The sequence below is a fragment of the Brevundimonas sp. BR2-1 genome (genome assembly GCF_037626195.1).
Classification (GTDB): Bacteria; Pseudomonadota; Alphaproteobacteria; order Caulobacterales; family Caulobacteraceae; genus Brevundimonas.
In genome coordinates this window covers 830740-884314 of the sequence record NZ_JARKMV010000001.1, presented here as the reverse complement: position 1 = coordinate 884314, position 53575 = coordinate 830740, and the positions used below count along the sequence as shown (strand labels likewise).

General features: G+C 68.3%; 60 protein-coding genes (2 of these 60 running past the window's edge). 29 read left to right on the top strand and 31 right to left on the bottom strand.

Annotated elements, in window-relative coordinates:
* The 5 genes from BrevBR_RS04510 to BrevBR_RS04490 all read right to left on the bottom strand — a co-directional run.
* Positions 1-76: the beginning of a hypothetical protein gene (locus BrevBR_RS04510; RefSeq protein ID WP_340000075.1), read on the bottom strand. 140 nt of this gene lie to the left of the window's left edge; only the first 76 of its 216 coding nucleotides appear in the window; it begins with the start codon at positions 74-76; its stop codon lies off the left edge, out of view.
* Between the two features lie 89 nt (positions 77-165).
* Positions 166-831: a glutathione S-transferase family protein gene (locus tag BrevBR_RS04505; RefSeq protein ID WP_340000074.1), complete on the bottom strand. Its 666-nt coding sequence runs from the start codon at positions 829-831 to the stop codon at positions 166-168.
* Between the two features lie 61 nt (positions 832-892).
* Positions 893-1096 (bottom strand): cysteine protease, encoded by a 204-nt coding sequence (locus BrevBR_RS04500; RefSeq protein ID WP_332641034.1) that lies wholly within the window; start codon positions 1094-1096, stop codon positions 893-895.
* Positions 1097-1153: 57 nt separating this feature from the next.
* Positions 1154-2473, bottom strand: a complete 1320-nt coding sequence (locus BrevBR_RS04495) for an amidohydrolase (RefSeq protein ID WP_340000073.1) — start codon at positions 2471-2473, stop codon at positions 1154-1156.
* A 69-nt stretch (positions 2474-2542) separates the two neighbouring features.
* Positions 2543-4390, bottom strand: a complete 1848-nt coding sequence (locus BrevBR_RS04490; RefSeq protein ID WP_340000072.1) for a family 43 glycosylhydrolase — start codon at positions 4388-4390, stop codon at positions 2543-2545.
* 65 nt (positions 4391-4455) lie between these two features.
* Here BrevBR_RS04490 and selD point away from each other — a divergent pair, with 65 nt between their 5' ends.
* Together selD and mnmH are read left to right on the top strand one after the other, a co-directional pair.
* A complete protein-coding gene (gene selD / locus BrevBR_RS04485; protein ID WP_340000071.1) occupies positions 4456-5502 on the top strand; it encodes a selenide, water dikinase SelD in 1047 nt (348 codons plus the stop codon).
* On the top strand, positions 5499-6554 hold the full coding sequence (gene mnmH / locus BrevBR_RS04480) for a tRNA 2-selenouridine(34) synthase MnmH (RefSeq protein ID WP_340000070.1): 1056 nt from the start codon (positions 5499-5501) through the stop codon (positions 6552-6554). The genes selD and mnmH overlap by 4 nt, the downstream gene beginning before the upstream one ends.
* On the opposite strand, the gene BrevBR_RS04475 is transcribed toward mnmH, so the two are convergent.
* Positions 6541-7071, bottom strand: coding sequence for a hypothetical protein (locus BrevBR_RS04475; protein ID WP_340000069.1), 531 nt, complete (start codon positions 7069-7071; stop codon positions 6541-6543). The genes mnmH and BrevBR_RS04475 overlap by 14 nt on opposite strands.
* A 125-nt stretch (positions 7072-7196) precedes the next feature.
* Here BrevBR_RS04475 and BrevBR_RS04470 point away from each other — a divergent pair, with 125 nt between their 5' ends.
* Positions 7197-8492, top strand: a complete 1296-nt coding sequence (locus BrevBR_RS04470) for a dicarboxylate/amino acid:cation symporter (RefSeq protein WP_332641041.1) — start codon at positions 7197-7199, stop codon at positions 8490-8492.
* 4 nt (positions 8493-8496) lie between these two features.
* On the opposite strand, the gene BrevBR_RS04465 is transcribed toward BrevBR_RS04470, so the two are convergent.
* The 6 genes from BrevBR_RS04465 to BrevBR_RS04440 all read right to left on the bottom strand — a co-directional run bounded on the left by BrevBR_RS04465 (position 8497) and on the right by BrevBR_RS04440 (position 17909).
* Complete coding sequence (locus BrevBR_RS04465; RefSeq protein WP_332641042.1) at positions 8497-8901, bottom strand: hypothetical protein; 405 nt, start codon at positions 8899-8901, stop codon at positions 8497-8499.
* A gap of 218 nt (positions 8902-9119) precedes the next feature.
* The gene (locus BrevBR_RS04460) at positions 9120-9560 is read right to left on the bottom strand and encodes a GIY-YIG nuclease family protein (RefSeq protein WP_332641043.1); all 441 of its coding nucleotides are present in this window, start codon (positions 9558-9560) and stop codon (positions 9120-9122) included.
* Between the two features lie 284 nt (positions 9561-9844).
* The gene (gene carB / locus BrevBR_RS04455; RefSeq protein WP_340000068.1) at positions 9845-13150 is read right to left on the bottom strand and encodes a carbamoyl-phosphate synthase large subunit; all 3306 of its coding nucleotides are present in this window, start codon (positions 13148-13150) and stop codon (positions 9845-9847) included.
* A gap of 12 nt (positions 13151-13162) precedes the next feature.
* Positions 13163-13477 (bottom strand): hypothetical protein, encoded by a 315-nt coding sequence (locus tag BrevBR_RS04450; protein ID WP_332641045.1) that lies wholly within the window; start codon positions 13475-13477, stop codon positions 13163-13165.
* A gap of 186 nt (positions 13478-13663) precedes the next feature.
* The gene (locus tag BrevBR_RS04445; protein WP_340000067.1) at positions 13664-17002 is read right to left on the bottom strand and encodes a TonB-dependent receptor domain-containing protein; all 3339 of its coding nucleotides are present in this window, start codon (positions 17000-17002) and stop codon (positions 13664-13666) included.
* Positions 17003-17213: 211 nt separating this feature from the next.
* Positions 17214-17909 carry an HAD family hydrolase gene (locus BrevBR_RS04440; protein WP_340000066.1) on the bottom strand — a complete coding sequence of 232 codons (696 nt, stop codon included), beginning with the start codon at positions 17907-17909 and terminating at the stop codon, positions 17214-17216.
* 163 nt (positions 17910-18072) lie between these two features.
* Here BrevBR_RS04440 and BrevBR_RS04435 point away from each other — a divergent pair, with 163 nt between their 5' ends.
* The 4 genes from BrevBR_RS04435 (at position 18073) to carA (ending at position 22452) form a co-directional block, all read left to right on the top strand.
* Positions 18073-18882, top strand: coding sequence for a hypothetical protein (locus tag BrevBR_RS04435; protein ID WP_340000065.1), 810 nt, complete (start codon positions 18073-18075; stop codon positions 18880-18882).
* A 43-nt stretch (positions 18883-18925) separates the two neighbouring features.
* Positions 18926-19924, top strand: a complete 999-nt coding sequence (locus BrevBR_RS04430; protein ID WP_332641051.1) for an aromatic ring-hydroxylating oxygenase subunit alpha — start codon at positions 18926-18928, stop codon at positions 19922-19924.
* On the top strand, positions 19921-21231 hold the full coding sequence (locus tag BrevBR_RS04425) for an amino acid permease (RefSeq protein WP_340000064.1): 1311 nt from the start codon (positions 19921-19923) through the stop codon (positions 21229-21231). Before BrevBR_RS04430 ends, BrevBR_RS04425 begins: the two co-directional genes overlap by 4 nt.
* A 63-nt stretch (positions 21232-21294) precedes the next feature.
* Positions 21295-22452 carry a glutamine-hydrolyzing carbamoyl-phosphate synthase small subunit gene (carA, locus tag BrevBR_RS04420; protein WP_340000063.1) on the top strand — a complete coding sequence of 386 codons (1158 nt, stop codon included), beginning with the start codon at positions 21295-21297 and terminating at the stop codon, positions 22450-22452.
* Here the strand turns inward: carA and BrevBR_RS04415 are convergent.
* The gene (locus tag BrevBR_RS04415) at positions 22449-22715 is read right to left on the bottom strand and encodes a hypothetical protein (protein WP_340000062.1); all 267 of its coding nucleotides are present in this window, start codon (positions 22713-22715) and stop codon (positions 22449-22451) included. The genes carA and BrevBR_RS04415 overlap by 4 nt on opposite strands.
* A 226-nt stretch (positions 22716-22941) precedes the next feature.
* Between BrevBR_RS04415 and dnaG the strand changes: the two genes are divergently transcribed.
* The 3 genes from dnaG (at position 22942) to BrevBR_RS04400 (ending at position 27661) form a co-directional block, all read left to right on the top strand.
* Complete coding sequence (gene dnaG, locus BrevBR_RS04410) at positions 22942-24807, top strand: DNA primase (protein ID WP_340000061.1); 1866 nt, start codon at positions 22942-22944, stop codon at positions 24805-24807.
* A 69-nt stretch (positions 24808-24876) separates the two neighbouring features.
* The gene (gene rpoD, locus BrevBR_RS04405; RefSeq protein WP_332641057.1) at positions 24877-26832 is read left to right on the top strand and encodes an RNA polymerase sigma factor RpoD; all 1956 of its coding nucleotides are present in this window, start codon (positions 24877-24879) and stop codon (positions 26830-26832) included.
* A 97-nt stretch (positions 26833-26929) separates the two neighbouring features.
* Complete coding sequence (locus BrevBR_RS04400) at positions 26930-27661, top strand: extensin-like domain-containing protein (protein ID WP_340000060.1); 732 nt, start codon at positions 26930-26932, stop codon at positions 27659-27661.
* Between the two features lie 21 nt (positions 27662-27682).
* On the opposite strand, the gene BrevBR_RS04395 is transcribed toward BrevBR_RS04400, so the two are convergent.
* A complete protein-coding gene (locus BrevBR_RS04395; RefSeq protein ID WP_340000059.1) occupies positions 27683-28543 on the bottom strand; it encodes a glycoside hydrolase family 16 protein in 861 nt (286 codons plus the stop codon).
* A 156-nt stretch (positions 28544-28699) separates the two neighbouring features.
* Between BrevBR_RS04395 and BrevBR_RS04390 the strand changes: the two genes are divergently transcribed.
* The gene (locus tag BrevBR_RS04390; protein WP_340000058.1) at positions 28700-29230 is read left to right on the top strand and encodes a hypothetical protein; all 531 of its coding nucleotides are present in this window, start codon (positions 28700-28702) and stop codon (positions 29228-29230) included.
* Here BrevBR_RS04390 and BrevBR_RS04385 read toward each other — a convergent pair whose 3' ends face one another.
* The gene (locus BrevBR_RS04385; RefSeq protein ID WP_340000057.1) at positions 29231-29440 is read right to left on the bottom strand and encodes a flagellar hook protein FlgE; all 210 of its coding nucleotides are present in this window, start codon (positions 29438-29440) and stop codon (positions 29231-29233) included.
* Between the two features lie 115 nt (positions 29441-29555).
* On the opposite strand from BrevBR_RS04385, the gene BrevBR_RS04380 reads away from it, so the two are divergent.
* Complete coding sequence (locus tag BrevBR_RS04380; RefSeq protein WP_332641062.1) at positions 29556-29876, top strand: Mpo1-like protein; 321 nt, start codon at positions 29556-29558, stop codon at positions 29874-29876.
* Here the strand turns inward: BrevBR_RS04380 and BrevBR_RS04375 are convergent.
* Together BrevBR_RS04375 and BrevBR_RS04370 are read right to left on the bottom strand one after the other, a co-directional pair.
* Positions 29873-30565 carry a hypothetical protein gene (locus BrevBR_RS04375; protein WP_332641063.1) on the bottom strand — a complete coding sequence of 231 codons (693 nt, stop codon included), beginning with the start codon at positions 30563-30565 and terminating at the stop codon, positions 29873-29875. The two genes, BrevBR_RS04380 and BrevBR_RS04375, sit on opposite strands and share 4 nt — an antisense overlap.
* Before the next feature lie 90 nt (positions 30566-30655).
* On the bottom strand, positions 30656-31261 hold the full coding sequence (locus BrevBR_RS04370; RefSeq protein ID WP_332641064.1) for a 3D domain-containing protein: 606 nt from the start codon (positions 31259-31261) through the stop codon (positions 30656-30658).
* Positions 31262-31480: 219 nt separating this feature from the next.
* Here BrevBR_RS04370 and BrevBR_RS04365 point away from each other — a divergent pair, with 219 nt between their 5' ends.
* Genes BrevBR_RS04365 through BrevBR_RS04345 form a run of 5 tightly spaced genes read left to right on the top strand, consistent with a single transcriptional unit; the run spans position 31481 to position 36069 of the window.
* Positions 31481-32065: a glutathione S-transferase family protein gene (locus BrevBR_RS04365; protein WP_340000056.1), complete on the top strand. Its 585-nt coding sequence runs from the start codon at positions 31481-31483 to the stop codon at positions 32063-32065.
* 27 nt (positions 32066-32092) lie between these two features.
* Positions 32093-32767 carry a nitroreductase family protein gene (locus BrevBR_RS04360; protein WP_340000055.1) on the top strand — a complete coding sequence of 225 codons (675 nt, stop codon included), beginning with the start codon at positions 32093-32095 and terminating at the stop codon, positions 32765-32767.
* 32 nt (positions 32768-32799) lie between these two features.
* The gene (locus BrevBR_RS04355; protein ID WP_340000054.1) at positions 32800-33831 is read left to right on the top strand and encodes a S1/P1 Nuclease; all 1032 of its coding nucleotides are present in this window, start codon (positions 32800-32802) and stop codon (positions 33829-33831) included.
* A complete protein-coding gene (locus BrevBR_RS04350; protein ID WP_340000053.1) occupies positions 33832-35283 on the top strand; it encodes a sulfotransferase family protein in 1452 nt (483 codons plus the stop codon).
* Between the two features lie 9 nt (positions 35284-35292).
* Positions 35293-36069 (top strand): RNA methyltransferase, encoded by a 777-nt coding sequence (locus BrevBR_RS04345; RefSeq protein WP_332641069.1) that lies wholly within the window; start codon positions 35293-35295, stop codon positions 36067-36069.
* Here the strand turns inward: BrevBR_RS04345 and cobB are convergent.
* Both cobB and BrevBR_RS04335 read right to left on the bottom strand, forming a co-directional pair.
* Positions 36066-36785, bottom strand: coding sequence for a Sir2 family NAD+-dependent deacetylase (cobB, locus tag BrevBR_RS04340; protein ID WP_340000052.1), 720 nt, complete (start codon positions 36783-36785; stop codon positions 36066-36068). The genes BrevBR_RS04345 and cobB overlap by 4 nt on opposite strands.
* Positions 36786-37271, bottom strand: a complete 486-nt coding sequence (locus tag BrevBR_RS04335; RefSeq protein WP_340000051.1) for a GNAT family N-acetyltransferase — start codon at positions 37269-37271, stop codon at positions 36786-36788.
* Positions 37272-37370: 99 nt separating this feature from the next.
* Here BrevBR_RS04335 and BrevBR_RS04330 point away from each other — a divergent pair, with 99 nt between their 5' ends.
* The 6 genes from BrevBR_RS04330 to BrevBR_RS04305 all read left to right on the top strand — a co-directional run bounded on the left by BrevBR_RS04330 (position 37371) and on the right by BrevBR_RS04305 (position 41374).
* The gene (locus tag BrevBR_RS04330) at positions 37371-38477 is read left to right on the top strand and encodes an S-(hydroxymethyl)glutathione dehydrogenase/class III alcohol dehydrogenase (protein ID WP_340000050.1); all 1107 of its coding nucleotides are present in this window, start codon (positions 37371-37373) and stop codon (positions 38475-38477) included.
* 9 nt (positions 38478-38486) lie between these two features.
* Complete coding sequence (locus BrevBR_RS04325) at positions 38487-38837, top strand: VOC family protein (protein WP_340000049.1); 351 nt, start codon at positions 38487-38489, stop codon at positions 38835-38837.
* Positions 38838-38904: 67 nt separating this feature from the next.
* Positions 38905-39288, top strand: coding sequence for a VOC family protein (locus BrevBR_RS04320; RefSeq protein WP_340000048.1), 384 nt, complete (start codon positions 38905-38907; stop codon positions 39286-39288).
* A gap of 32 nt (positions 39289-39320) precedes the next feature.
* Positions 39321-40154, top strand: coding sequence for an S-formylglutathione hydrolase (fghA, locus tag BrevBR_RS04315; protein ID WP_340000047.1), 834 nt, complete (start codon positions 39321-39323; stop codon positions 40152-40154).
* A gap of 28 nt (positions 40155-40182) precedes the next feature.
* The gene (locus tag BrevBR_RS04310) at positions 40183-41121 is read left to right on the top strand and encodes a DUF4350 domain-containing protein (protein ID WP_340000046.1); all 939 of its coding nucleotides are present in this window, start codon (positions 40183-40185) and stop codon (positions 41119-41121) included.
* Between the two features lie 19 nt (positions 41122-41140).
* Positions 41141-41374 carry a hypothetical protein gene (locus BrevBR_RS04305; protein WP_340000045.1) on the top strand — a complete coding sequence of 78 codons (234 nt, stop codon included), beginning with the start codon at positions 41141-41143 and terminating at the stop codon, positions 41372-41374.
* A 4-nt stretch (positions 41375-41378) separates the two neighbouring features.
* Here BrevBR_RS04305 and BrevBR_RS04300 read toward each other — a convergent pair whose 3' ends face one another.
* Complete coding sequence (locus BrevBR_RS04300) at positions 41379-41723, bottom strand: hypothetical protein (RefSeq protein WP_340000044.1); 345 nt, start codon at positions 41721-41723, stop codon at positions 41379-41381.
* 156 nt (positions 41724-41879) lie between these two features.
* Here BrevBR_RS04300 and BrevBR_RS04295 point away from each other — a divergent pair, with 156 nt between their 5' ends.
* From BrevBR_RS04295 to BrevBR_RS04275, 5 genes are all read left to right on the top strand, one after another.
* Positions 41880-42491: a superoxide dismutase gene (locus BrevBR_RS04295; protein WP_332641079.1), complete on the top strand. Its 612-nt coding sequence runs from the start codon at positions 41880-41882 to the stop codon at positions 42489-42491.
* Between the two features lie 88 nt (positions 42492-42579).
* On the top strand, positions 42580-43506 hold the full coding sequence (locus BrevBR_RS04290) for an MBL fold metallo-hydrolase (RefSeq protein ID WP_340000043.1): 927 nt from the start codon (positions 42580-42582) through the stop codon (positions 43504-43506).
* Positions 43507-43527: 21 nt separating this feature from the next.
* A complete protein-coding gene (locus BrevBR_RS04285; protein WP_340000042.1) occupies positions 43528-44658 on the top strand; it encodes a M23 family metallopeptidase in 1131 nt (376 codons plus the stop codon).
* A 141-nt stretch (positions 44659-44799) separates the two neighbouring features.
* A complete protein-coding gene (gene rpsD / locus BrevBR_RS04280) occupies positions 44800-45417 on the top strand; it encodes a 30S ribosomal protein S4 (protein WP_332641082.1) in 618 nt (205 codons plus the stop codon).
* A gap of 131 nt (positions 45418-45548) precedes the next feature.
* The gene (locus BrevBR_RS04275) at positions 45549-45938 is read left to right on the top strand and encodes a hypothetical protein (RefSeq protein ID WP_332641083.1); all 390 of its coding nucleotides are present in this window, start codon (positions 45549-45551) and stop codon (positions 45936-45938) included.
* On the opposite strand, the gene BrevBR_RS04270 is transcribed toward BrevBR_RS04275, so the two are convergent.
* The 8 genes from BrevBR_RS04270 to map form a co-directional block, all read right to left on the bottom strand.
* On the bottom strand, positions 45935-46363 hold the full coding sequence (locus tag BrevBR_RS04270; protein WP_340000041.1) for an acyl-CoA thioesterase: 429 nt from the start codon (positions 46361-46363) through the stop codon (positions 45935-45937). The genes BrevBR_RS04275 and BrevBR_RS04270 overlap by 4 nt on opposite strands.
* Complete coding sequence (gene grxD / locus BrevBR_RS04265; protein WP_332641085.1) at positions 46363-46737, bottom strand: Grx4 family monothiol glutaredoxin; 375 nt, start codon at positions 46735-46737, stop codon at positions 46363-46365. The genes BrevBR_RS04270 and grxD overlap by 1 nt, the downstream gene beginning before the upstream one ends.
* A gap of 70 nt (positions 46738-46807) precedes the next feature.
* Positions 46808-47731 (bottom strand): aldo/keto reductase, encoded by a 924-nt coding sequence (locus tag BrevBR_RS04260; protein ID WP_340000040.1) that lies wholly within the window; start codon positions 47729-47731, stop codon positions 46808-46810.
* A 4-nt stretch (positions 47732-47735) separates the two neighbouring features.
* Positions 47736-47975 carry a BolA family transcriptional regulator gene (locus BrevBR_RS04255; RefSeq protein WP_340000039.1) on the bottom strand — a complete coding sequence of 80 codons (240 nt, stop codon included), beginning with the start codon at positions 47973-47975 and terminating at the stop codon, positions 47736-47738.
* Positions 47976-48032: 57 nt separating this feature from the next.
* Entirely contained in the window at positions 48033-48548 is a 516-nt protein-coding gene (locus tag BrevBR_RS04250; RefSeq protein ID WP_340000038.1) for a GNAT family N-acetyltransferase, read from the bottom strand.
* Positions 48545-49537, bottom strand: a complete 993-nt coding sequence (locus BrevBR_RS04245) for a N(4)-(beta-N-acetylglucosaminyl)-L-asparaginase (protein WP_340000037.1) — start codon at positions 49535-49537, stop codon at positions 48545-48547. The genes BrevBR_RS04250 and BrevBR_RS04245 overlap by 4 nt, the downstream gene beginning before the upstream one ends.
* Positions 49534-50262, bottom strand: a complete 729-nt coding sequence (gene radC / locus BrevBR_RS04240; protein WP_332641090.1) for a RadC family protein — start codon at positions 50260-50262, stop codon at positions 49534-49536. Before radC ends, BrevBR_RS04245 begins: the two co-directional genes overlap by 4 nt.
* 31 nt (positions 50263-50293) lie before the next feature.
* The gene (gene map / locus BrevBR_RS04235) at positions 50294-51115 is read right to left on the bottom strand and encodes a type I methionyl aminopeptidase (RefSeq protein WP_332641091.1); all 822 of its coding nucleotides are present in this window, start codon (positions 51113-51115) and stop codon (positions 50294-50296) included.
* A 114-nt stretch (positions 51116-51229) separates the two neighbouring features.
* Here map and BrevBR_RS04230 point away from each other — a divergent pair, with 114 nt between their 5' ends.
* On the top strand, positions 51230-51982 hold the full coding sequence (locus BrevBR_RS04230; protein WP_332641092.1) for a competence/damage-inducible protein A: 753 nt from the start codon (positions 51230-51232) through the stop codon (positions 51980-51982).
* Here BrevBR_RS04230 and BrevBR_RS04225 read toward each other — a convergent pair.
* The 3 genes in view from BrevBR_RS04225 to fliI are tightly spaced (at most 22 nt apart) and all read right to left on the bottom strand, a layout consistent with a single transcriptional unit that may run on beyond the window.
* A complete protein-coding gene (locus tag BrevBR_RS04225) occupies positions 51979-53046 on the bottom strand; it encodes an endo-1,4-beta-xylanase (RefSeq protein ID WP_332641093.1) in 1068 nt (355 codons plus the stop codon). The genes BrevBR_RS04230 and BrevBR_RS04225 overlap by 4 nt on opposite strands.
* Positions 53047-53068: 22 nt before the next feature.
* Positions 53069-53479 (bottom strand): flagellar export protein FliJ, encoded by a 411-nt coding sequence (locus tag BrevBR_RS04220; RefSeq protein ID WP_332641094.1) that lies wholly within the window; start codon positions 53477-53479, stop codon positions 53069-53071.
* 13 nt (positions 53480-53492) lie between these two features.
* Positions 53493-53575, bottom strand: partial view of a flagellar protein export ATPase FliI gene (fliI, locus tag BrevBR_RS04215; RefSeq protein WP_332641095.1) — the final stretch only. 1258 nt of this gene lie beyond the right edge of the window; the window shows 83 of its 1341 coding nt (coding positions 1259-1341); its start codon lies beyond the right edge, outside the window; it ends in the stop codon at positions 53493-53495.

Here is a 53575-nt window from a genome sequence, read left to right as displayed (position 1 = left end):
CTGCGGCCATGAACGCCAGGATGAAGGCGACGGCGGCGACAAGGGCGGCGATGACTTGAATGGTTCTCGGGCGCATGGGGCCATTAACGTTCCATTCAGGGCGGAGTTGCGCCCGCGTCCGGATTCGGGACGGGTCGCAGGCCGCCTGTGGCGCCGAAGCCATCGTCAGGCGTAGCTGTATGGTCCGCCGCGTTCGAGCGCCCGCTGATACGCCGGACGGGCGTGGATGGTCTTCAGGAAGGCCTTCAGGCGAGGCTTGTCAGCGCCGTAGCCGACCCGCGATCCGGCCGCCTCGACCGGGAAGCTCATCATGATGTCGGCGGCGGAAAATTCGTCGCCGGCGAACCAGGCCGAGCGGGCCAGTTCGGCCTCCCACAGGGCGGTGTGGGCCGCGATCTGCGGATCGATCATATTGGCGTTCATGGCCTTGCTGATGCTCTTGGCCACGCCCCGTGCGAGGAAGGGAACCCGGTCCGGGATCACGCCGAAGATCAGCTTCAGCAACAGGGGCGTCATGGCCGACCCCTCGGCATAGTGCAGCCAGTAGGTGAAGCGCCGTCCGGCTTCGGTCCCGCGCTCCGGACGAAGGCCGGACGCCGGGTGCGCCTCGAGCAGATATTCGATGATGGCTCCGGTCTCGGCCAGGCGGACGTCGCCATCGTCCACCACCGGCGACTTGCCCAGCGGGTGGATGGCCATGAGTTCGGGCGGGGCCAGACGGGTCTTCGCATCCCGCTGGTACCGTTTCACCTCGTAGGGAAGGCCCAGTTCCTCCAGCAGCCACAGCACGCGCTGGGAGCGGGAATCGTTCAGGTGATGGACGGTGATCATGGCGACGGCTCCGCTTGGCCGGGCCACTTAGCGAGGTTGACCCCGCGTCCGTCCAGCGGTTTCAGACGCGGCGTCCGCTCCAGCGCTGGCGCGGGTGCGCGCGAGTCCGGCCGCGGCCCGGATGTTTCGCCGCCTGCTTTTGCTCCCACAGCTGGAAGGCAAGGGTCGCCAGCGCCAGTTTCCCGGCGTGACGGCCGGCCATGCGCCGTCCGCCCTTGCTGAGCAGCAATCCGCCGATCAGGGTCGCGAGTTTGGGAATGGGCATGGCGCTCTCCGGTTCACGGGTGAAACGGACGGCGCCGGGAACGGTTCAGGGGCCGCCTCAGCCTTTCGGCATCAGGGCCTGGGCCGCGACCACGGTCGCCTCCACTCCGGTCGTGACGGCAGGCCGCGGATCGATGCGGAACAGGGGCGAATGGTGGCCGGGCGCGGTCGCGACCTGATCGGCAGGGGTGCCGCCGACGCTGAAATAGACGCCCTTCACCCCGCTCTCCGGAGTGACGAAGTATGCGAAATCCTCGGCGCCCATGCCTGTGCGGGCGACGTCCACCACCCGCTCGGCGCCCATGGCCGCGCCGATGGCCGCGCGGAGACGGCTGGCGGTGGCCGCGTCGTTGATGGTCGCCGGCGTCGTCTCGGTCGTCGACCGGACCACGGTGGGCAGCCTGTCCTCGGGCACCCCGAGCGCCAGGGCCGTGCCGCGCGCGACGCGGTCGATGCCGTCCAGAAGGGCGGTGCGCGTCTCGGGATTATCGGCGCGAACCGTCAGCTGCATGTCCACGCGGTCCGAGATGATGTTGTGCTTGATGCCGCCGTGGATGGCCCCGACGGTCACGACCGCGCCTTCCAGTGGGTTGATGCTGCGGCTGGGCAGGGTCTGCAGGTTCATCACGATGGCCGACGCCACCACGATCGGGTCGATCCCCATGTGCGGATAGGCCCCGTGGGTCCCGACGCCATGCACCGCGATGTCGACACTGTCGGAGCTCGACGAGGTGATGCCCGGCGGCACATCGATCAGGCCGTTGGCCAGATCCGCCGAGACGTGGAAGGCCAGGGCGTAGTCGGGCTTGGGGAATCGGGAATACAGACCGTCCCGCACCATGGCCCGGGCGCCGAAGATGCGCTCCTCGGCCGGCTGGGCGATCAGCACCAGCGTGCCCGACCAGTCCGCGCGCTGCGCCATCATCTGGCGGGCCGTGCCGATCAGGGCGGTGATGTGAACATCGTGGCCGCAGGCGTGCATGACGGGCTTTTCGACGCCGTCGCTGTCGACCTGTTTGACCGTGGAGGCGTTGGGCAGACCGGATTGTTCGCTCAGCGGCAGGCCGTCCATGTCGGCGCGGATCATGACCGTCGGCCCGGCGCCGTTGCGCAGCACCGCGACCACGCCCGTGCCGCCGACGCCGGTCGTGACCTCATAGCCGAGGGCGGTCAGCTGGGCGGCCATGATGCCCGAGGTGCGAACCTCCATGCCCGACAGTTCGGGGTTGCGGTGGAAGTCGTCGAACAGGGCGCCGAGGTTGGCGTCATAGTCGCGCGCCACGGCCAGCCGCAGCTCGGCGTCGGTCGACCCCTGTTGCGCATGGGCCGGGCCGAAGGCCAGCAGGGCCAGTGCGGCCGTGGTTGCAAGAAGTCGCATCATTCCCCCCGTCATGTCCGGGCCGAGCCTGGTCCCTCGCTCCCGGGTTGGCAACGTCAAACCGGAGGGTCAGCGGGCCGGTACGCGAACCGTCCGGCTCAGGGGTGAAACGCCGCTGGGCGAGAAGGCCTCGACAGCGAACCAGTAGTCGACGCCGACATTCAGGGCCCGAACCTCAAGCTGATCTCCCATGTCGCGCAGGTCGTCGAAATAGACCTGGTAGGTCTGGAACAGCCTGTCCGGCGCCACGCCCCAGCGGATGTTGTAGCCCAGCGCCCCGGAGACCGGCGTGACCGAGACCATCGCGTTGCGCTGGTCGCCGCCGCGCCGGACCCGCAGATCGGGCCGCTCCGGCGCCAGGCCGTCCACCGTGCCGAAGACCCGCAGATCCGAGATGGCCAGGTTGGCGGCGGCGACCTCGCCGTGCTCGTAACGGACATAGCGGGCGTCCACCGGCCGTTCGCCCTCGACATAGGCGTTGGGCCGGTCGCGGGTGGAGTCTGACAGGTCGGCGAACACCGCCCAGTCCCGGCCGTCGCGGGAGGTCAGGATGCGGAAGCGGGTGCGGATGTCCGGACGTTCGGCATAGACGCCGGATTCATGATCCGCATAGTTGACCTGCACCGCATGGACCGCCTTCAGCCCGCCGAGGTCCAGCGTCAGGGTCTGGCCCGCCTCGTTGCGCCCCGCGACCCAGAAGGTGCGCGGATTCTCGTCCGTGGCGCGGTTGGCGGCGAACTCGCCGCGGGTGGACGAGGCGACGGCCTCGGCCCTGTAGGACAGGGGGAACCAGCCCGTGAACAGGCTCTCCGGATCATCCACCTTCGCCGTCGGCATCCGCTGCGGATAGTCGCCGAACCGGCTGGAGAAATGCATCTGGCCGTCGGGCGTGAAGCCGCCCGGGAACATCGCGATGCGCCGCTCGAAGGTCCAGTTGTGTCCGATCCACGGCGTGCCCGTGTTCCACCAATTGCCGTGCCGGTCCTGGAAGGTCGAGCCGTGGCCGGCGCCCTCGACGAAGCCGCCGGGCTTGTAGCTGACCGGATTGTACGGCGCATATTCGAACGGCCCCAAGGGACTGGAGCCGACATATGTCCCATTGGCGTAGGCATTGTACTCAGTGCCCGGCGCTCCGTACTGCAGATAGTAGCGGCCGCCGTGCTTCGTCATCCACGCCCCTTCCATATAGGGGTTGATGGCCGTGCCGTCGGGCAGGCCGCCCGAGTGATCCTGACCGAAACGCTCCCAGCCGTGCCGGTCGGGATGCAGGACATGCAGCCGCGTCGGCTCGCCGATGAAGCGGACGGGCGGCGTCGGATCGATCTGCGAGCCGTACAGCGGATAGACGTTGGACGACCCCCAGTAGAGGTACCATTTGCCGTCGTCGTCGATGAACAGGCCGGGATCCCACGGCCCGGGCGGAAGCTTGTCCGCCGGTACGCCGCCTTCGCCCAGACTGCCTTCCTCATTGCGGCTGACCGCGCCCGGCACGGGCGGCAGGATGCGGGTGTGCCAGTCCCAGCGGCCGGTCTCGGGGTGTTCGCTGACCAGCAGGGGGCGGGGCTCGAAGGCCGACTGCATCAGATACAGCCGCTCGCCGTCCGAGACGGCGGCGGGCGCGACATTGCTCTCGAACGGCCATTTGTCGGGCTGGACGTAGGTCCAGTCCACCAGGTCCGTGGAGGTCCAGTAGCCGTCCGCCAGGGTCTGGAACAGGAAGTAGCGGTCGCGATGCAGGACGATCACCGGATCGGCGCCGGTCCGATAGCTGATCCCCCGGTGGGTCTGCTCGAAATTGTATTTGTAGTCGACATCGACCGGATTGGCCCAGGTCCGCGGGCGGACCTCCTGCGCGGCGGCGGGTAGGGCGAACATCAGGGCGATCACTGAGGCGACGGGGGCGATCAGGCTGCGCATGCCGTCACGCTAGCACGGAGCGCGGGACGGTTGAGTTCACGAGCCGTTTCGCTCACACCCGGAGCATGAGCACGACCGAGCCCCGCCTGACCTCGCTGGCCCATGGAGGCGGCTGCGGCTGCAAGCTGGCCCCGGCGGTGCTGCAGGACATACTGAAGGACATCCCGCAGGCGGCGGCCTTCGCCAATCTGATCGTCGGGACCGAGACCAGTGACGATGCGGCGGTCTGGCGGCTGAACGATCAGCAGGCGCTGGTGGCCACCACGGACTTCTTCATGCCGGTGGTCGACGATCCGTTCGACTTCGGCCGCATCGCCGCGACCAACGCCCTGTCGGACGTCTACGCCATGGGCGGCGCGCCGATCTTCGCCCTCGCCCTGGTCGGCATGCCGGTGAATGTGCTGTCGACGGAAACCATCGGCCGCATCCTCCAGGGCGGGGCCTCGGTCTGCGCGGCGGCGGGCATTCCGGTGGCGGGCGGCCATTCCATCGACAGCGTCGAGCCGATCTACGGTCTGGTCGCGCTGGGGCTGGTGCATCCCGATCAGGTGCTGACCAATCGCGGCGCACGGGCGGGCGATGTCCTCATCCTGACCAAGGCCCTGGGAGTCGGCGTGCTCAGCGCCGCCTTCAAACAGGGCCGGCTCGATGAGGCCGGCTACGCCGCCCTGATCGCCTCGACCACGAAGCTGAACACCGTGGGTGCGAAGCTTCCCGGCATGGCCGGCGTCCACGCGGTGACTGACGTGACCGGCTTCGGCCTGCTGGGCCATGCGCTGGAGATGGCGCGTGGATCGGGCCTGACCGTCGAGCTGATCGGACATCCGCCCCTGCTGGAAGCGGTCGAACCCCTGGCCGCCAGCGGCGTGCGCACCGGCGCCTCGGGCCGCAACCGGGAAAGCTATGGCGCCTTCATCGACCTGCCCGCCGGTCTGCCGGACTGGCGCCGCGACCTGCTGACCGATCCCCAGACCTCGGGCGGCCTGCTCGTCTCCGTCGCCGCCGGTCAGGCCGAGGCCCTGCTGGAACTGGCCCGTGCCGAGGGCTTCGGGCAGGCCGCCGTGGTGGGCCGCGTCGTCGACGGCCCGGCGAGGGTGCGGGTCGGCGCATGATCCGCCGCACCGTCGAGCTGTGTCCCCGGTCGCGCGACGCCTTCGACGCCATCATCGACGTCCGCAGCCCCGCCGAGTTCGCGCTCGACCACATCCCCGGGGCGATCAATCTGCCGGTGCTGGACGACGAACAGCGGGCGGCGGTCGGAACCGAATACGTCCAGGGCTCCAAATTCCTCGCCCGCCGCACGGGCGCGGCCATGGTGGCCCGCAACATCGCCGCCCATCTCGAAGGGCCGCTTGCCGACCGCGCCGGAAGCTTCCAGCCGCTGGTCTACTGCTGGCGCGGCGGTCAGCGCTCGGGAGCCATGGCCACGGTGATGGATCAGGTCGGCTGGCCGGTCACGGTGCTGGACGGCGGCTATCAGACCTGGCGGCGGCAGGTGACGGCGGCGCTGTACGACCAGCCCGTCGCGCACCGGCTGGTGCTGCTGGACGGACCGACGGGCTCGGGCAAGACGGCTTTGCTGGCGACGCTGGCGGGGCAGGGGACGCAGACGCTGGATCTGGAGGCGCTGGCGGCCCACCGGGGTTCGCTGTTCGGCGCGATGCCGGGGGGGCAGCCGTCGCAGAAGGCTTTCGAGACCCGGCTTCACGACGCGCTCTCGCGGCTCGTTCCGTCCCGCCCGATCATCGTCGAGGCCGAGAGCAGCAAGATCGGCGCGCGCGTCATTCCGCCGATGCTGTGGGCCGCCATGTCGACCGCGTCCGTGATCCGCATCGAGTCGCCGGTCAGCGTGCGGGCGGCGCGGACGGTGCGGGACTACGCCGGTTTCGCGGCCGATCCGGCTGCGCTCGATACCGCCCTGACCAGGCTGCCGCGGCACCACGGCAAGGAGACGGTCGCCGGCTGGCGCGCCCTGGCGGCGAACGGAGAGATCGAGACCCTGGCCGAGGCCCTGATCGTGGCCCACTACGACCCGGCCTATCGCCGCGCGGGGGGCGACAGGCCCGCGGCCGCCATCATCGAGGTCGGTTCGCTCGACGCCGCGGCCCTCGCCGCCGCCGCCGACGCCGTCGCGCTTCAGCTGGAGCGGCTCAGCGCGGCATGATCATGTCGAGGCCCACCACGGCCGAGACTGCGACCGAAGCGACCACCCAGCTCAGCGCCAGCGTCTTCCATGAGACGTTCAGCCGCTGAACACCCACCGCCAGCAGGGCGAACAGGCCGGCCGTCACGATCACGGGCAGAATCCACGGACCCCAGCCCAGCCATTCGCTGATCCGCGCCTCGTCGTTCGGATTGAACAGGCTGATGACGGTGGCCATGAGCCGCATGAAGGCGGCCTGGAACAGGAAAATCCAGCCGACCGCGCTGCCCCGCGCCTGCACCAGCGCCAGGGCGATCAGCGCCTGAGCGACGGTCACCGCCGGCCCCGCGGCCGAGATGATCGCGTGGTCGGCGGCGCTGACCGCGCCCCGCGCCCCGGCGCTGTTCAGCCCGAAATACGCCTCATGCCCCAGCAGGATCGCCGCCAGCCAATGTCCGCCTTCGTGCAGGGCGAAGGTGATGAACCCGGCGATGAAGACCAGTCCGTAGAATCCGGCGCCCGTGCGCATCCGTTGCATTCGTCCCTCCCGACACCCAACGGCTCAGCTTGCGGGGCCGCGGCGGCGCGGTCGAGTTAAGGATCGTTCACCCGGCGCGCACGCGACGGATGGCCAAACCGCGCGGCGGCGCCTAGCTTCGCTGCATGACCCGTTCACGCACCGCCGCCCTCTTCTCCTCGCTCAGCCTGTGGGTGCTGGTCGCCCTGATCGGGGGCTTGGCCGCCGGCGCGGCGGCGCAGGCGTACGGCATACCCGGCGGGACCGGCACGGTCGCCCTCGTCGAGGGGCTCGGCCAGCTGTGGCTCAACGCCCTGCGGATGACGATCATCCCGCTGGTCTTCAGCCTGCTGGTGACCGGCATCGCCTCCATCGCGGACGCGGCGGCGACGGGCCGGCTGGCGCTGAAGGCCATCGTGGTCTTCGCCCTGCTGCTGGTCGGAGCCACGGTCTACGGCGTTCTCGCCTCGCTGGGCCTGCACGCCGTCTGGCCGATCGACCCGGAAGGCGGGCGGCTGCTGCTGTCCGGCGCGGTCGGCGACGAGGCCGTGCGCCAGAACCTCGGCGGCGGCGGCTTCTCCGCCTTCCTGACCAGCCTCGCCCCGGCCAATCCGATCCGCGCGGCCGCCGACGACGCCATCCTCGGCATCGTGGTCTTCGCCATCGTCTTCGGCTTCGCGACCACCCGTCTGTCCACGCGCCTGCGCCAGCCGCTGACCCTCTTCTTCGAGGCGGTGTCGGAAACCATGATCGTCATCGTTCACTGGGTGCTGCGCGCCGCCCCGATCGGCGTCTTCGCCCTGTCCCTGGGCGTGGGGCTGAGAGCCGGCCTCGGCGCGGCGGGCGTGCTGGGCCACTACATCGCCATCGTTTCCCTGGCCCTGATCGGCCTGATCCTGCTGACCTATGTCGTGGCCGTCGTTTTCGGGCGGGTGACGCTGGGCCGCTTCGCCCGCGCCGCCGCCCCGGCCCAGGTCGTGGCCTTCTCGACCCAGTCGTCGCTGGCCTGCCTGCCGGTCATGGTCGAGCGGGCGATCGACCGTCTGGGCGTCTCGACGGCGACCGCGGGTCTGGTCCTGCCGCTGGCGGTGGCCATCTTCCGCATCACCTCGACGGTCGCCAACCTGGCCGTCTGCATCTATGTCGCCCACCTGTACGGCATCCCCCTGACGCCCGGCGTCCTGATCGCCGGCAGCGTCGCCGCCCTGGCCATCAGCGTCGGCACCGTGGGCCTCCCGGGCCAGGTCTCCTTCTTCGCCTCCATCGCCCCCATCGCCCTGGCCATGGGCCTGCCGCTCGAGGTCCTGCCGCTGCTGCTGGCGGTCGAGGTGGTGCCCGACATCTTCCGCACCATCGGCAACGTCACCGCCGACCTGGCGGCGGCGCGGATCGTGGAGGGGCGGGACGCAACGGCGGACCCGGAGGCGGCGTCGGGGATCTGAGGGCCTACTTCGCCGCCCATTTCAGCCTGTCCAGCGCCTCGGCCGCGCGCAGCAGGGCGGTCGCCTCCGCCGCCTTCCCCTGACTGACCAGCCAGGCCGCGCGCCCGACCGCCTTGCCGAGCGCCACATACGGATCGATCCGCGGCGTCTCCGGCATCGCCTCCAGCTCGGCCAGCGCCATCAGCGCCGGCGGCGGATCGTCGGCCCCGCCCCGCAGCGGCCTGAGATCCAGCCGCTCCGCGATCCGGTTTCGGGTCCATCCCTCGGCCATGGCGCGGCGGCGCAGATTGGCCAGGCCCACGTCGAAGCGGCGGGCGACAGACGGGGCGGATTCTCCGGCGACATAGGCCTTGCGCACCTGCGCCCACGTCTCCGGCCCCCGATATTTGCGCAGACGATAGTGTTCCATGCGGAGAGGGTGGCATGCGGGTGCGTCAGAAACGGACGTGTTCCATCACCTCTTTCGACCGTCATCCTCGGGCTTGACCCGAGGATCAGAGGCGAGAGGCGAACTATACGCTCGAGAGGGCCCGGCGACCGTGCCCGTGCTTTCGCCACCGAGCACCGGACGGTCTGATCCTCGGGTCAAGCCCGAGGATGACGGTGAAGGGGGGGGAGGCGGTGCGGCTAATCTTCTTCCCGCTTCGCCTCCGCCTCCAGCCGAGCCAGAAACGCGGCGACCCCGCCGTCATCCCTGTCCGGCAGGCGCGGGTCGGCTTCCTCGCCCATGAGCCACGGATACAGATCCCGCCACTCCGGATTCCTCTCCTCGATCAGCTGCATCTTCCACGCCCGGTTCCACCGCTTCAGCGCCTTCTCCCGGCGGATGGCCGACGTCACCAGCTCGAACGGCTGATACCAGACAAGGATGTTGCACCCATGGCGCCGGGCGAACCCGCCGCCCTCTCCCGCGCGGTGCTCCCCGCTGCGGCGATAGAGGTTGCTGGTCATGCCGATGTAGAGGACGCCGAACGGCCGGCTCGCCTCGATATAGGTGGCGATGAACGGGCGCTTCTCGTCCATGCCCGGAGTGGCGGGGAACAGCCGGGCGGCGTCAAGGCTGCTCAACTTCCGGTGCGAGAGCGGTGGTTCCACCACCCACCGTCACCCTCGGGCTTGACCCGAGGGTCAGACTATCCGGTGCTCCGTCGACGGTTCACGGGCGCGGTCTCCGGGCCGCCCCGAACGCACAGCACGCCACCCGCCTCTGATCCTCGGGTCAAGCCCGAGGATGACGGTGGGGGAGGGAGCAGGGGCCGCAGCCGCGGTCTTTGCACAAACCCGCATAACCAACCTCACCGGACTGCGCCCGCTTTTGCAGTCACCGCATGGTCGAAATCGTCGCGAACTGGTCAGTCATGCGCATAGTCCTGGATCGGCCGCACATCCAGCTCGCCGGCCTTGATCGCCCCGATCGCCTGGGCGGCCGCCAAAGCCCCCGCGGTCGTCGTGTAATAGGGGATTTTCATCATCAGGGCCGTGCGGCGCAGGCTGAAGCTGTCCAGCAGGGCCTGCTTGCCCTCGGTGGTGTTGAAGACCAGCTGGACCTCGCCGTTCTTCATCGCGTCGACGATGTTCGGCCGGCCCTCCAGCACCTTCTTCACATGACCCACAGGCAGACCCTGTTCGGTCAGATAGGTGTGCGTCCCGCCCGTGGCGACGATGCTGAAGCCCTCGGCCAGCAGGGTCTTCACCGCCTCGACGATGAAGGGCTTGTCGCCATCCTTAACGCTGACGAAGGCGCAGCCCGCGGCGGGCAGGATGGTGCCGCCGCCGATCTGGCTCTTGGCGAAGGCGCGGGCGAAGGCGGGAGCCATGTCGGCCTCGCCGTCACGCTTCCAGTCCAGACCCATGACCTCGCCGGTCGAGCGCATCTCGGGTCCCAGGATGGTGTCGACCCCGGCGAAGCGGGCGAACGGGAACACCGCCTCCTTGACCGCGATATGGTCGTACGGCCTGTCCTTCAGGCCGAAGGATTTCAGCGGCACGCCGGCCATGACCTTGGCGGCGATCGCCGCGATCGGCTGGCCGATGGTCTTGGCCACGAAGGGCGCCGTACGGCTGGCGCGCGGATTGACCTCCAGCACGAAGATGCGCGGCGCGGCGCTGTGCGGCTCCTCGATGGCGAACTGGACGTTCATCAGGCCGCGCACCTTCAGGGCCCGGGCCATGGCCTCGGTCTGGCGCTTCAGCTCGGCGACGATTTCGGCCGACAGCGAGAACGGCGGCATGGAACAGGCGCTGTCGCCCGAGTGGACGCCGGCCTCCTCGATATGCTCCAGCACGCCGGCCACGAAGACCGTCTCGTCGTCGCACAGGGCGTCGACGTCGACCTCGGTGGCGCGGTTCAGATAGTGGTCGATCAGCACCGGATCGTCGCCCGACACCCGCATGGCCTCGCCGACATAGCGGTCCAGCTGCTCGCGGTCGTGGACGATCATCATGCCGCGTCCGCCGAGCACATAGGAAGGACGCAGCACGACGGGATAGCCGACCTCGTCCGCCTTCTGCGCGGCTTCCTCTGCGCTGCGGGCCAGACCGTTGGGCGGCTGCATCAGGCCGATGTCGTGAAGCATGACCTGGAACCGCTCGCGGTCCTCGGCCAGGTCGATGGAGTCGACGCTGGTGCCGAGAATAGGCACCCCGTCCGCCTGCAGGGCATGGGCCAGCTTCAGCGGCGTCTGGCCGCCGAACTGAACGACCACGCCGATCAGATCGCCCTTCGAACGCTCGACCTCGATCAGCTCCAGCACGTCCTCGGCCGTCAGCGGCTCGAAATACAGCCGGTCCGAGGTGTCATAGTCGGTCGAGACCGTCTCGGGGTTGCAGTTGACCATGATCGACTCGACGCCGATGTCGTCGAAGGCGAAGGCCGCATGACAGCAGCAGTAATCGAACTCGATGCCCTGCCCGATCCGGTTCGGCCCGCCGCCCAGAATTATCGCTTTTTTTCTGTCGGTTGGGCTGGATTCGCACTGCGGAATCTGGCCCAGGGCGCCGGTCTCATAGGTCGAATACATATAGGCGGTGGCGCTGGCGAACTCGGCGGCGCAGGTGTCGATCCGCTTGAAGACGGGGCGCACGTTCAGGCCGCGGCGGGCCGCGCGCACGGCGGCTTCGGTCGTGCCGGTCAGCTGGGCCAGACGGGCGTCCGAGAAGCCCTTGGATTTCAGCTTGCGGAAGTCGGTCGGTTCGGTCGGCAGGCCGGTGACGCGGATGTGGCCTTCGGTGCGGACGATGTCGGCGATCTGTCTCAGGAACCAGGGCTCGTATGAGCAGGCGGCGTTGACCTCCTCGACCGACAGGCCGTGGCGGAAGGCCTGGGCGATGACCAGAATCCGGTCCGGCGTCGGCTGGCCCAGCGCCCGCACCACGGCGGCGCGGGCCGAGGCCTCGTCCTCGACGTCGACGACGCCGTCGATCTCGATCTCGTTGAAGCCTGTCAGGCCGGTTTCCAGCCCGCGCAGGGCCTTCTGCATCGATTCCTGGAAGGTCCGGCCGATGGCCATGACCTCGCCCACCGACTTCATCGAGGTCGACAGGGTCGCCTCGGCGCCGGGATATTTCTCGAAGGCGAAGCGCGGGATCTTGGTGACGACATAGTCGATGCTCGGCTCGAACGAGGCGGGCGTGACCTGGGTGATGTCGTTGGTCAGTTCGTCGAGCGTGTAACCGACGGCCAGACGCGCCGCGACCTTGGCGATCGGGAAGCCCGTGGCCTTGGACGCCAACGCCGAAGACCGCGACACGCGCGGGTTCATCTCGATCACGACCATGCGGCCGTCGGCGGGATTGATCGCCCACTGGACGTTGGATCCGCCGGTCTCGACGCCGATCTCGCGCAGCACGTTGATCGAGCCCGTGCGCATCCGCTGGTATTCTTTATCGGTCAGCGTCAGGGCCGGGGCGACGGTGATGGAGTCGCCGGTGTGGACGCCCATCGGGTCGATGTTCTCGATGGAGCAGATGATGATGCAGTTGTCCGCCTTGTCACGGACGACCTCCATCTCATACTCCTTCCAGCCCAGGACGCTTTCCTCGACCAGCACCTCGGTCGTCGGCGACAGGTCCAGCCCCCGCTCCACGATCTCGCGGTATTCCTCGACATTGTAGGCGATGCCGCCGCCGGTCCCGGCCAGGGTGAAGCTGGGGCGGACGATGGCGGGCAGGCCGACGAAGGCCAGGGCGTCCTCGGCCTCGTCGATGCTGTGGATGGCCTTCGAGCGGGGGCTTTCCAGACCCAGCTTGTCCATGGCGTCGCGGAATTTCTGGCGGTCCTCGGCCTTGTCGATGACGTCGGCCCGGGCCCCGATCATCTCCACGCCCCACTTCTTCAGCGCGCCCGAGGCGTCCAGCGCCAGCGCCGTGTTCAGCGCCGTCTGGCCGCCCATGGTCGGCAGCAGGGCGTCGGGCCGCTCTTTCGCGATGATGCGCTCGACGAACTCCGGCGTGATCGGCTCGATATAGGTGGCGTCGGCCACCTCCGGGTCGGTCATGATGGTGGCCGGGTTGGAGTTGACCAGGATGACCCGGTACCCCTCGGCCTTCAGCGCCTTGCACGCCTGGACGCCCGAGTAATCGAACTCACAGGCCTGCCCGATAACGATCGGGCCCGCCCCGATGATCAGGATCGACTGGATGTCCGTGCGTTTGGGCATCTCAGCCTCCGTTCAGTTCGTCACGACCGCGCACTCCCAGCCGTCGTAGTCCAGCTGGAAGGCCGCGGCCCAGGATTGCATCATGGCCGAGACCGGGGCGAAGGACGCCTCGTCCACGGCCATCGTCGTCTCGAGGATGGTGGCGTCGTCCTGACCCCGGGTCAGGAAACCGGCGCGCCGCGCGACCTCGTTCAGGTCGTCGTGGTCCCCTTCGCCATAGAAGTAAAACAGCGTGTGCCGCGGCGTGATTCCGCTGTCGCCATGCGCCGCCAGAGACGCGCGCACCATGGCGTCGCGCTCTTCGTGGGGGATGGCGGAGTCAGACACGGGGTTGGCTCCTTGCGCGCGCGGCCTCAGGCGGCGGCGGGGCGCCGGCGCGGGTGGGTCGGGTTGTCGGTCAAGCGGCCCGTCTAAAGACGGGTGGGGGCGGTGGCAAGGCCGCCGGGGCCCTGCGCGCATGAAAAAGGGGGCGGCCCTCTCGAGCCGCCCCCTTCATCGTGGTCCGGACCGTTTTTAGAACGGGCGGTAGTTCAGGCCGACGAAGAAGCGACGGCCGTAGGGGTCGAAGTTCGAGTACAGCGTCTGACCCAGCCACGGCGCCTGTTCCGCATCGAAGGCGTTCACGACGCCCGCACGCATCGACAGGGTGTCGTTGACATTGTAGCGGACCGTGAAGTCGTGGCGGGTGAAGTTGCCGGTGTCGTAGTACTCGGGCAGGCGGTTCTCATAGTTCACGACCTGGTCGCGGTCCTTGGCGATGTTCTGGGCGCTCTGCCAGTCCGCCGTCCAGTTGACGCTCCAGGTGTCGTTCGGCGTGTAGGTCAGCGACGAGGTGAAGCGGACGTTCGGGTAGAACAGGTCGCCGCGGTCGCTGGTGTAGGCGTCCGGGTTGGCGGGATCGAGGAAGTTTTCCTGTTCGATCAGCCACGACCCGGCCATCTTGTAGTCCAGACGGCCCCAGTTGCGGCCCGTGACCTCTTCGAGGTCGAGCCGGTAAAGGGCCGTGAAGTCCAGACCGCGGGTGGTCAGGGCGGCGTAGTTGCCGGCGCCTTCGATGAAGCCGCCGATCGGGTCGCCGGCCGGAGCGCCAAGACCGAACGGGATGCCCGGGTTGTTACGGAAGATCACCGCGCAGGCCGAGCTGTTCAGCGACGGACCGTTGACGCAGTTGTTCGCTGCGGTCTGGGCCGAGATGAAGGCGATCACATCGGTGATCTCGATCTCATAGTAGTCCAGGACCAGGCTGAGGTTCGGGATGAACCGGGGCTGCAGCACCGTCGAGAAGGTGAAGGATTCCGACTGTTCCGGCGTCAGGAACGGGTTGCCGCCGGTCACGCCGGAAACGCCGCCGCCGTAGACGGGGTTGAAGTCGTCGGTGTTGGTGGCGGTGGCGCCGTTGAAGTCGAACGACAGGCCGTCGGCCGCGGCCAGCGCCGTGCAGTTGGCGACCCGGTTGGCCCGGATGTCCGCCGGTTGCAGGATGATGTTCGCGGTGGCGCAGGGATCAACGAAACCGTTCGCGAACGTCTCGCCCAGCGGCGAGAAATTCTCGCCCAGGTCCGGCGCGCGGAACGAGGTGTTGAAGCTGGTCTTGAACGTGATGTCCTGGATCGGACGATAGATGAGGTTCACGCCATAGACGTCGCCGTGTCCGACCGTCGTGTAATCGAAATACCGGTAGGAACCGCTCAGTTCGGCATACTCGCCCAGCCAGCTGTCGCGGAACAGCGGCAGCGACATTTCGGCGAAGCCTTCGTCGCTCTCGTACTCTGCGCCCGGGAAGTCCGGACCGCCGTTGAGGAACAGGACGCGGCCGGCGGCGCCGGCGTCGCGACCGATGGCCTCGGTGTATTCACGACGGTGCTCGTAGCCGAGAGCCAGGCCGATCGGGCCTGCGCCCCAGAAGTCCCACAGCTGACCGGCGACGCTGCCGATGAAGTCTTCCTGCTCGTTGCGCTCCGTGTAGGTGATTTCGGCGTTGATATAGTCGCGCGCTTCCTGGCTCTGGTTGCCCTGGCCGAAGATGTTCAGCGGGGCGCATTCGGCGACCGCTTTAGCGCCCACCGCTCCGTCACGCAGATCGGCGTTTCCGAACCAGTAGTCATCGACCACGCCGCCGGGGGTGGCGGCGATCAGCTGCGAACGGCAGACGATCGCGTCAGGCGTGCCCAGAAGACCGGCGGTGTCGCGCACGGCGTCGGACGCCAACTGGACACGCACCACGTCGGTGCCGGTTTCCGTTTCCGTGACGTCGACCTGGCCGTAGGTGTAGGACAGGCTCCAGTCGATGTTCTTGATGAACCCGATCTGTTCGAAATCGCCCTCAAGGCCGACGACGTAGCGCTGCAGCTCGCGGTTGCTGATCTGGCTGCGGTCTTCGCCGAACAGGGTGTGGCGGGCGTAAGGCGCGGCCACGACGCCGGTCGCCACGCTGGGCGAGCCGGCGGTCGGCGGCGCGTAGACGGTGACGGTGTTGGTCTGGATCGCGGTCCGCAGGTTCGAGGGCAGGAAGGCGTTGTCCGCAAGGCTCACGCCGAAGACGTTGAAGCCGTAGGCAGGCTGCACTTCGGCAGGGCTGACGACGCCGTCACGGATGATGAAGTCGTAGAAGTCAGGCTGCGAGGCGAAGACGGTGTCTTCCGTCACATACTTGGCTTCTGCGAAGGCCCGGAGGTTGTCCGTCAGGCTGAAGTTGGCGCCGACCTGGTAGCGTTGCGATTCCGACTCCGGCACGCGGGTGATGGTGCTGAAGGTGGCGGGGTTGTCGCCGTCGCCGCCGATGTTGTTCGGACGGTTCGCGCCGGTGTTGCCGATGCGGGTGCCAAAGTTGGCCAGACGGGCGGTGGGGCCCTCGAACACGAAGGTCTTGGCGGGGTCAACCGAGTAACAGGCCGTGGCGGTCAGGCCGCTGATTGTCAGGCTGCAGTTCTGGTAGGGGACGTCCGGGTCGTTGAGGGCGCTGGCCTGTTGGTTATTCGCCAGCGTCGTCTGGCCCCAACGCGGACGCTGCAGCGTGACGTAGTTCCGGTAAAGCTGGTTGTCGAAGACGCCGTCGAGGCGGGACGCCGCGGGATCGGCGTCGACGCCGATCAGACCCGACGAGTTCCGCAGCCAGTCGATGTCCAGTGAATTGACGGCGTCGAGCTGCTCGTATTCGCCGAAGGCGTACAGGTTCAGACGGCCATCGAGGAGGTTGTGGCCCAGCAGGGCCGAGACGCGCTTCGAGGCTTCACCGTCCTGGTTGATCATGCCGTAGCTGGCGTCGATCTCGAGGCCTTCGAAATCCTTGCGTAGCACGAAGTTCAGCACGCCGGAGACGGCGTCGGCGCCATAGACCGACGAGGCGCCGCCCGTGATGATCTCGATGTTCTGGATCAGCAGGCGCGGAATGGTGTCGACGTCCACCGCCAGCGATCCGCCGGCCGAGCCGACATGGCGACGGCCGTCGACCAGGGTCAGGGTGCGGCCCGAACCCAGCGAGCGCAGGTTGGCGAACGACAGGCCGCCGATGCCCAGAACGCCGGTGGCGTCGGACGGGACCTGCGAGTTGGACAGGGCAGGGATGGTGGCGAGGTAGTCGACGACCGTCGACTGGCCGGTCGTCAGCAGGTCTTCACGCGAGACCTGAATCAGCGGCGTCGGGGCGTTGGTGGGGTCGCGACGGATGCGTGAACCGGTGACGACGACTTCATCGAGCTGCGTCGAGTCATCGTCCTGGGTCTGGGTAACGGCGACGCCCGGCAGGGTGCTGGGGGTCTGGGGGGTGGTCTGCGCCCACACCGGAGCGGCTGACATCGCGACCGCGCCGGCGAGCACTGTGGAGGCCAGAAGCCGGTTACGTATAACAGTCATATATGAAATCTCGGGTGAGTTTGAAGAAGTGGAGGCGCAGGCTTCCCTAACGCGGCGTCGGCCACAAACTCACCACACATATGTCCGGTCAAGCTGGACAGTAACGGAAATGCTTATATTCCGTCGTTATTGATAAAAATGTTTCGTTCCTGAAAGCATATGGATTTAAACCGCAACTGCGATCCTGAAACACGTCGTTCTATGAAAAACGTCAGCAACGTGACCTTATCCAAGCCGGCAATTCACTGATCGCGCCAAGCGCGCCAAACCGGTGGTGGCCGTCGGGAGCATCGGCGACTTCATGCGCCCAGGTGACGACATACGGAATATGAACACCCCAGGCGCCCGCGGCCAGTGCGGGCAGGACGTCCGACCTCATTGAATTGCCCGCCATCACGGCTTCATCGGCGCCGGTGCCGTGACGGGCGAAGACGCGATCGTACGTCTGCCGGTCCTTCTCGGATACGATCTCAACGGCGGCGAACAGGTCGCCCAGTCCCGACGCGGCAAGTTTGCGCTCCTGGTCCAGCAGGTCGCCCTTGGTGATCAGCACCAGGCGATACGATTCCGCCAACTCGGCCAAGGCTTCGTCCACGCCGGGCAGGGTCTCGACCGGATGAGCGAGCATTTCCCGCCCGGCGGCGAGGATTTCGCGCACCACCGAAGCGGGCGCCTCGCCGCCGGTCAGCTCCATGGCGGTCTCGATCATCGACAGGGTGAAACCCTTTACGCCATAGCCGTACAGACGAAGGTTCCGCTTCTCCGTTTCGGCCATCCGCGCCTCCAGCGTGGCGCGATCGGCGTGGTCGGCCAGCAGGGCGACGAAACGGTCCTGCGTCAGCCGGAAGATGGTCTCGTTGTGCCAGAGAGTGTCGTCGGCATCGAGGCCGACCGTGGTGATGCTCATCCCGCTCCCTAACATCGGAACCGGGATCCGGGGAGGGGCGAGGATCCCGAACAGGAGCCGTCATGGTCAACAGTCCTTGACCAAGTTTATCAGGGTTACGTTCTTGTCTGGGAGTTATCGTGGCGGCTTGGAAGACCTGAACGGCCAGCCGAAGGAGGCGGTCATGACTCTGGTTCCAGCGTATCCAACGGCCCCCGATCACGGGAAGAACCCCGGGGAAGACAACGCGTATTCGCCGCTGGGCGAGCGCCGCGCCTACGCCGCACCCTATGAAAGCGTGACCTTCGGTCTGGTTACCCGGGCAGGCCGCGAATTGACCGTGACCCTGGCCGCCCAGCCCGTCTTCGACCTCGATCGATCGACGCCGGTCAGCCGGCGTATTCGCCGAATTGTCCGGCACCGCGGCGGTGAGTCCGCCCTTGCCGCCCTGGGCCGCAGGACACTGGAGCCGGTCGACCTGAAACGCATCGACCTTCAAACCCTGAACCACGGCCTCGACCTGTTGCATCTTGGGCCCGGCGACATCGGCGTGCTGCCGGCCTTCTGGCGCACCGTGGCGTCGAGCCGGGGACGGTTCGCCCTGCTCTGCACAGAACTTCAGCAAAGCTCCGCTCCGGGGAACCTCATGGTCGAGGTGATGGGCGGGCTGGAACAGGCCCCGCCCGAGGCTATCGACGAGTCCATCTCGCATTTCGAAACCGAATCCATGGGGGTGAGCCTGCACATCGCGCCCGACGCGGGGCTTGTCCGCCGACTGACGGGCGTGCGCGCCCGCTGCCTGGCCATCGACTTCGCCGGGGTCGCCCACGACGGGCCGCTTGAGTGGCGCGCCGCCCAGGACCTGATCACCGCCGCGCGCCAGACCTGCGACCAGGTGATGCTGTTGAATCTGCGTCCCGACCGGGGCCTGGCCGCCCGGGCCGCCGGAGCCACCCACGCCGTGTTCGCCGGCATGGAGACGATCACCGTCTAGACAGGCGGTTGACGCCGTCGTCGAGGCGAGGCCTTGATCCGGCATGCAGGCCACGCTTCCCTCCCGACTCTACGGCTGCCCCGACGCCTGGGCGCGCGAGCGGTCGGCCGTGTTTGGACGCTCGTGGCTGTTTCTGGGTCATGAGGCCGAGGCCCCCGTCCCCGGGGACTGGATCGCATCCGATGTGGCCGGCCATCGTCTGATGGCCTTGCGCGGCAAGGACGGGATGCTGCGGGCCTTCCACAATGTCTGCCGTCACCGTGCAGGGCCGCTGGTGACCGGCGCCAGCGGCCATTGCGAGGGCGAGTTGGTCTGCGGCTATCACGGCTGGCGCTACGCCCTGGACGGCCGATTGAGGTCCGCCGTCGGCTTCGGCGCGGCGGACGGGTTTGACCCCCGCGAGTTCGGCCTGCTGGCGTTGCGGCTGGAGACATGGCGCGGTCTGGTCTTCGCGACCCTCGACGAAGACGCAGCGCCGCTGGCGGATCTCGTCGCGCCGCTGGAGGACCTGCTGGCCGGGCGGGGACTGGAGATCGCCGCGCCGGCGCTGCGCCGCAGTCACGACCTGGCCTGCGACTGGAAGACCTACGCCGAGAACTATCTGGAGGGCTATCACATCGGATCGGTGCATCCGGTGCTGGCCGACGAGCTCGGTTCGGCAGAATATCGCGTACGGGTCGAGGGCGATCTGGTGGTGCAGGAGGCCGTCGGGGTGAACGACGGTCCGCAGGCGGGGGTCTGGGGCTGGCTGTGGCCGAACCTGGGGATCAATGTCTATCGCGACGGCGCCATGATCGAGCGGATGACCCCGGTCGGGCCGGGACGGACCCGGCTGGACTATCTGTTTCTCAATGACGGCGGCGAGGCGGCCCTGGGTGACGCGCTGGAGGCTTCCGACCGGCTGACGGCCGAGGATGCGGCCATCTGCGAGGCGGTGCAGGCCAACCTGTCGGCGGGGGCGTATGACCGCGGCGTCCTGAGCCCGAGGCAAGAGGCCGCGGTGGCATGGTTCCAGTCGCGGATCGCGGAGGTTCACCCATGACGGACACGACGGGCGACGACCGGCAAAAACTGGGCTGGGGTCTCGCCGCACTGGTCGTCGCGGGGAACATGATCGGCTCCGGCGTCTATCTGCTGCCGGCCACACTGGCTCCCGTCGGCTCGTCGAGCATCGTAGGATGGGTGGTGGCCGGGGCCGGGGCGGTAACGCTGGCGCTGGTGTTCGCCGCCTTGGGACGTCTGCAGCCGGACGCCGACGGCCTGTCGGGGTTCGCAGAGCGGGGGCTGGGGCGCTTCTTCGGCTTTCAGACGGCGCTGGCCTTCTGGACGGCCTGCCTGGTCGGCAATGTCGCCATCGCGGTCGCGGCCACCGGCTATCTGGGCTTCTTCTTCCCGGTGCTGAAGGAGCCGGTGGCGGCGACGTTCTGCAATCTGGGTCTGATCTGGCTGACGACCGGCGCCTATATCCTGGGCGCGCGGACGGCGTCGCGGTTTGCGGCGGCGGCGCTGGCGATCGGCCTGGTTCCCATCGTCATCGCGGTCGCCGCCGGCGTGATGGCGTTCAGTGGCGAAACCTTCACCGCGTCATGGAGCCCGTCCGGAAACAGTCTGGCCGAAAGTGTTCCCGCGTCGCTGGCCGTGATCTTCTGGGCTTTCCTCGGGGTCGAGAGCGCGGCGGTCCTGTCGGCCCGGGTGCAGAACCCGGCCCGCGACGTCGGACGCGCATCGATCGCCGGAGTGTTGCTGGCCTCCGCCGTCTATGTCGCGGCCAGCGTGGCGGTGTTCGGTGTCATCCCCGCCAACGTCCTGGTCCAGTCCTCCAGCCCCTACGCCGATCTGACGGCGCGGGTGTTCGGGGCCTCCATAGGCGCGGCGGTCGCCGCGGCGGCGGTGATCAAGGCGGTCGGCACGCTAAGCGGCTGGGTCATGCTGGGCGGAGAAACGGCGCGGGCCGCCGCGCGCCACGGATATCTGCCCTCGGGCTTCGGCCACGGCGACCATACGCCCATCGCCAATCCCCTGCTGGGCGGGGCGATCATGAGCGTGGTGGCGGTCATTTCGGGCCAGCCGACGCTGGGCGGCCAGTTCGGCATGCTGATCGGAGTGACCTCGGTGCTCAGCCTTGTGGTCTACGGCCTGTGCTCGGCGTCGCTGTTCAGGCTGGCGCGGTGGACGCGGGCGCGGGGCGTGGCGGCGCTGGGTCTGCTGTTCACCTCGGCGGCGGTAGTCGCCGCGGCCCCCGGCTACATCCTGCCGACCGCCGTTTTCTTCATCGTCACGACGGGCGTATGGTTCGCTTTCATGCGCAAGCCGGCGGCGCCCGTTGACCCGGAGACGGCGTCTCTTTAGCAACGCCGCCGCCCAGTCTTGTTTGGGTGTGGGTCGCCGGGATTCGGTGCTAGGGAGCCTGCCATGACCACCCAGCTTCTTCCCGGCGTCACCGGCGTGCTCGCGCTCGCGGACGGAACCATCCTGCAGGGCATCGGCTGCGGCGCGACGGGCTCGGCCCTCGGCGAGGTCGTCTTCAACACCGCCATGACGGGCTATCAGGAAATCCTGACCGACCCGTCGTACATGAGCCAGATCCTGGCCTTCACCTTCCCCCACGTCGGCAATACGGGGACCAACGTCGAGGATCTGGAGCAGATCGGGGGCGGGTCCGATACCTCGGCGCGCGGCGCCATCTTCCGCGACGCGCCGACCGATCCGGCCAACTGGCGCGCCGACAGTTCGTTCGACTCCTGGATGGAGCGGCGCGGCGTCGTCGGCCTGGCGGGCGTGGACACCCGCGCCCTGACGGCTTTGATCCGCGACGGCGGCGCTCCCCATGCGGTGATCGCCCATGACCCGGACGGCAATTTCGATCTCGACGCCCTGGTGGCGCAGGCGAAGGCGTGGACCGGTCTGGTCGGTCTGGACCTCGCAAAGCCCGCCTCGACGCTGCAGGCGTTTGAATGGGACGAGGGGCTGTGGGACTGGCCGGAAGGCTACCCCCGAGTGGACGCCGCCGACAGGTCGGTGGTGGTCGTCGACTATGGCGTGAAGCGCAACATCCTGCGGGCCCTGGCCTCGACCGGCGCGAAGATCACCGTGGTGCCCGCGACCACGAAGGCCGAGGACATTCTGGCCCGCAATCCCGACGGCGTCGTTCTGTCCAACGGTCCGGGCGATCCGGCCGCGACCGGCGTCTACGCCGTGCCGGAGATCAAAAAGCTGGTCGACAGCGGCACGCCCCTGTTCGGCATCTGCCTCGGTCACCAGATGCTGGCCCTCGCCCTGGGCGCCCGGACCATCAAGATGGATCAGGGCCACCACGGCGCGAACCATCCGGTGAAGGACCTGACCACCGGCAAGGTCGAGATCGTCTCCATGAACCACGGCTTCACCGTCGATCGCGACAGCCTGCCCGATGCGGTCACCGAGACCCACGTCAGTCTGTTCGACGGCACCAACTGCGGCATCGCCCTGAAGGACCGTCCGGTGTTCAGCGTCCAGCATCACCCCGAGGCCTCGCCCGGGCCGACCGACAGCCTTTACCTGTTCCAGCGCTTTGCGGATGCGATGCGCTAGGGCAGGGGCGCGAAGCTCTTTTCCTCACGCAGGGCGCTGGCCTTGCGCACCGCGACCGGCGCGGCATGCAGCCAGTAGTCGGCGTCTTCCAGCCGGTTCGAGCGCAGACGTTCTACGCCACGCATGCGCCGCAGGGCTGCGTTTTCCAGCAGGCGAGCGTGGAGGGCGCGGGGGGACAGGTCGTTGATGGCGGGCGAGCCGGGAACGGCGACGGCGTCAGGACCGCTGGGCTCGACCGCGGGACGGACGATACTCAGAAACATGGATGGTCTCTCTCACTCTCGGGCGGGGCTGCGGTCTTCGCCGCGTCCTGTCCAGACCCGTCCATCTTCCCGGACGGTCATATGGTTAATCCACAGGTCTGTGGATTGTTCCGATATGGTCAGAAAAATACGCGCATAATCAGGCAGTTATGGCCGCGCTTTGGCCTTTCTGGTTAACGAAAGGTAAAGGGGCCCAAAGCGGTGAGTCGCGCGCTATAAGGCGAGGGTGCGCTTCGACGACCGCTTCCTTGAAGAACTGAAGGCCCGCCTTCGGCCGTCCGACATCATCGGACGGACGGTGAAACTCAAGCGTCAGGGACGCGAATACGTCGGCCTGTCGCCCTTCACCAAGGAGAAGTCGCCGTCCTTCTTCGTCAATGACGACAAGGGCTTCTTCCACGACTTCTCGTCCGGCAAGCATGGCGATGTCATCTCCTTCCTGCAGGAGACCGAGCGGCTGTCCTTCGTCGAGGCGGTTCAGCGGCTGGCGGGGGAGGCGGGCATGGCCCTGCCGGCCGAGGATCCGCAAGCGGCCGAGCGCGAGGCGAAGAAACAGGGTCTGACCGACTGGATGGACCTGGCCCAAAAATGGTTCGCGGCCAATCTGCGCCGTTCGCCCGGCAAGGCGGCGCGTGAGTATCTTGAGAAACGCGGGCTGCCCGAGGATCAGTGGGAGCGGTTCGGCCTCGGCTATGCCCCCAACGATCGCGAAGGACTGAAGAACGCCCTGATCCAACGGGGCGCCCGGCCCGGGGATCTGGTCGAGGCAGGCATGCTGATTGCGCCCGAGGGCGGCGGGGCGCCGTACGACCGGTTCCGCGACCGGCTGATGTTCCCGATTCTCGACGCTCGCGGCCGCATCGTCAGTTTCGGGGGCCGGGCGATGAACCCGGACGACCGGGCCAAATATCTGAACGGGCCCGAGAGCCCGCTCTTCCACAAGGGCGCGACCCTTTACGGCCTGCCCGAGGCGCGGCGCATTCTCGGCGCGGAATCGAAGAGCGATCAGGCCATCGTGGTGGTCGAGGGCTATATGGATGTGATCGCCTGCCACCGTGCGGGCATCCCGGCCGTCGCGCCCATGGGCACCGCCCTGACGGAAGAGCAGATGGAGCGGCTTTGGCGGGTCTCGCATGAGCCGATCCTCTGTTTCGACGGCGATGCCGCGGGACGACGGGCGGCCTATCGAGCCATCGACCGCGCCTTGCCGCAGCTGAAATCGGGCCGTTCGTTTCGTTTCGCCCTGCTGGAAGGCGGGCAGGACCCGGATGACATCCTGCGCGACAAGGGCGCCCCGGCCCTGCGTCAGGCCATGGCCGCGACCCGGTCATTCGCCGAGGTGCTGTTCCAGAAGGAGGTCGAGGTCGAGCCGCTGGACTCGCCCGAGCGCAAGGCGGGTCTGAAGGGCCGGCTGCGTCAGGCCGCGTCGGCCATTCAGGACAAGGATCTGGCGGAACAGTACCGCCGCGAACTGTTCGACCGGTTCGACGCCCTGTTCCCGGCTCGCCGCGCTCCGGCCAACCAGTCCGCGACGGGATCCGGCGGGCGCTGGCGTCCCGGCCCGCCGCCCAAGCTGGGCCAGACGGCGGAGGGGGCGCAGGCGATGCAGTCACTGTCCCGCTCGATCGAGCCCGTTGCCGCCGCCCTGGCTCACGGCGCGGTCGATGATCCCGAGCGGATGGACGATCATCTGGAGGCCATCGCCGCCCACGGCTTCGGCGATCCGGCCCTGGACGGGCTGGCGCAGGAGATGGTTCGGTTGCGGTTCTCGGGTCAGGACCTTGACTCCGCCGCCCTCCGACGCCATCTGGCGCAATCGGGTCACGGCGTTTTAATGCACGAGGTCGAGAAGGCGGCGGCAAAGTCCGGCGCGCCCTTCCTGGCCACAGACAAGCCCCTCGGCGAGGCGCGGATCCGATGGTCGCAGGCGTTCGACGCGCTCACCCGCGTGGCGGCGCTGGAGGATGCCCTGACTTCGGCGCGTGGCGTGCCGGGGCAGGACGAAGCGTTTCGCCGGCTGAAAGCCGAGCGGGATGCGCTGCGTCGTGCGATCAAAACCGGAGAGATTTGGGAAGACAGCGCGGGTTCGTAACCAACGACCCCGCCACACGTTGTATTGGCGGACGGCCTGATCAGCCGCTCCACCCGGAGAACAGACTGTATGAGCGCTCAAACCGAGACGCAGGAAACCGAAGCCCAGAGCGACGGTCCGCTGCTCGACCTCACCGACGCCGGGGTGAAGAAATTCATCAAGCAGGCCAAGGCGCGGGGCTATGTCACGATGGAGGACCTGAACAAGGTCCTGCCGTCCGAAGAGGTGACGCCCGACGCGATTGAGGACACGCTGGCCATGCTGTCGGAGATGGGCGTCAACGTTGTGGAGGCCGAGGAAGACGCGGCCGAGACCACGGAAAAAGAGGGCGGCGAGGTCGTCGAGCGCGCCGAGACCAACGTCGCCGAGACTCCGGCCAAGGCTGCCTATGACCGCACCGACGACCCGGTGCGCATGTATCTGCGCGAGATGGGCTCGGTCGAGCTGCTGAGCCGCGAGGGCGAGATCGCCATCGCCAAGCGCATCGAGGCCGGCCGCGACGCCATGATCTCGGGTCTGTGCGAGAGCGCCCTGACCTTCGAGGCCATCATGGTCTGGCGCGATGAACTGGCCAATAACCGCATCCTGCTGCGCGAAGTCATCGACCTGGACGCTACCTATGGCGTGCTGAACCCCTCGTCCCTGCCCCACAACCAGCCGCCCGCCGGCACGGTGGTCGAGCCCGCCGAACCGGAAGAGGGCGCGGAGCCCAAGCCGGAGACGGACGACGAGGAGGACGAGGACTTCGATGATGGCGGCGGGATGTCGATCTCGGCGCTGGAGGCGGAGCTGCGCGACGGCGTCATGGAGGTGCTGGACGCGGTGGCCGCGGACTTCGGCGCGTTCCGCAAGCTGCAGGACAGGCTGGTGGAAAGCCGACTGAAGGGCGAACAACTCTCGCCCAAGGACCAGAAGGCCTATGACACGCTGACGTCGACCATCTCGGGCCGGCTGAAGACGATGAAGCTGAACAACCACCGCATCGAGGCGCTGGTCGAGCAGCTGTACGCCATCAACAAGCGTCTGATGGGTCTGGAAGGCCGGCTGCTGCGCCTTGCCGACAGCTACGGCATCTCGCGTCCTGAATTCCTGAAGTCGTATTTCGGCTCGGAGCTGGATCCCGCCTGGGCCGACCGGGTCAAGGAGATGGGCGTGCGCTGGACCAAGTTCAGCGACAACGAACAGGCCCAGATCGCCCAGATCCGCGGCGACGTCGCGGCCGTGGCGACCGAGGCCGGCCTGCCGATCGACGACTACCGCCGCATTGTCCAGACGGTGCAGAAGGGCGAGCGCGAGGCGCGTCAGGCCAAGAAGGAAATGGTCGAGGCCAACCTGCGCCTCGTGATCTCCATCGCCAAGAAGTACACCAACCGCGGCCTGCAGTTCCTGGACCTCATTCAGGAAGGCAACATCGGCCTGATGAAGGCGGTCGACAAGTTCGAGTACCGCCGCGGCTACAAGTTCTCGACCTATGCGACCTGGTGGATTCGTCAGGCCATCACCCGCTCGATCGCCGACCAGGCGCGGACGATCCGCATCCCGGTGCACATGATCGAGACGATCAACAAGATCGTCCGCACCAGCCGCCAGATGCTGCACGAGATCGGCCGCGAACCGACCCCGGAAGAGCTGGCCGAAAAGCTGGCCATGCCACTGGAGAAGGTGCGCAAGGTCCTGAAGATCGCCAAGGAGCCGATCTCGCTCGAAACCCCGATCGGGGACGAGGAGGACTCCCATCTGGGCGACTTCATCGAGGACAAGAACGCCGTCCTGCCGATCGACGCCGCCATCCAGTCGAACCTGCGCGAGACCACGACCCGAGTGCTGGCGTCGCTGACGCCGCGCGAGGAACGCGTCCTGCGCATGCGCTTCGGCATCGGCATGAACACCGACCACACGCTGGAAGAGGTCGGCCAGCAGTTCTCGGTCACCCGCGAACGCATCCGTCAGATCGAGGCCAAGGCGCTACGCAAGCTGAAGCACCCGAGCCGGTCGCGAAAGCTGCGGTCCTTCCTGGACAGCTGATAAGGCAAGGGGCGGCTCGAAAGGGCCGCCCTTTTCTTTGGGGCTGCTCGTGATCTCGTGATTATCCGGCGGGTCAAATCAGCCTAGCGTTCGGCGGATGCGCCCCGCCTTTCGGACAATCCTTGTCAGCCTCCTGCTGGCGTCCTGCAGCCCCATGCTGCCAGAGCGGTCCGCCCCCGTCGGCTATCCGGCTGCGCCGTCGCGCACCGAGGCGCCCTTGGTCGGCGCGCTGATCGACCAGCCGGTCGGCGGCGGCACGCGGCTGGCGGTGATCCGGGAGAGCGCCGATCTGCAGCAATGCATGGCCCAGCTGACGGCCGCGCGCGTGACCTTCCGTCCCGTGCCGGACCGGTCGACCACGGAGACCTGCGGCCTTGCCGCAGGGGGCGTGCTGGGGCCGGACATGGGCACGACGGCGCGCATGGCGCCGGGCGATGTGGAGGTGACCTGCCGGACGGCCCTGGCCCTGAGCGTGTGGCGGCGGCAGTCGCTGGAGCCGGCGGCGCGCGAGATCCTGGGCTCGGACGTGGTCCAGATCGATCACATGGGCGCCTATGCCTGCCGCAACGTGAACAACGGCGGGGTCAGCGGCCGCGTGAGCGCCCATTCGCAGGCCGCGGCGCTGGATTTCGCCGGGGTTCGGCTGCGCGACGGACGGCGGATCACCGTGTCGGCGGGCTGGGCGGGGGACGAGGCCGAGGCGCGGTTCCTGCGCCGCATCCGCGACGACGCCTGCCGCATCTTCGGCACCACCCTGAGCCCCGACTACAACGCCGTCCATGCCGACCACCTGCATCTGGAAGCGACCGACACGCGGTTCTGCCGCTAGGCCGGCGGCGGCGGAAGTCACCTAGGCGGCCGGCTGGCTGCCCGCGTCCGCCTGCCACACCCGCACCCAGTCCACCTCCATCGTCTGCGGGAAGGCCGCGTCGTCTATCCCCTCCGCGCCGCCCCAGTCGCCGCCGACGGCGATGTTGAGGATCAGCTGGAAGGGCTGGTCGAAGGGCCAGGCGGCCTGGCCCGTGTGTTCGTTGTCGAAGCGGTAGTAGTCGACGTCGTCGAGGGCGAAGACCACCGCCTCGGGGGTCCAGCGGACCTGATAGCGGTGGAAGACGTCGCAGGCGTCGGGGACGGGGATCTCGGCGCCGCGCTGGGTTTTGGCGACGTGGTTGTAGGCGCCGGTGTGGACAGTGCCGTGGACGATCCCGGGGCGGTGGCCGACGTGTTCCATGATGTCGATCTCGCCGTCCTGGGGCCAGTCGTTGAGATCGACCGGCAGCATCCAGATGGCGGGCCATGAGCCGCGGCCGCACGGGAGTTTCGCGCGGACCTCGAACCAGCCGTACGTCCAGCCGGGCCCGCGGCTGACCATACGGGCCGAGGTGTAGTCCTGGCCGCCGTGGTCGGGGAAGCGGGCCGGGGCGAGGCGCTCGCGGCGGGCCTGAAGGATCAGGCGGCCATTCTCGACACGGGCGTTCTCCGGGCGGGCGTCGGAATAGTACTGGGCTTCGTTATTGTACCAGCCGCTGCGGTTGGCGTGGGTGTCGAAGGTCCAGCGGGCGGGGTCGGGCAGGCCTTCGGCCTCGAACTCGTCGGCCCAGACGAGGCGGTAGCCGTCGGGGGCGGCCGGGACAGGGGCCATCTGGGCGAAGGCTGCGGCCGGCGCGCTCACGGCGATGGCGAGGGCGAGGGCGAGGGGGGCGAAACGCATGGAACATCCTCCGCACGCCGGGCAGGCGCGGACGGCACGATAGCGGAAGCGCGCAGGGGCGCGAAGGCTTCGGGCCGCCTGCGCCAACCCCCGTTCGGCGAATGGACTCGCGGGCCGGGGCGGGTCATCCTCGCGTTAACCATTCGGGAGGCCGCCATGATCCGTCTCGCGCATCTGAAACGCCGCATGGGACAGTATGCGGCCCTGTGGGTCGGAGGGTTCCTGCTCAGCGGAGCGGCGATCCTGTGCGGGCTGTGGTTCGCGGACCTGATGACGGCCGTGGACATGGTGCTGCCGGTGCTGATGGCGGCCGTGGGGCTGGGGCTGGGGGCGGGGGTCGTCGCGAGCCTGCTGTCAGGAGAGACGCCGGGGACCAAGCTCGTCGTGCTGTTGCTGGCCTTGCTGCTGGCCCTGCCGCTGTTGTGGGCGCCGGTGTCCGCGGCGGTGGCGATCGCCTTCTTCGCCGACCGGTCGATCGAATATTCGCAGGCCTATGCGGCCTTCCAGATCGGGGTGTCGCGGGTGCTGTTCCCGATCAGCGAGACGATCGGCGACGGGGATCTGTTCGGCTGGATGTGGACGGCCTTCCAGTGGGTGTCGAGCCTCGTGGGGTTCGTCTCGGCCCTGGCCAATGTGTGGCCGCTGATCCGCCGGCTGCTGGGGCCGGAGCGGGCGGCGGAAGTCTGATCAGGCCAGGATGTCGAGCAGGCTGCCGTACATGTCGTCGGCGGTTTTCAGCACCGAGCCATTGGCCTTGAAGGCGACCTCGGCGGTCAGGCGTTCCACGGTCTCGCCGGCCAAGTTTTCGAGCGGGGCGCGGGCCGTGCGCACGGCGCTGGCCTCGAAGCGGGCGGAGGCATCCGCGATGCCGGCGGCGGCGACGGCGAAGGCCTGCATGGGACGGCTCCGGAGAAGACGGGCGACTATCGCGGCCGCGGCGTTACGCGATCGCTGACAGGGATGGTGAACGCGCCGGCTTGACCGTGGCGCGGCGGGGGGAGAGGCTGCGCCCATGACCAGCCAGCCCGCGCCCGGCGAACGCTATCAGTCGTTCTCGGCCTTCTATCCCTACTATATCCACGAGCACTCCAACCGGACGTGCCGGCGCATTCATGTGGTCGGGACGGCGCTGGTGATCGTGGCCTTCGTGCTGGGGCTGACGGTCAGCGCCTGGTGGTTCCTGGCCATGCCGCTGGTGGGGTACGGCTTCGCCTGGGCGGGGCATTTCTTCTTCGAGAAGAACAGGCCGGCGACGTTCAAATATCCGCTGTGGAGCCTGATGGGCGACTGGCGGATGTTCTTCGAGACGGTCAGCGGGAAGCGGCGTTTCTAGCGGTTCGCCGGATCCTGGAAGGTGAACAGGCTGACGGCCAGGACGGCGACGGCGTCACGGTCCGGCGAGCCCTGCGGCGGCAGGTAGAAGGTCGGGCGCATGCCGTTCAGGTCCAGGCCGCCGACCTCGACCCCGTCGCGGCTGATGACATAGCCCATGACCCGGCCGCCGCCGAAGGGCAGGCCGCCGATGCGTTTCGTCTCGGCCTTCAGGGTCATGTCGCCCCAGGTCAGTTCGCCGGCGCGCTGCGGCTGCTGCAGCCGGCCCAGCAGGCTGCCGCGGGAAAGGGCCAGGCTGAGCCGGGCGTTGGCCGGGGCCGAACCGCCGTAGACGCAGTCGTAGCTGAGAGTGTCGCGGTCGAAGGTGATCCAGAGGATGCGGGTGTGGCTCTGGCCGCCGCCGCAGTCGCCGGTGACCTCGGCCATGGTGGGGGAGGCGACGCTGAACTCGGAGCGAGCCATGTCGCGCGATTGCCACGGAAGGCGGGTGCTGGAACTGCGCGAGGTGGCGGAGCCGGTGTATTCGCCGACGGCGAAGCCGGGGCGGAACAGGCTGGGGCCGCGGCGTCCCTCAAGGCCGATACGCTCGGTGCGCTCGGTCATGGGCGCGGGGCGGGACTGGGCGGCGGTCTGCCCGACTGCCAGCGTCAGACTGAAAAGCGCGAGCGCCGTAGCTGCGAACATCCTCACGATCAGCTCCCCCGGATGAGGGTCCGATCCTATGGTTAATCTCGCAGAACGGCAATCTGCGGAACGCAGGGCGCCGATGGAGGGATCGGTTTAGTTCGACCCGGCGCTGGTCGAGGCCGAGGCCATCAGCGTGGCCTGGCTGGGCTGGCGGTCCCACGACGGGGGGCAGCCGTCAAAGCGGCCGGCGTTGACGATGGTCAGGCGGCGCTGGTTCAGCGGCATGACCGGACGCATCGAGCCGCGGCCGTGGCCGGTGTAGAGGTCGATCTTCTGGCCCTTGATCGCGCCGCCGGTGTCCGAGGCGTACCAGTAGCCGTCGTGGATCGTGCCGTCGGCCATCCGCATGCCAACCGTCTCGCGGATGAACAGGCGGGTGCGCCGCGGGATATAGCGGGGATCGGTGGCGACGGTGCGCATGGCGATCGGGCGGCAACCCAGGCTGTCGTTGCCCGTCGCTCCGCCGCCGCCTGCGTGATAGAGGTTTGCGCGGGCGCTCCAGTCGGCGTCCCCGGCCATCAGGGCCTGCTGTTCAGCACTCAGAACACGTTCGCCGCTGTCGGAACCTTCATCCGTCGAGGCGGTTGATACGGCGACCGGGTCAGCTGCGACCACAGACTCGTAGGATACCGGCTCTCCGCCTTGGGCGGGGAAGGCCATCGCCCAGAAAAGGGCGAGCGCAGCGGCTGTGCCGAGCATCAGACAGACTCACGGAAGCGTCGGCCCCGAACGCGTCCGACGGCGGGCTTTTCGTTTCCAAATGTGGCGAAAACCAGACATTCATGCTGCGCTGCGACATCGCGTCCGGTTCTTCAGTGGATAAGTGGGCCTTGTGATGGTTAAGCCGAATCTCGTTTGGCGAAATTGGACAAACCGGTAAGCTGTATTCGAAAGCAACAAAAACTATGCTGGGGTCGGATGCTTACTGTCTATGGCGATAATCGTTCAGGCAACTGTTTGAAGGTCAAGTGGTTGCTGGACCGGCTGGGCCGTGATTATCGGTGGATCGAAACCGACGTCATGTCCGGTGTGACGCGCAGCCCGGAGTTCCTGGCCCTGAATCCCGCCGGACAGACGCCGACCGTGGTGCTGGACGACGGTCGGGTGTTGGCCCAGTCCAACGCCCTTCTTCTGTATTTCGGGGAGGGCACGCCGTTTATCCCCGGCGATCGCTACGACCGCGCCCGGATGCTGGAATGGCTGTTCTGGGAACAGTACAGCCACGAACCTTGTATCGCGGTTGTCCGTTTCCAGCGCGCCCTGGCCGGCAAGCGGGCCGACGAGATCGAGCCCCGGCTGATCGAGCGCGGGCATGCGGCGCTGGCGCGGATGGAGGCGGCGCTGGCCGGATCCGACTGGCTGGCGGGAGACGGCCCGACCCTGGCCGACCTGGCCCTGGTCGCCTACACCCGCGTCGCGCCCGAGGGAGGTTTCGACCTCGCCGCCTATCCCGCCGTGCGGCGCTGGATCGGGCGTGTGGAGACGGCGTTCGCGATAAGCTAGACGGGAGCCGAGCCGACCGGAGCCTTCATGCGCGACCATTCCTGCCAGCCGCTGACCGGCTATGACCCGATTGACGACCGCGAGGGGCTGGCCCGCGCCGCGGCCTTTCGCGCGCTGATGGCGGGCCGGCGGACGGTGCGCGAATTCTCGGACCGGCCAGTCCCGCGGGCCATCGTCGAACAGGCCCTTCTGACTGCGGGCTCCGCTCCGTCGGGCGCCAACCACCAGCCGTGGTTCTTCAGCGTCATCGAAAGCGCCGACGCCCGGGCGCGTATCCGCGCCGCCGCCGAGGCCGAAGAGCGGGAATTCTATGCGACCAAGGCGCCGCAGGAGTGGCTGGACGCCCTGGCGCCGCTCGGGACCGATCCGGAGAAGGGCTTTCTGGAGGTCGCGCCGGTCCTGATCGCCATCTTCGGTCAGAAGCGAGGCGGACCAAACCCGGGCGACGATCGCAAGAATTACTACGTCCCTGAAAGCGTGGGCATCGCCACCGGCCTGCTGATCGCGGCCTTGCATTCGGCGGGGCTGGCGACCCTGACCCACACGCCGGCGCCGATGAGCTTTCTGGTTGATATCTGCGGGCGCCCGGCGGGAGAGAAGCCCTTCCTGCTGCTGGTCGCCGGACATCCGGCGGCCGGGGCGACAGTCCCGACGGCGGCGCTGAACAAGAAGCCTCTGGACGCCATAGCCGCGTGGATTTAACCCCGACCCGTCCCTTCCATCGGATTGCCATGATGAAGCGTATCGCCGCCGCCCTCGCCGCCCTGACGTTGGGGGCCGCCGTCGCCGCCGCGCCGGCCGTCGTTTCCGCCTGGGGCAATACGGGCCACCGGCTGATCGGGGTCGCCGCGGTGCGGGGTCTGCCTGACGAGATGCCCGCCTTCCTGCGCACGCCCGGCGCCTCGGCCGAGGTCGGCGAACTGTCGCGTGAGCCGGACCGCACCAAGGGCGCCGGCCAGCCGCACGACCGCGAACGCGACACCGCCCATTTCGTGGACATGGACGACGCCGGCCGGATCATCAACGCGGGCGGGCCTTCCATCGACGCCCTGCCGCGCCTGAAATCGGAGTATGACGCCGCCCTGATCGCCGCGGGTCTGGACGTCGACGACGCCGGCTATCTGCCCTACGCCATCATGGACGGTTATCAGCAGCTGGCGCGCGACTTCGCCACCTGGCGGGTGCTGAACGCCGCCGAGCGGCGCGAGACCGATCCCGGCAAGCGGGCGTGGTACCGCGAGGACCGGCAGCGCCGCGAGGCCCTGATCCTGCGCGACATGGGCTATCTGGGCCATTATGTCGGCGACGGCTCGCAGCCGCATCACACGACGGTCCACTACAACGGCTGGTCGAGGGATGTCCCGAACCCGGATGGCTTCACGACCTCGCGCCAGACCCACGGCGCCTTCGAGGGGGCCTTCACCGCCCGGGCCGCCCGGCTTGACGCCGTCGAGGCGGCCATGGCCGCGCCGGCGCTGGACGGGTTCGACCTGCGGGCGCGGGTCCCGGCCTATCTGAAGATGACGCTGGCCGAGGTGCGGCCCTTCTATGTGCTGGAGAAGGCTGGCGGCTTCGGCGAAGGCGATGCGCGCGGCGCGGCCTTCGTGATGGCGCGGCTGGCGGCGGGGGCGTCAGAGTTGCGCGACCTGTATGTGCTGGCCTGGCGGGACTCGGCCGACGATTCGATCGGCTGGCCCGCGGTCAAGGTGGCCGAGGTCGAGGCCGGGACCGCCGATCCGTGGCTGGCGATGTACGGGGAAGACTGATTGGCCGATCCCGCCGAAGCCCTGATGGCCATTGCTTCGCGCCTGCGCGCGGCGGGGCGGGCCGGGGAGGCGGCGACGGCCTATCGCCAGCTGCTGGCGCTGCGGCCCGATCTGCCGGACAGCTGGTTCAACCTGGCCCTGATGGAGCGTCAGTCGGGGCGGTTCGAGGCCTCCCTGGCGGCCTATGCCGAAGCCTTGCGGCGTGGGGTGTCAGGGCCGGAAGAGGCATGGCTGAACCGCGGCGTCATCCATGCGGACGATCTGGGACGGCACGATCTGGCGCTGAAGGATCTGGAAGCGGCCCTGGCGGTCCGGCCCGACTATCTGCCCGCCCTGCTGAATCTGGGGAACCTGCACGAGGACCTGGGACAGCGGGACGCGGCGCGCGAGGCCTATGCGCGCGCCCTGACCGTCGCTCCCGACCATCCGGTGGCGCTGGCGCGGTCGGCGGGACTGGCGCGCCCGGACGGACCGGACGATCCGGTGATCCGGAGCCTGCGCTCGGCGCTCGCCCGGCCGGACCTGCATCCGGACGACCGGGCCGAGCTGGGGTTCGCCCTGGGCAGGGTTCTGGATCAGGTCGAGGCGTACGATGCTGCCTTCGCCGCCTATGCCGAGGCCAACGCCGCCAGCCGGGCCGGGGACCCCACGGTCGTTTACGACCGGCCGGCGCATGAGCGGTTCGTCGACCGGCTGATCGCGGCCTTCCCGGAGCCCATGGCCCCGGCTCCGTCGACGGGCAAGGCGCCGGTCTTCATCTGCGGCATGTTCCGTTCGGGCTCGACTTTGGCGGAGCAGATTCTGGCGGGCCACGGCCGGGTTACGGCGGGGGGAGAGCTGGGGCTGGTCCCGGCGCTGGCGCGGACGCTGGAGCCGTATCCCGAAGGCGCAAGCCCGGAGGCGATCGCCCGTCTGCGGGGGCTGTATCTGAATGGCCTGAACGCCGCCCGGCCCGGCGCCGATTTGATCACCGACAAGCGACCAGACAATTTTCTGCACATCGGCCTGATCAAGGCGATGTTCCCCGATGCGCGCATCGTTCACACGGTGCGCGACCCGCTGGATACGATCCTGTCCAACTGGTTCCTGCATCTGGACCGGTCGATGGCGCATGCGCTGGATCTGGACGATCTGGTCCACTGGTACGGCCAATACCGGCGCCTGATGGCGCACTGGAAGCGGCTGTATCCCGATATTCTCGACCTCAACTACGACGCCATGGTCGTCGAGCCGCGCCCCGCGATCGAGGGGCTGCTGGCCTACCTCGGGCTGGAGTGGGAGGAGGGGGTGCTGGACTTCCATCGCAACGAGACCGGCGTGCGCACGGCCAGCGTCTGGCAGGTGCGCGAGCCGCTGTATCGCCGGGCGTCGGGGCGGTGGCGCAACTATGCGCGGCATCTGGAGGGGGTTCGGGCGGCGCTGGGCCTTCCGTCGGACGGGGCCGAGGGGTAGGGGACGGCCATGTCCGAACCCACGCCCCCCGTCGTCATCCTCGACAAGCCCCAGATGGCCGAGAATATCGGCGCCGTGGCGCGGGTGATGGCCAATTTCGGCCTGTCGGAACTGCGGCTCGTCGCGCCGCGCGACGGCTGGCCGCAGGAGCGGGCCTGGGCCACGGCCTCGGGCGCCGACTGGGTGCTGGAGGGGGTGAAGGTCTTCGGCAGCGTCGCCGATGCCGTCGCCGATCTGAACACCGTCCATGCCGCCACGGCCCGGCCGCGCGAGACGCGGATGGCCGTGCGCACGCCCCGCGAGACGGCGCGCATCCTGTTCGACGACCGCGCTTCGGGGCTGAACGTCGGCCTGCTGTTCGGCGGCGAGCGGGCGGGGCTGGAGACATCCGACATCGCCCTGACCCAGGGCATCGTCACCATACCGATCGATCCGCGGCACCATTCGCTGAACCTGGCCCAGGCGGTGGCGATCAACGCCTATGAGTGGCGCACGACGGTGCTGGACGCCCCGCCGGCGCGGTTCCGCGAGGGCGATCCGCCCGCGTCGGGCGCGCTGATGCTTGGGATGTACGAGCATCTGGAACGGGAGCTGGACGAGGGCGGCTTCTTCCATCCGCCGGAGAAGCGGCCATCGATGGTTCAGAACCTCCGTGTGATGCTGGGACGATCGGCCTTCAGCGAACAGGAGGTGGCCACGTTCCGGGGGGTGATCACAGCGCTGTCGAAGGGGCGGGGCCGGGTGCTGGCCAAGCTGGCGGCGAAGAAGGCCGGGGGCGAGGGCTAGCCGGCCATCAGATTGTGAACGAACGCCGGGACCATCTGTGTGGCCGGGCCATAGACGCCCTCGTCGAACAGGCGGCGGCCCGACGTGGGCGCGAGGTTGATCTCGACGGTGCGGGCCCCGGCGAGGCGGGCCTGCTGGACGAAGCCGGCGGCGGGGTAGACCTCGCCCGAGGTGCCGATAGCGACGAACAGGTCGCAGGCGGCAATTGCCGCATTGATCCGCTCCATGTGCAGCGGCATCTCCCCGAACCAGACGATGTGGGGGCGCAACCGGCCGGAGGGATGATGCGGCGACGGCTCCTGCGGCGCCAGATCGCCGGGCCAGTCGCAGACCCGGCCCGTGCGGGTGCAGTGGGCCTTGAGCAGTTCGCCGTGCATGTGGACCAGTTCGAAACCGGCGGCTGGCGGCGTCTCCGCATGGGCGCGGTCATGCAGGTCGTCGACGTTCTGGGTGACCAGCAGGAAGTCGCCCTCCCAGCGCGCCGCCAGATCGGCCAAGGCATGGTGGGCGGCGTTGGGCCGGACCTCGGCCAGCTGCCGGCGGCGGCGATTGTAGAAATCCTGCACCAGAGCCGGGTCGCGGGCGAAGGCTTCGGGGGTCGCGACGTCCTCGATGCGGTGACCCATCCACAGGCCGTCGTCGGCGCGGAAGGTCGGCACGCCGGACTCGGCGGAAATGCCGGCGCCGGTCAGGATGACGAGGTTGCGGGCTGTCACTCAGGCCGCCAGGATCAGGCGCATGAAGAGGGTGCCTTCGACGGGCGTGTCGTAATAGGGCGGGATCACCTCGAACCCGGCCTGACGGTACAGGCCCTGCGCCGCGGCCATGGTCGGCAGGGTGTCGAGGCGCATCTCGGAATAGCCGATCCGGCGTGCCTCGTCGGTAACGGCGTTCATCAGGGCGCGGCCGAGGCCCAGCCCACGACCGGTCTGGGTGACGAAGAGGCGCTTCATCTCGCAGACGCCGGGTGCGTTCAGCGGCCGCAGACCGACGCAGCCAATCGCCTCGGCGCCGTCATTGCGGGCCAGCAGGAGGGCGCCTTCCGGAGCGGCGTATTTCCCTGGCAAGCCGGCCAGTTCGCCGGCGAAGTCCTGATAGCCGAGGTCGACCTCCAGGGAGGCGGCATAGGCGCCGAACAGGCGAGCGATCTCCGCAAGGTCGTCAGGACAGGCGACGGGTCTGATTTCGAACGCGGGCGGCATGCGTCCGATATGGCGTCCAGCGAAGGTCGCGACAATCCGGGACTTGAACCGGAGCCTTCACGGTGCGACCCCTCCGCCTGAAAAACTGGAGCCCCTACCATGAAGACCCGCGCCGCCGTCGCCTTCGAGGCCAAACGTCCGCTGGAGATCGTGGAGGTCGATCTGGAAGGGCCGCGCTTCGGCGAGGTGCTGATCGAGATCAAGGCGACGGGCATCTGCCACACCGACGCCTATACGCTGGACGGGCTCGACAGCGAGGGCATCTTCCCCTCCATCCTGGGCCATGAGGGCGCGGGCGTGGTGGTCGAGGTGGGGCCGGGCGTGACCTCGGTCGCGGTCGGGGACCATGTGATCCCGCTGTACACGCCGGAATGCCGGCAATGTAAAAGCTGTCTCAGCCGCAAGACGAACCTGTGCACGGCCATCCGCGCGACCCAGGGCAAGGGCGTCATGCCCGACGGGACGTCGCGCTTCTCCTACAAGGGACAGGCGATCGCCCACTATATGGGCTGCTCCACCTTCTCGAATTACACGGTGCTGCCCGAGATCGCGGTGGCGAAAATCCGCAAGGACGCGCCGTTCGCATCCGCCTGCTACGTCGGCTGCGGCGTGACCACGGGCGTGGGAGCGGTCGTCAATACGGCCAGGGTGGAGCCGGGCGCCAACTGCGTCGTCTTCGGCCTGGGCGGCATCGGGCTGAACGTCATCCAGGGGCTGAAGATGGTGGGGGCCGACATGATCGTCGGCGTGGACATCAATGACACGAAGGAGGAGTGGGGCCGCCGGTTCGGCATGACCCATTTCGTCAATCCGAAGAATGTGCCCGACGTGGTGGCGCATCTGGTCGAGATGACCGGGGGCGGGGCGGACTACACTTTCGACTGCACGGGCAACACCACCGTGATGCGACAGGCGCTGGAGGCCTGCCATCGCGGCTGGGGCGAGAGCATCGTCATCGGCGTGGCCGAGGCGGGCAAGGAGATTTCGACCCGGCCGTTCCAGCTGGTCACGGGCCGGGTGTGGCGCGGCTCGGCCTTCGGCGGGGCGAGGGGGCGGACGGATACTCCGAAGATCGTCGACTGGTACATGGACGGCAAGATCGAGATCGATCCGATGATCACCCATACGCTGCCGCTGGAACGGATCAACGAGGCCTTTGACCTGATGCACGCGGGGGAAAGCATCCGCAGCGTGGTGGTGTTCTAGGAGAGGGCAATGGGCAAATGGTACGCGCGGCCGGTCCTGTTCGTGGCCGATGTGCAGCGGACGGTCGACTTCTATGTCGGCAAACTCGGGTTCAGCGAAAAATGGCGCTTCGCCGATGAGGTGGCCCAGGTGGACCGGGACGAGTGCGAAATCATCGTCAGCAGTCAGCGGCCGCCGAAAACCGGCATGGGGATGCTCTTCATCGAACTGACCGCCGAGGACTTCAAGGTGCTGCCGGAGACTCTGACCAGCCGGGGCGTGGTGTTCACGCGCGGGCACTGGGGTTACCCCGTGGTGATCGTCGACGACCCGGACGGCAACCAGCTGTACTTCCCCGATCCTGAAAGCCCGGCAGGCTGAGGGCTTGCCACACCTCGTCAGTTCGTTAAAGAAACGGACTTGGGATATTCACGGGCAGGGAGGCCGCATGTTCACCCACATCACCCTCGGCGCGAACGACGTCGAGGCGTCGCGCCGGTTCTATGACGCAGCCTTGGGCGCACTGGGACTGGAGCCCGCCAGCGGCCCGGACCCGAAGGGACGCTACTGGTGGCGCACCGATCGCGGCGCGTTCGCCGTCGGCAAGCCGATAGACGGCGAGCCCGCCTGCCACGCTAACGGCGGCACCATCGGCTTCGCCGCAAAGACGACGGAGATGGTCCATGCTTTCCACGACGCGGGCGTGGCGGCGGGCGGCCGTTCGATCGAGGATCCGCCCGGCGAGCGGAACGGCGCGTTCGGCAAGCTGTACCTGGCCTATCTGCGCGATCCGGACGGCAACAAGGTCTGCGCCCTGCACCGGATGGCGTAGGCCCCCGCGCCGCGCGATGATATGCGGGCGGCATGGAAATCCTGAAGACCCATGCCGTCCACGGCGGAACGCTGCGCTACCTGAAGCACGACAGCGCGGCCACCGGCACGCCCATGACGCTGTCGGTGTTCGTTCCGCCGGGCGAGGGGCCGTTCCCGGTGCTGATCTGGCTGTCGGGCCTGACCTGCACCGAGGACAATTTCACCACCAAGGCCGGAGCCTACGCGGCCGCGGCCGAGCATGGCGTGATCATCGTCGCCCCCGACACCTCGCCGCGCGGGGAAGGCGTGGCGGACGACCCGGCTTACGATCTGGGGCAGGGGGCGGGCTTCTATGTCGATGCGACCCGGGCGCCCTGGGCCCCTCATTTCCGGATGGAGACCTATGTCGTCGAGGAACTGATCGGTCTGATCGAGACGAATTTCCCGACCACGGGCGCGCGGTCGTTGTCAGGCCATTCGATGGGCGGGCACGGGGCGCTTACCCTGGCGCTGCGTCATCCGCACCTTTTCCGCTCGGTGTCGGCCTTCGCGCCGATCTCGTCGCCGACGCGTTGCCCGTGGGGCGAGAAGGCGTTCACGGCCTATCTGGGTCCGGAGCGCGGGGCGTGGAACGCCCACGATGCGGCCCGGCTGATCGAGGGCGGGGTGGGAGGGGGTTGCTACGACGACATCCTGATCGACCAGGGCGACGCCGATCCGTTTCTGACCGAACAGCTGAAGCCCGACCTGCTGGTTCAGGCCGGGCAGGCGGCGGGACAGAAGATCACCCTGCGGATGCAGCCGGGATACGATCACTCGTACTTCTTTATGGCCAGTTTCATCGGCGACCATCTGGCCTTCCACGCGGCGCGGCTGAAGGGGTAGGATGGGGCTTCGAACCGGAGGGGTTCCGATGAAGCGTTTCGCCCTGGCCCTCGGCCTGATCGCCACGACCCTCGCCGCACCCGCCGCGGCGCAGCAGCAGATGACCGATCCGGACTTTCGTCCGGCGGTGGGTCGGCCGGCCTTCGCCGCCGACGGCCCGATGGTCGTGATCGACGGGGCGCACAACAATTTCCACACCGTCGATGGCCGGTACGCGCCGTTTGCGGAGCTGCTGCGGGCCGACGGCTATCAGGTGCGTGGAGGCGCCGCGCCGTTCGACGCGGGCGGGCTGGACGGCGTCGCGGTGATGGTGATCGCCAACGCCGGTCCGTCCGACGGCGGCTCGCCCTTCACCGCCAGCGAGATCGAAGCCGTCGAGGCCTGGGTGCGGGGCGGCGGGCGGCTACTGCTGATCGCCGACCACGCGCCATTCGGCGTGGCCGCGGCGGATCTGGCGGCGCGGTTCGGCGTCGGCATGGGCAAGGGCTGGACCTTCGAGCCGGCCGACAATCCCAATGGCGTCACCAGTCAGCTGACCTATGCCGGCGAGCGGCTGGGCGATCACGCCATCACGCGGGGGCGCGACGCCGACGAAGCCGTCGCTTCGGTCATGGCCTTCACCGGCCAGTCGTTGATTCCGCCCGAGGGCGCAGCGGTGTTGATGCGCCTCGGGCCGCAGGCGTGGGAGGCGGCGACGCCCCAGGACGCGGCCGCGGTAGTGGAGGCCGTCCGGACCGGAGCGTCAGACAATCCGGCGGTGCATTCGGCGGCGGAACGGGCGCAGGGGATGGCGTTCACCTACGGCGAGGGCCGGGTGGTGGTTCTCGGCGAGGCGGGGATGCTGTCGGCCCAGGTGGTTCGCTGGCCCGACGGGCGGCCCGACACGCGGTTCGGCATGAACGTGGCGCCCGGCAATGCGCAGTTCGGGCTCAACATAATGCACTGGCTCACGGGCCTGCTGCCCTGAGAGTGTGCTAGCAGGGCGCATGACCGAGAACGCCGCCCCCGACTACGCCCCGATGTTCGCCGCCCTGTGCGTCGAGGTCGGCTTCTGCCTGCATCCCAAGGGCGAGGCGAAGGTCCAGGCCGCGCTGGCGAACGGGCTGGATGCGGCGGTGCGGGCCGTGTTCGACGCAGAGGGCGTGGATTTCGCCTCCTCGACCGGCGACCTGCGCCGGGCCGTGCGGGACTGTCTGAAGGCGCACCTGCCGCAGGGCTGAGGCGTCATTCGCCCTTGGGGCCGCGTCGTCCGTGGTGGTCGCGGCGGTCATCCCGGTCATTCTCGCGGCGTCCGTCCCGATCCCGGTCGCGCCGGCCCCGGTCGCGGTCCTCATCGCGGTAATTCGTGACCGGATAGTATGTCGGCGCATTGACGGCGTAGGCGGGGACGCAGCTCTGCTGCAGGATGCCGAAGCGGTCCGTGTACCAGGTGCAGACCGGCTCGTTCGCTATTTCGTAGGCGGCCTGGTCCAGGGCCTGGGCCACCGCGTCCCAGAAGGCCGGATCGCTGGTGCAGCCGCCCAGGCCGGCGGTCGCCAACGCCGCGATGATCGCGCTCCGTATCCGCATGCTTCCCCCGCGGCCAAAGCTTTGCCGCGACGATCTTCATGCAGCCATTGGCTGGACGCAAGCGTTTGGAGAACGACGAAATACGCCAGCCGCGCTTGGGACCTCGCCCCAGGCGCCTACATGCAGACCCGTTCAGTCGCCCAAAGGAGCCTCCCCATGGCCTTCACGCTTCCGCCCCTCCCCTACGCCTATGACGCCCTGGAGCCGGCCATCGACAAGGAGACGATGACCTTCCACCACGACAAGCATCATCAGGCCTATGTCGACAAGCTGAACGAGGCAGTGAACGCCGACGCCGGCCTGCAGGGCAAGACGCTGGAAGAGCTGTTCGCCTCGATCTCGAAGGCCCCCAAGGCGGTGCGCAACAACGGTGGCGGACACTGGAACCACAGCCTGTTCTGGGAGCTGATGGCCCCTGTCGGCCAGACCGGCGAACCGTCGGCCGAGCTGGCCGCCGCCATCGACCGAGATCTGGGCGGGCTCGAGAAATTCAAGGAAGCCTTCAACGCCGCCGGCGCCGGTCAGTTCGGCTCGGGCTGGGCCTGGCTGATCGTCCAGGACGGCAAGCTGAAGGTGACCTCGACCCCGAACCAGGACAATCCACTGATGGACGTCGCCGAGGAAAGGGGCGCCGTGGTGCTGGCGGCTGACGTCTGGGAGCACGCCTATTATCTGAAATACCAGAACCGCCGGCCCGACTATCTCAAGGCCTTCTGGACGGTGGTGAACTGGAACAAGGCCAACGAACTGTTCGCCGTCGCGAATTGATCGTCGGAATTTGTTCTGCTCGCGCTGGCGCGGCGGCCATCGCATCCTAATCTCAAGCGCTGCCGTACCCCCACCGGAGAGCCGATAGATGAATGTCCACGCCAGCCTCGCCGCCGCCGCCCTGATACTGGCCTCGATCACCGCCTGTTCGCCCGAAGCGAACAAGACGGTTGAGCCGGCCTCCGCGCCAGCGACCGCGCCGAGCCCCGACTTCCATGCCTTCCGGATCGGGACGCTGGAGGCGACGGCGCTCAGGGACGGGATGATCGCCCTGCCGAACGCGGCCGACGAAAGCCCATGGGCGGACACGGCGGCGGCGCGGACGGTGCTGACCGCCGCGGGCCAGCCGGCGGATGTAATCCACCTGTCGGTCCAGCCCCTGCTGGTGCGGGACGGCGGCCGCGTCGTGCTTATCGACACGGGCGCGGGCGGGCGGATGGGCACGCAGAACAGGCTGGTCGGCTCGCTGCGGGCGGCCGGGGTCGATCCGACCCTGGTCACGGACATCCTGATTTCGCACGCCCACGGCGACCACGTCGGGGGGCTGGTCGGGGCGGACGGGTCGTTGACCTTCCCCAACGCCGTCGTGCGCATCAGCGAGCCGGAGTGGGAATATATGAAGGCGGGCGCGGCGCGGGCCGGCGAGGTCGCCCTGCTGGCCGCGGTGACGCCCAAGGTTCAGCCGTTCGCGCCGGGCGCTCAGGTCACGCCCTCGATCAAGGCCGTGCCTTTGGCCGGGCATACGCCGGGGCATTCAGGTTATGAGATCGTCTCGGGGACAGGGCGGCTGCTCTATATCGGCGACGCCATGCACAGCTCGGTCATCTCGGTGCAGCGGCCCGAGTGGATCAACGGCTGGGATACGGACAGCGCCGCCGGCGTGGCCACGCGTCAGGGACTGCTGGAGCGCGGGACGGCCGACTCGCTGCGCATCTATGGCGTCCACTTCCCGTTCCCGGGCCTGGGCCGGTTCGAGCGCAGGGACGACGGTTTCGTGTGGGCTCCGGAACGCTGAGACCAATCCGGGGGTGAGGGCATGAAGGCAATTTCAACCGCTCTGGGCGGGTTGGCGGCGCTGATCCTGATGGCCGGTCCGGTCATCGGACAGACGCAGGCGTTGCGGCAGGGGTTCGATATCCGGGTCGGCGCGGCGCCGGCTCCGGTCCGCATCGGCGGCCAGTCGCGCCTGGTCTATGAGCTTCAGCTGAGCAATTTCGCCTCTACCGCTCTGGAGGTGTCGCGGATCGAGGCGTTGGACGCCGCGACCGGAGGAGTGATCGCCGAACTGCGGGGGGAGGCCCTGGACTCTGCTCTGGGTGGCTCGCGGACCGTGCCGGCCAATGGCTTTGCTATGGCCTATCTGGAGGCGCCCGTCGCCGGGGTTGCGCCCGACCGCCTCCGCCATCGTTTGACCTTCGCGGGTCCTGACGGCCGCCCGACAACTGTCGAAGGCGGCGAGACCGGAATCGAGACCTGGCCGCTGCCGGTGCTGGGGCCGCCGTTGCGGGGCGGGCCATGGGTCGCCGTTTATCAACCGGACATGGAGCGAGGTCACCGCCGGGTCGCCTATGCCGTCGACGGCAAGGTGCGCGTGCCAGGCCGGTTCGCCGTGGACTGGATCAAGGTCGATGAGGCCGGCGCGACGGGCCGCGCGGGCGAAACCCGGCTGGACAGCAATCTTTCGTTCGGCGCCGAGGTTCTGGCGGTCGCCGACGGCGTGGTCGCGGCGACGCGGGACGGGGTTCCGGACCCGGCCGACCTGAACGGAGTCGATCGGGTCGCTCTGGAGGATGCGACCGGGAACTATGTCGCCATCGATATCGGTGACGGGCGCTACGCCTTTTATGAGCACCTGAGCCCCGGCTTGCGCGTTCGACCCGGCGACCGGGTGCGGCGCGGTCAGGTGATCGGGGCGCTGGGGTTCACAGGCCAGGCGTCGGGACCTCATCTGCATTTCCACGTCAGCGACGCGCCGGAGCCCTTGCCTGCCGAGGGCCGGCCCTATGTGCTGGAGGGATTCCGGGTGGTCGGACGCTATCCCTCCATCCACGCCTTCGGCCGGGGCGAGCGATGGGGCCCGGCAGCCGAAGCCGATGGCGAGGCTCCGTCCTTTCCCGCCCACAACGTTGTGGTCTGGTTCGAGGACTCGCCGACGGTTGACCGTTGAGGCCTGATCCGTCATAAGCGCGCCCTTCACGCCGTCGGGCCCGCCCGCTTGCGCGAACCACTACGGACGATGCGTGGACCGCCGTTGAGATCGTCTCTCCAGTTGGGGAGGGACCGGGCCGCATCATGAGAAGAGTGACACATGTCCAAGCGCCATAGCGCCAAGTACAAGCTCGACCGGGTCATGGGTGAAAACCTGTGGGGTCGCGCCAAGTCCCCCGTCAACAAACGCTCGTACGGCCCCGGCCAGCACGGCCAGCGCCGCAAGTCGAAAGTCTCTGACTTCGGCCTGCAGCTGAAGGCCAAGCAGAAGCTGAAGGGCTACTACGGCAACATCACCGAGAAGCAGTTCGCCGCGACGTACGAGGAAGCCTCGCGCCGCAAGGGCAACAGCTCGGAAAACCTGATCGGCCTGCTGGAGTCCCGCCTGGACGCCCTGGTCTATCGCGCCAAATTCGTTCCGACCGTCTGGTCGGCCCGTCAGTTCGTCAGCCACGGCCACGTGACCGTCAACGGCAAGAAGGTCGACATTCCGTCGTACCGTCTGAAGGTCGGCGACGTGGTCGAGGTCAAGGAAAAGTCCCGCAACATGGCGCTGGTGCTCGAAGCCCAGCAGTCGTCGGAACGCGACATCCCGGACTATATCGAGATCGGCGACCGTGGCTTCTCGGTCCGCTTCGTCCGCGTGCCGGAACTGGCCGACGTGCCGTTCCCGGTGAAGATGGAGCCGAACCTGGTCGTGGAATACTACTCGTCCTGATTGCGGCTATCGCGCTGTATCTGGAAAGGCCCCGGAAGAATCCGGGGCCTTTTCTGTTTCCGGCTGGACTTTCCTTCGTCGGCGAACGCGCGCATTTTGTCGGTCGTTCAGCGTTGGCGAGGAGGCCGGGGATGAGATTGATCGCGACAGCGGCCGCCTTGCTTGCGCTCGTTCCCCTGCTGTCGGCCTGCGTGGTCGTGCGCCAGTTCACGAACCAGCCGCGGATGCCGGAGAGCGCCTCGCTGCCGGGTCATGTCGAGCCGGTCCATGCGGCGGTCATCGCCCAGAACCAGGCCGCCTTCTGGGTCAGTTCGAACGGCTGCACGGCCAAGGCGGACATCCAGCCGGTGGTGCGTCAGTCCAGCGATGGACCCATCATCACCTTGCGGCGGATCAAAGAAGACCGCTGCCGCCAGGTGCAGCCGGAAGGCGTAGAGATGCGCTGGTCGTTCGAGGAACTGGGTCTGGCGGACGGCTCGCGGTTGTCGGTCGAGAACCCCTACCAGCTGCCGCCGGGCTAACGCCGCTCGAAGGCCGGAAGCATGTCCGCCGGGATGCGATGCGGCCGCATGGTCGACGCGTCCACCAGCACCCATTCCGAGACGCCCTGCGCGCACAGCCGGCCGCCGCCGTCCTCAATCCGCACATAGCGGTTGAAGCGGGGCCCCTGCGGATCGCCGACCCAGGTGCGGGCCACGACGCCGGCGGCCTCGGGAGGCAGGGCGCGGAAATAGTCGATCTCGTGCCGCACGGCGACCCATGACCAGCGGGACCGCGTCCCACTGTCGAAGCGGGCGTTCCAGTGGGCCGTGCCGGCATCCTGCAACCAGCCGACATAGACCACATTGTTCACATGGCCGTTGTCGTCGATGTGTTCGGGCAGCACCGTCAGCGGGACGACGAATATCTCGCGATCCTCGCGCGGTTCGAGGACCGCGCGCGCCATCAGGCGTCCGCGTCTTCGCCGAGAGTCACGCCCTTGTCGGCCATCAGGGTCTGGAGCTCTCCGGCATTGAACATCTCCCGAACGATGTCCGAACCGCCCACGAACTCGCCCTTCACATACAGCTGGGGGATGGTCGGCCAGTCGCTGAAGGTCTTGATGCCGTCACGCAGAGCCTCGTCCTGCAGCACGTCGACGCCGACGAAACTCGCCCCGATGTGGTCGAGAATCTGCACCGCCAGCGAGGAGAAGCCGCAGCGCGGCGCGTCGGGCGTGCCCTTCATGAACAGGACGACGTCGTGCTGTTTCACGGTCTCGCCGATGAAGGCGTGGACGGGATCGGCGCCGGCGGCGGAAGTCACGGCTTGGTCGGTCACGGGATACTGGCCTCTCGGTGAAGGCCGTCACGTATGGACCGGGCGCGCAGGGGTCAAGGGGCGTGCGGCGTCAGGCCGCCTTGGCGCCGGCCACCCGCGCCATCTCGATCTGGGCGGCGAGACCCGGCGGCATGTCGCGATCCGGGACCTGGGAGAGGGTGTTCAGCCGCTCGATGTCGCTGGCCTCGATCATGACGCTGGAAACCGAGGGGTCAGTCAGGGCGTAGGCGAGGCAGATGGCCTCGGCGGTCCAGTTGTTGGTGCGGTGCAGGAAGGCGAAGGTGCCGGCGTGGGCCAGCGGGCCTTCCTTGACCTTGGGCCCGCCGCCGAAACCGAAGAAGCTCTTCTTCTTCTCGACGTGGGCGGTGGCCGCCTTCTTCGCCGTGTTCAGGCTGTCGGGGAAATAGCCGTAGGCGAAGATGGCCATGTCCTGCTCGCGCGCGGCGCGCAGGCGCGACCGGATCTGCCAGCTGGCGTTGACGTGGAACGGCGTGGCCAGCACGTCGAAGGCCCCGGTCGAGACATAGGTGTCCATCACATCGCCCTCGCCCGAGACCCCCAGCAGACGGACGCGCTCGGTCGCGCGCAGGGCCTTCAGCGCGTTCAGGGTGGACTGGGGCAGTTCATTGTCGACGGGCTCGTCAAGCAAGGCCATGTCGAACCAGCCAAGGCCCGAAGCGTGCAGCGCCTTGTCGATGGCGGAGGTGATGCCCTCGGCCGAGAAGTCGCGGTCGGACCCGCGGCGGCCGTCGCCGGCGCCGAGGGTCAGGGAAACCTGCACCAGCTTGCGGTCGACGTGTTTGAGCGCCTGTCCGAGGACTTCGGCCAGGACGGGGTCGGCGGTTTCCAGGCGGTAGCTGTTGATGCCGGCCTCCAGGGCCGAATAGACGAGTTCGCGGCCGGCCTCGGGGCCGCCGGCGATGTCGCGGGCGCCGAGGCTGAGGGTCAGGGCCGAAACGGCCTGTCCGGCGACGCCGAAGGGACGATAGCGCATGGTCTCAGTCTCCCGCCGGCGCGGCTGTTTCGAGCGCCAGCGCGTGAAGTTCGCCGCCCATCTTTCCCTTCAGCGCGGCATAGACCAGCTGGTGCTGGCGCACGCGGGGCAGACCGGCGAAGGCCGTGGAGACGATGCGCGCGCGATAGTGGTCGCCGTCGCCCGCCAGATCGTCGATGACGATCTGGGCGTCGGGAAAGGCTTCGGTCAGATGGCCGCGAAGCGTTTCGACAGGCATGGGCATGGAAGGCGCGGTCTCCGGATTGCGCCGGGATGATGCGCTGTAAACCTTAATGGCTGGCTACGCGGCGGCGCGTTCCAGAAGAACGATCGGCGCGCCCTTGTAGGTGGTCTCGACATAGGGGACATAGCCGGCCCGTTTCGCCAGGGCGTGCGACGGCGCGTTGTCAGGCGAGATCATGCAGACGGTGCGCGGCGCGTTCAGGGCGTCGTCGCACCAGGCAAGGGCGGCGGACAGGGCCTCGAAGGCCATGCCCTTGCCCTGAAAGCGCGGGGCGACGCCCCAGCCCAGTTCGGGCGCGTCGAAGGCGGGGGTCATGATGCGGCGGTAGTCCAGCACGCCTACGCTGCCGACATAGGCGCCCGTGGCGGTCTCGCGGATCGCCCAGTTGCCGTATCCGAGCGCCTCCCAGTGGCCGATGTCGCGCAGCAGGCGGAACCAGACATCCTCGGAATTGAGAGGCGCCGGGAAGATCGCGGTGGCGAACGCGGGATCGGACCACAGGGCGACGAGGTCGTCCAGATCGCCAGGGGCGACGGGGGCAAGGGTCAGGCGGTCGGTGACAAGCGTGGTCATGCGAACAGGGCTCCCGCGCGTTCGATCCGGGTGCGGCCGGCGGCGTCCGTGACGGCGAAGGTGAAGCCGGGCTGGAGGGCGAAGGCGCCGGCGCGGCCGGACTTGTCCAGCGCCAGCAGGGCCACTTGCGAGGCGGCGACCTTTGCGCCCCGCAGGCGGGCCAGACGTTCAATCACGGCGCGGCAGGCGGCCGCAGGATCGAGGCCGTGGCGCATGGCCTCGACCACCGAATGGCCACCGGCGACGCGGACGACGTCCTCGCCGACGCCGGTGGCAGTGGCCCCGCCGACCTCGTCATCGACATACAGGCCGGCGCCGATGATGGGGCTGTCGCCGACCCGGCCGCGCATCTTGAACGCCATGCCGGAGGTGGTGCAGGCCCCGGCCATGCGCTGGTCGGCGCCGATCGCCAACAGGCCGATGGTGTCGTGGTTTCCGGGGCCGCCGGGCATGGAGCGCCAGTCCGTGTTTTCGCTGTTGGGTCGCGGGGCGTAGTTGGCGGTCTTCAGCCATTCGCGCCAGGCCGCCTCCGCGCGGGGCGTCAGCAGGTCCTGCGTCTCGAACCCCTGATCGACGGCGAAAGACCGCGCGCCGGGGCCGACCAGCATGGTGTGCGGCGTGCGCTCCATCACTCGCCGCGCCACAGAGACGGCGTGGACGACATCCTCCAGCGCGCAAACGGCGCCGATATCGCCGGCCCAGGTCATGACGCAGGCGTCCAGCGTCACCCGGCCATCGCGGTCCGGCAGGCCACCCAGACCGACGGAGGAATTGCTTTCATCGGCCTCGGCCACACGGCCGCCAGCCTCCACCATGTCCAGCGCCGAGCCGCCGGCCTGGCGCGCCGCCCAGCCCGCGGCGTTGGCGGCGGCCCCGAAATCCCAGGTGGAGACCATGATGTCGGGCGCCCGTTCCTGCGCGACCGTCGGTCCCGCCATGGCGACAAGCGGCGCGGCGCCCAGCACGGCCCTTCGGGACGGCGCGTTCACAGCAGCCCCAGCTGCTTGAAGCTGGCCACGCCGGCGCGGCCGACGACCAGGTGGTCGTGGACGTCGATGCCCAGCGCCCGCGCCGCCTCGATGACCTGACGCGTCATGTCGATGTCGGGCCGCGAGGGGGTCGGATCGCCTGAGGGGTGGTTGTGGACGATGATCATGGACTTGGCCGACAGCTCCAGCGCCCGCCGAACGACCTCGCGCGGATAAACGGGGGCATGATCGACAGTACCGCGGTTCTGGATTTCGTCGAGGATCAGCTGGTTGCGATTGTCGAGGTAGAGGACGCGGAACTGTTCGCGCGGTTCATGCTGCAGGCTCATGCGGACATAGGCGACAAGGGCCGTCCAGGATGAGATGACGGGACGGGCGGCGGCCTCTTCGCGGGTCACCCGACGCGCGATCTCGTGCAGGGCGGCGAGGTCCAGCGCGGTTTCCGCCCCGACGCCCTTCGCACGGCCCTTCACGTCTTCGGCGCGAACGGTCATGAGGTCCTCGATCGAGGCCGCCAGCACCGCCGCGAGCGAGCCGAAGCGGGCCAGCAGGGCCTTGGCGACGGGCTTTATGTCGCCCTGCGGCTGGCTGCGAAACAGGAAGAGCTCCAGCAGCTCGTAGTCGGGGAGATGTTGGAGGCCCGCCCCGCGCGCGCGTTCACGCAGCCGTTCGCGATGTCCGGCGTGGTGCGGCGTCTTCGGCTTGTCGGACGGTTGGTCGAGCATGCGCCTCCCCTTCGGGAGGTTGCAGCCTATCCTAGAATTTTGGCCGGAACAGCCCGGCGGGGCTGGCGCTGAAAATCTCCAGCCCGTCTTCGGTCACGCCGATGGTGTGTTCGCACTGGGAGGACAGGGATTTGTCGCGGGTCACGGCGGTCCAGCCGTCGGACAGGACCTTCACGTGCGGCTTGCCCAGGTTCACCATCGGCTCGACGGTGAAGAACATGCCGGCCCTGAGCGTGGCGCCCTCGCCGCGGCGGCCGTAGTGCAGGACATTGGGGCTGTCGTGGAACAGCCGGCCGATGCCATGGCCGCAGAAGTCGCGGACCACCGACATGCGGTTGGCCTCGACCACCTGCTGGATGGCGTAGCCGATGTCGCCGAAGGTGTTCCCCGGCTTGACCTGAGCGAGGCCCGCCTCGAGCGAGTCATAGGTGACGTCGATCAGCTTCCTCGCCCGGGCGTTGATGTTTCCGACCGGATACATGCGGCTGGAATCGCCGTGCCAGCCGTCGACGATGACGGTGTGGTCGATGTTGACGATGTCGCCGTCCTTCAGAACCTTGTCGCCGGGAATGCCGTGGCAGACGACGTGGTTGATCGAGGTGCAGATGGTCTTTTCATAGCCCTTGTAGCCGAGGCAGGCGGGCAGGGCGCCGTGGTCCAGGGTGAATTCGCGGACACGGTCGTCGAGTTCGCCGGTGGTCACGCCGGGGACCACGAAGGGGGTGATCATGTCCAGGGCCTGAGCCACCAGACGGCCGGCCTTGCGCATGCCCTCGAAGGCCTCGGCGTCATGGACGCGGATCTCGTGGGTGCGGACGAAGGCGTCGTCGTCCAGTTCGGGTGTCTCGTACATTCGATCGGCTTTCGGGGCGGGCGCGGGTCTCAGTTGGGAAACTATAGCACAAACCTCAAGGCCGGGTTGAGGCGCGGCGCTGCGTTCAGGCGCGCCGTGCGCTAGACAGGTCGGATGACCCAAGCTCCGCCTACCGCCGCCGTCCTGATCATCGGCGACGAAGTCCTTTCCGGTCGCACCCAGGACACCAATCTGAACACGATCGCGCGGTTCCTGGCGGCCCTGGGCATCGATCTGCTGGAGGCGCGTACGATCGGTGACCGCAAGGCGCAGATCGTCGACAGCCTGAACGCACTGCGGGCCGCCCACGACTATGTTTTCACCACCGGCGGGATAGGGCCGACCCACGACGACATCACCGCGGACGCCGTGGCGACGGCATTCGGCCTGGCCTTGCCCGAGCATCCGGATGCCGTCGCCATCCTGGAGCGGCGCTATGGGGATGATTTCAACGCCGCGCGACGGCGGATGGCGCGGATTCCCGAGGGCGGCGCGCTGATCGCCAATCCGGTGACCGATGCGCCGGGCTTTCAGATCGGCAACGTCTTCGTCATGGCCGGGGTGCCGAAGATCATGTCGGCCATGCTGGAGGATGTGGCGCCCCGGCTGCGGACAGGCGCCGTGGTTCATGCGCGGACGTTGAGGATCACGGGCGTGGGCGAGGGAGCGATCGCGGATATTCTCACGGCGGCGGCGAAGGCGGAGCGCGAGATCAGCTTTGGCAGCTATCCCTTCGGACATGGTTCGGTCGGCGAGATGGGGACCAACCTTGTGGTGCGGGGACGCGACGCGGTCAGGGTGGATGCCGCGGTCGAGGCGTTGGCGGCGGCTCTGAAAGCCGCGGACGTGGCGGTCGAGGCGGCCTAACGCCCGCGGAACGCGGCGGCCACAGCAGCATAGGCCGGGTTCGCCCGGCCTTTGGAGTCCAGCAACAACGGGCTGTCGTCGGTCCAGCCCTTGCCGTCGGGGCGGAGGAGCCAGCTGTCGGTGTCGCGCAGACCCCAGGTGGTGAAGGCGTAGCGCTGGTGGTCGGGCAGGGCCATGAAGGCCTCGGCCAGTTCGCCGACGCGGGCGACCTGCTGGGTGCGTTTCGCAGCCAGCGAGCGGGTGTCGAGGCGGTTGTCCGAGCGCATGGAGAAATCCAGCTCCGAGACATGGATGGGCAGGCCGAGGGAGCCGGCGTCCTTGAAGAAGGCGCTGATCTGGCCGGCGGGGATTTCGATGTCGAGGTGGGACTGGGTCCCGATGCCGCCGACGGGGGCGCCGAGGGTCAGCAGCCGTTCGACCAGACGCAGGAAGGTCGCGCCCTTCCGGGGGATGTTTTCCAGATTGTATTCGTTGAGGAACAGCACCGCACCCGGATCGGCGGCGCGGGCCTGTTCGAAGGCGCGGACGATGTAGCCTTCCTGACCGAGGGCCCGGCTGAAATGGCAGTCGCGCAGACCATCGCCGTCCTCGGCCACCGGCTCGTTGACGACATCCCAGCCGGCCATCCTGCCGCGATAGCGGCCGGCGACGGTCGAGACGTAGCGGTCGAATTCGGCTGCGAAGCGGGCGCGGGGAAGGGCGTCGGTGAAGGCGTCCTGACCTTGGGAATACCAGACCAGGGTGTGGCCGTGGACGCGCATCCCCTGTTCGCGGCCCCAGTCGACGATGCGATCCGAGGCGGAGAAGTCACAGGTGAAATCCGGCTGCAGAATGCGTTCGGGCTTCAGTTCCCATTCGGGGGTCAGCTGGCCGACGTGTTTGCGCATCTGGGCGACCCAGACGGGGTCGGACAGCTGGCCGGTCATGCCCGTGGCGCCGATGGGGAAATCCGCGAGGTCCTTCAGCGGCGGGGCGTCGGGGCCGGGCGCGGGCTGGGCCGAGGCGAAGCGGTTGCAGGCCGCGAGGGCGAGGGGCGTGGCGAGGAGGGAGCGGCGGTCGATCATGTCCCTGCCTCCGGGGCGCGGATCAGCCCGCGCGGCGGCGCAGGCCCAATTCGTCGAAGGCGGCGGTTTCGCGCTTGCCGGCGGCGATGATGCTGTTCAGCCGGGTGGTCTCGGCGACGTGTTCGAACTTCTTCAGTTCCTCGAAGGCGCCGGTCAGGGCGTCGCGGGCGCCTTCCTCTTCGGCGTTGATGACGACCACGTCGGCCTCGGCCGCGCCCTTGCGCAGTTTCCAGCCGCTCAGATAGGCCTGAAGCATCATGGCGGCGTCGGCGTCCGAGCGGGCGCGTTCCTGTTCGATCTCGGCCTCGGCCTCCAGAACGGCAATGCGCATTTCGGCCGACGCACGGCGCGCCGTGATCTCGGCCAGGCGCTTCTGCAGCGTCTCGACCTCGTAGTTCGAGATCCGGATCAGCGATTGGGCCCAGGCGGTCATCTGCGTACTCCGGTCACTGGATCATTCCCTGGTTCAGGATTGCTTCCAGCTGGGTAAAGGAATCGGAAAGAGACGTATGATCGTCCTTGTCCTGGC

What these genes read in the sequence shown, in the direction of transcription:
- BrevBR_RS04505 (WP_340000074.1), bottom strand. Translation starts at nt 831, where the DNA reads ATGATCACCGTCCATCACCTGAACGATTCCCGCTCCCAGCGCGTGCTG.
- BrevBR_RS04500 (WP_332641034.1), bottom strand. Translation starts at nt 1,096, where the DNA reads ATGCCCATTCCCAAACTCGCGACCCTGATCGGCGGATTGCTGCTCAGC.
- BrevBR_RS04495 (WP_340000073.1), bottom strand. Translation starts at nt 2,473, where the DNA reads ATGCGACTTCTTGCAACCACGGCCGCACTGGCCCTGCTGGCCTTCGGC.
- BrevBR_RS04490 (WP_340000072.1), bottom strand. Translation starts at nt 4,390, where the DNA reads ATGCGCAGCCTGATCGCCCCCGTCGCCTCAGTGATCGCCCTGATGTTC.
- selD (WP_340000071.1), top strand. Translation starts at nt 4,456, where the DNA reads ATGAGCACGACCGAGCCCCGCCTGACCTCGCTGGCCCATGGAGGCGGC.
- mnmH (WP_340000070.1), top strand. Translation starts at nt 5,499, where the DNA reads ATGATCCGCCGCACCGTCGAGCTGTGTCCCCGGTCGCGCGACGCCTTC.
- BrevBR_RS04475 (WP_340000069.1), bottom strand. Translation starts at nt 7,071, where the DNA reads ATGCAACGGATGCGCACGGGCGCCGGATTCTACGGACTGGTCTTCATC.
- BrevBR_RS04470 (WP_332641041.1), top strand. Translation starts at nt 7,197, where the DNA reads ATGACCCGTTCACGCACCGCCGCCCTCTTCTCCTCGCTCAGCCTGTGG.
- BrevBR_RS04465 (WP_332641042.1), bottom strand. Translation starts at nt 8,901, where the DNA reads ATGGAACACTATCGTCTGCGCAAATATCGGGGGCCGGAGACGTGGGCG.
- carB (WP_340000068.1), bottom strand. Translation starts at nt 13,150, where the DNA reads ATGCCCAAACGCACGGACATCCAGTCGATCCTGATCATCGGGGCGGGC.
- BrevBR_RS04445 (WP_340000067.1), bottom strand. Translation starts at nt 17,002, where the DNA reads ATGACTGTTATACGTAACCGGCTTCTGGCCTCCACAGTGCTCGCCGGC.
- BrevBR_RS04440 (WP_340000066.1), bottom strand. Translation starts at nt 17,909, where the DNA reads ATGAGCATCACCACGGTCGGCCTCGATGCCGACGACACTCTCTGGCAC.
- BrevBR_RS04435 (WP_340000065.1), top strand. Translation starts at nt 18,073, where the DNA reads ATGACTCTGGTTCCAGCGTATCCAACGGCCCCCGATCACGGGAAGAAC.
- BrevBR_RS04430 (WP_332641051.1), top strand. Translation starts at nt 18,926, where the DNA reads ATGCAGGCCACGCTTCCCTCCCGACTCTACGGCTGCCCCGACGCCTGG.
- BrevBR_RS04425 (WP_340000064.1), top strand. Translation starts at nt 19,921, where the DNA reads ATGACGGACACGACGGGCGACGACCGGCAAAAACTGGGCTGGGGTCTC.
- carA (WP_340000063.1), top strand. Translation starts at nt 21,295, where the DNA reads ATGACCACCCAGCTTCTTCCCGGCGTCACCGGCGTGCTCGCGCTCGCG.
- BrevBR_RS04415 (WP_340000062.1), bottom strand. Translation starts at nt 22,715, where the DNA reads ATGTTTCTGAGTATCGTCCGTCCCGCGGTCGAGCCCAGCGGTCCTGAC.
- rpoD (WP_332641057.1), top strand. Translation starts at nt 24,877, where the DNA reads ATGAGCGCTCAAACCGAGACGCAGGAAACCGAAGCCCAGAGCGACGGT.
- BrevBR_RS04400 (WP_340000060.1), top strand. Translation starts at nt 26,930, where the DNA reads ATGCGCCCCGCCTTTCGGACAATCCTTGTCAGCCTCCTGCTGGCGTCC.
- BrevBR_RS04395 (WP_340000059.1), bottom strand. Translation starts at nt 28,543, where the DNA reads ATGCGTTTCGCCCCCCTCGCCCTCGCCCTCGCCATCGCCGTGAGCGCG.
- BrevBR_RS04390 (WP_340000058.1), top strand. Translation starts at nt 28,700, where the DNA reads ATGATCCGTCTCGCGCATCTGAAACGCCGCATGGGACAGTATGCGGCC.
- BrevBR_RS04385 (WP_340000057.1), bottom strand. Translation starts at nt 29,440, where the DNA reads ATGCAGGCCTTCGCCGTCGCCGCCGCCGGCATCGCGGATGCCTCCGCC.
- BrevBR_RS04380 (WP_332641062.1), top strand. Translation starts at nt 29,556, where the DNA reads ATGACCAGCCAGCCCGCGCCCGGCGAACGCTATCAGTCGTTCTCGGCC.
- BrevBR_RS04370 (WP_332641064.1), bottom strand. Translation starts at nt 31,261, where the DNA reads ATGCTCGGCACAGCCGCTGCGCTCGCCCTTTTCTGGGCGATGGCCTTC.
- BrevBR_RS04365 (WP_340000056.1), top strand. Translation starts at nt 31,481, where the DNA reads ATGCTTACTGTCTATGGCGATAATCGTTCAGGCAACTGTTTGAAGGTC.
- BrevBR_RS04360 (WP_340000055.1), top strand. Translation starts at nt 32,093, where the DNA reads ATGCGCGACCATTCCTGCCAGCCGCTGACCGGCTATGACCCGATTGAC.
- BrevBR_RS04355 (WP_340000054.1), top strand. Translation starts at nt 32,800, where the DNA reads ATGAAGCGTATCGCCGCCGCCCTCGCCGCCCTGACGTTGGGGGCCGCC.
- BrevBR_RS04345 (WP_332641069.1), top strand. Translation starts at nt 35,293, where the DNA reads ATGTCCGAACCCACGCCCCCCGTCGTCATCCTCGACAAGCCCCAGATG.
- BrevBR_RS04335 (WP_340000051.1), bottom strand. Translation starts at nt 37,271, where the DNA reads ATGCCGCCCGCGTTCGAAATCAGACCCGTCGCCTGTCCTGACGACCTT.
- BrevBR_RS04330 (WP_340000050.1), top strand. Translation starts at nt 37,371, where the DNA reads ATGAAGACCCGCGCCGCCGTCGCCTTCGAGGCCAAACGTCCGCTGGAG.
- BrevBR_RS04325 (WP_340000049.1), top strand. Translation starts at nt 38,487, where the DNA reads ATGGGCAAATGGTACGCGCGGCCGGTCCTGTTCGTGGCCGATGTGCAG.
- BrevBR_RS04320 (WP_340000048.1), top strand. Translation starts at nt 38,905, where the DNA reads ATGTTCACCCACATCACCCTCGGCGCGAACGACGTCGAGGCGTCGCGC.
- fghA (WP_340000047.1), top strand. Translation starts at nt 39,321, where the DNA reads ATGGAAATCCTGAAGACCCATGCCGTCCACGGCGGAACGCTGCGCTAC.
- BrevBR_RS04310 (WP_340000046.1), top strand. Translation starts at nt 40,183, where the DNA reads ATGAAGCGTTTCGCCCTGGCCCTCGGCCTGATCGCCACGACCCTCGCC.
- BrevBR_RS04305 (WP_340000045.1), top strand. Translation starts at nt 41,141, where the DNA reads ATGACCGAGAACGCCGCCCCCGACTACGCCCCGATGTTCGCCGCCCTG.
- BrevBR_RS04300 (WP_340000044.1), bottom strand. Translation starts at nt 41,723, where the DNA reads ATGCGGATACGGAGCGCGATCATCGCGGCGTTGGCGACCGCCGGCCTG.
- BrevBR_RS04295 (WP_332641079.1), top strand. Translation starts at nt 41,880, where the DNA reads ATGGCCTTCACGCTTCCGCCCCTCCCCTACGCCTATGACGCCCTGGAG.
- BrevBR_RS04290 (WP_340000043.1), top strand. Translation starts at nt 42,580, where the DNA reads ATGAATGTCCACGCCAGCCTCGCCGCCGCCGCCCTGATACTGGCCTCG.
- BrevBR_RS04285 (WP_340000042.1), top strand. Translation starts at nt 43,528, where the DNA reads ATGAAGGCAATTTCAACCGCTCTGGGCGGGTTGGCGGCGCTGATCCTG.
- rpsD (WP_332641082.1), top strand. Translation starts at nt 44,800, where the DNA reads ATGTCCAAGCGCCATAGCGCCAAGTACAAGCTCGACCGGGTCATGGGT.
- BrevBR_RS04275 (WP_332641083.1), top strand. Translation starts at nt 45,549, where the DNA reads ATGAGATTGATCGCGACAGCGGCCGCCTTGCTTGCGCTCGTTCCCCTG.
- BrevBR_RS04270 (WP_340000041.1), bottom strand. Translation starts at nt 46,363, where the DNA reads ATGGCGCGCGCGGTCCTCGAACCGCGCGAGGATCGCGAGATATTCGTC.
- BrevBR_RS04260 (WP_340000040.1), bottom strand. Translation starts at nt 47,731, where the DNA reads ATGCGCTATCGTCCCTTCGGCGTCGCCGGACAGGCCGTTTCGGCCCTG.
- BrevBR_RS04255 (WP_340000039.1), bottom strand. Translation starts at nt 47,975, where the DNA reads ATGCCCATGCCTGTCGAAACGCTTCGCGGCCATCTGACCGAAGCCTTT.
- BrevBR_RS04250 (WP_340000038.1), bottom strand. Translation starts at nt 48,548, where the DNA reads ATGACCACGCTTGTCACCGACCGCCTGACCCTTGCCCCCGTCGCCCCT.
- radC (WP_332641090.1), bottom strand. Translation starts at nt 50,262, where the DNA reads ATGCTCGACCAACCGTCCGACAAGCCGAAGACGCCGCACCACGCCGGA.
- map (WP_332641091.1), bottom strand. Translation starts at nt 51,115, where the DNA reads ATGTACGAGACACCCGAACTGGACGACGACGCCTTCGTCCGCACCCAC.
- BrevBR_RS04230 (WP_332641092.1), top strand. Translation starts at nt 51,230, where the DNA reads ATGACCCAAGCTCCGCCTACCGCCGCCGTCCTGATCATCGGCGACGAA.
- BrevBR_RS04225 (WP_332641093.1), bottom strand. Translation starts at nt 53,046, where the DNA reads ATGATCGACCGCCGCTCCCTCCTCGCCACGCCCCTCGCCCTCGCGGCC.
- BrevBR_RS04220 (WP_332641094.1), bottom strand. Translation starts at nt 53,479, where the DNA reads ATGACCGCCTGGGCCCAATCGCTGATCCGGATCTCGAACTACGAGGTC.